Below are 57,233 nucleotides of genomic sequence, written 5' to 3'. Positions count from 1 at the left end.
GGCTCCCGGGAGCCGCCGGCGGCCGGGCGGCCTAGTCGCGCAGCCGGGATCTCAGTGCGGCGGTGTCGGCGTCGGTCCAGCCCTGGGCGGCGAGCCAGCCGAGGGGGCCGCCGAAGCGCTCGTCCAGCACCTCGAAGAGCTGCTCCATGTACTGCCGGCGGGGCCGGTGGTCGTCGGCCGGACGGGAGTCGAGGTCGTCGCGGTAGGTGGTGCTGGCCCGCAGCCGGGCCAGGATCTGCTCGATGCGCTCGCCGGTGGCCGCGTAGTCGTCGAAGATGGCCTCCCGGGTGGCCCCGGCGACCTCCAGGGCGAGGGCGCACAGCACGCCCGTGCGGTCCTTGCCCGCCGCGCAGTGCACGATGGCGGCGCCGTCGTCGCGGGCCATGGCGCGCAGGGCCGCCAGCACCGAGTCGGGCCGGTCGCGCAGGTAGCCGTAGTAGAAGCCGGTCACCCGCAGCTCGGCCAGCTTCTCCTCCTCCACCCGCTCCTGCCAGGGCAGGACCCGCTCGGCGTCGATCGTGTCGGCCTCGGCGTCGGTGTGCCTGCCGCCCTCGGCGAAGAGGGTGAGGTGGTGGATGCTCACCTCGGGGACGCGGGTGAGCGGGCCCGGCCCCTCCAGGAAGACCTCCGGGCCGGAGCGCAGATCGACGACGTGGCGGAGCTTGAGGTCGGCGACGAGCCGCTCGACGTCGCGCCCGGTCAGCCCCTGCAGGTTGTCGGAGCGGTAGATCCGGCCGAAGCGCGTGGTCCCGCCGTCCACCGTGGCGAGCCCGCCGAGGTCGCGCACGTTGACGGCGCCTTCCAGATCGATCCATCGCGTGAAGTCGTTCATCACGGGGAGTCTATACAGCCGGATATGGCCACACCGTTAACGTGTGGTACTCACCACCATAAATATTGAAAATAGCCGCTTATCTTCCCAAAACCCCATATCGGCCGCAGGGTGATGAAAAGTGGAATCAGCCGCCGCCCGCCGTGAGGAGGTCATGTGGAACCGCTGATCCGCCCGCCGCGCCCGGTCGTCGACCCCGCCCTGCCCGAACGGGTCTCCGCCCTGCTCCGCGCCGACCCCCGGGTGCTGAGGGCCTCCCGGCGGCCCGGTCCCGTTCCCTCCCGCGCGGCCCCGGATCCGTTCGCCGTGTTCGCCTCCGCCGCGTTCCTGCTGCTGGCCTGGGCGGTCGCCGGACTCAGCGGCCTCCTGTCGGCCGCGGTCATGGCCGGCGTCTTCGCCGCGGGATGCGCGCTGACCGTCGGCTCCGGCTCCCGCCGGGAGCGCCGCCGGTGGCGGGCGGCACGCGAGCACGCCGACAGGTTCGTCGTGCCCGAGGACCTCGACGACGAGTGCGGCGCCCTGCTCCGCCGCGCGCAGGACGCCGCCGAGGCGGTGCTCGGCTCGCACGTCAACCGCGACGGCCTGCTCGACGCGATCGACAACGCGGTGACCCTGCCCGAGCAGGTCTGGCGGATCGCCACCCGGCTGGTCCGGCTCTCGCAGATGCGGGCCGAGCACCGGCGGATCGTGCCGGGCGCGCCCCCGCCCGAGGTGGCGCAGGCCTTCGCCCCCTACGGCGAGGCGCTGGAGACCGCGCTGGCCGCACTGGTGGAGCGGGTCGAGGCGCTGGAGGAGTACGCCGCGCAGGTCCGCAGGGCCGACGCGGTCTACCGCTCCTACCGGCAGCTGGAGGCGCTGGCCGAGCGCGCCCCGCGCTACGAGGAGCTGGTCGCGGAGATCGCCGGGGACGGGGCCGCCCTGCCGCCCCTGGAGCGGCTGACCGATCAGGCCCGGCAGGTCAGGGAGGCGTTCCTGGCGGACATGGAGCGGGCCCGCCGGGCCGGCGGGAACCTGATCGGCACCGAGCGGCCGTGAGGACCCGGCGGCCGGGCCGGGCGCTCCCGGGCCCGGCACCGCCGCACGGCGGTCACTCCCGGGCCCGGCGCAGCAGCTCCAGCGTGCGCCCCATGCCCGAGCGGTTGCCGAGACCGCGGTAGACGTCCTGGGCCCGGGTGAGCGCCTCGACCGCCGCCTGCCGGTCGCCCGCCTCCAGGTGCGCCTCGCCGAGGTGGCGCAGGCACCGGGCCATCCACCACCGGTCGCCCAGCTCCTCGAAGGCGCGCGCGGCGTGCTCGAACGCCTCCGCCGCCTCCCGCGTCCGGCCGGCCCTGGCGTGCACGCGCCCGGCCGACAGCTCCGTCCTGGCCACACCCCAGGAGTCGCCCAGCTTGACCAGCAGGTCGGCGGCCTGCCGTACGTGGCTCAGCTCGGTCAGCCGGTTCGCCGGGTTGCCGACCTCCCCGGCGGCGCGCAGGCACCGGGCGACCTCCCACTCCTCCCCGCGGGCGCGGAACATCTCCGCGGCGCGGTCCAGGCTGAAGCCCGCCCGGGCGAAGTACTCCTGGGCGGCCCGGACCTCGCCCCGGTCGTGCAGGCTCCGCGCGGTGGCGCCGAGCACCTCGCCGTAGGCGCGCAGCGTCTGCGCCTCCGAGTAGCGGTTGCGGTCGCGCTCGAACACCTCCAGCGCCTCCTCCAGGAGCGCGCGGGCCTCCTCGGTCCGGCGCTGGGCGAGCCGGAGCTCGGCCAGGTTGCGCTGGGTCCGCGCCGCCCACCAGCGGTCGCCCTCGTCCTTGAACGCGGCGACCGCGTCGGTGAGGTGCTCCTGGCCCCGGTCGAGGGCGCCGTCGCTGAACAGCGTCATGCCGACCGTGCGCATCGCCCGTGCGGCCCACCACCGCTCGCCGAGCCCGGTGAAGATCTCCAGGGCGCGCTCGGCGTCCCGGCAGGCGTCCTGCCTGCTGCCCTGGCCCCCGGCCACCGCGGCCCGGTCCAGCAGCGCGATGCCCAGCGCCCGCCGGTCGCCCAGGTGCCCGGCGGCCTCGTACACGATCTCGGCCACCGCCCGCCAGTCGGCCCAGTAGGCCCGCAGCGAGTGGCACAGCGAGCAGAAGGCCCGGCCCAGCCCCCAGGCCGCCTCCCACATCTCCATGCTCCGCGCCTGGTTGACCAGCGCGACCAGGGTCAGCCGCTCGGCGTTGAGCCAGTCGGCCGCCGAGACCTCGGCCCGCTCCGTCGTCGCCGGATCGCCCCTGCGTCCGCTGCGGCCCCAGTCCTGCGGCCAGCGGGCCATCGCCGCGGCCTCGGCCCTGCGGCGGTAGCCGGCCAGCACCCGCTCCACGGCCGCCCGGCCGGGACCGTCCGCCTCGTCGGGGGCGGCCGCCTCACGGGCGAAGATCCGGACCAGGTCGTGCAGCCGGTAGCGCATCGTCCCGGCGAAGTCGACACCGGAGCACTCGGCGAGCTGGGCGTCGATGAGCGCCTCCAGCTGGTCGGTGCCGTCCAGCTCGGAGGTGGCGAGCAGCTCTCCGGCGACCCAGCCGGGCACGTCCGGGGCGGTCAGCAGGCTGAAGGCGCGCAGCAGGCGGCGCTGGAGGCCTGTGCAGGCGTCGTAGCTCAACTGGAGCGAGGCGCGCACGCTCTTGTCCAGGCTGGGAGCCAGTTCGAGCTGGTCCAGTCGGCGGCGCTCGTCGCGGAGCCGCCCGGCCAGCTCGCCCAGGGACCAGTTCGGCCGGGTGGCCAGGCGTCCGCCGCAGATGCTGATGGCCAGCGGCAGGCCGTCGCACATGTGCACGATCTCCCGGGCGGACTCCAGGTCCGCCGCGACCCGCTCGCCCCCGGCCAGCCGGGCCAGCAGCTCCACCCCCTGCGCCTCGCCGAACACCGACAGCTGCTTGTCGTAGGTGTTGAGCAGGAACAGCGGGCGCCGGGAGGTGATCATCACCGCGCAGCCGGGCTCGGCCGGGATCAGGTCCTTGACCTGGTCCCCGCCTTCGGCGTTGTCCAGGCCGATCAGGATGCGCCGCCCCTTGGTCCAGGTCAGCCAGAGCTTGCGCAGCTCCTCCAGGCCGCCGGGGTCGGTGGTGAGCCGCACGCCGAGCGCCCGCAGGAAGCCGGTCAGCACCTCCTCCGGCGGGACCGGGGCGCCCACCGCACCGCGCAGGTCGGCGTAGAGCCGCCCGTCGGGGAACCGGCCGGCGACCTCGTGGCCGAACCGCGTCATCAGCACGGACTTGCCCACCCCGCCCCTGCCGTAGAGGGAGACCACCAGCGGGGAGGCGGCTCCGTCCGGGTCGCGCGGGCGGCGGCGCCCGCCGAACACCTCGCGCAGCTCGGCCAGCGACTCGCCGCGGCCGGTGAAGTGCGCGGGGACCGGCGGCCACTGGTCGGGCGGGCGCCAGGAGGCGCCCGCGAGGGCGGCGGCGGGCGAGTGCCGCCGGTCCGCCGTGGCCCAGGTCAGCAGCCCGACCAGGAGCCCGGCGAAGACGGTGATGCCGATCTTGGCCGCGGTGGGCAGCTCCACCGCGTCCAGTGAGGTGGCCAGGATGCTGGCCACCGCGGCGAGGATCCCGGCCGCGGCGGGCGCCGCGAGCGGGACCGCGCCCCTGCGCGGCGGCGCCGGGTGCGGTACGGAGGACGGATCGGCGTCACTGCGGTCGGGCAGAGGTGACGAGCCCGGCATTCACTACCCCCGGAGGAGACGGCGGTCCCCGCACCGCCTATGCGGCCTTCCAAGATTCATTCAACCAGACAGGGGCCCGGTTCACCCCCGGCCCGCCCATACCAACCGGTCGGTACACTGACATGTCATGAAGCGAACCGTTTACGGCCCCGACCACGACGTCTTCCGCGAGTCGGTCCGGGAGTTCATCGCGCGGTCGATCACCCCGCGCGCCGAGGAGTTCATCGAGAACCGCCTGATCGACCGGGAGGTCTGGCTCGAGGCCGGCCGGCAGGGCTTCCTCGGCCTGGAGGTCCCGGAGGAGTACGGCGGGAGCGCGGCCGGGGACTACCGCTTCAACGCGGTGCTGGGCGAGGAGCTGTCCTGGGCCGGCGCAGCCTTCTCCTCCAGTCTCGGCATCCACTACGACGTGGTCGCGCCGTACCTGGTGGAGCTGACCACCGAGGAGCAGAGGAAGCGCTGGCTGCCCCGCTTCTGCTCCGGCGAGATGATCACCGCGATCGGCATGAGCGAGCCGAGCGGGGGCTCCGACCTGGCCGCGCTGCGCACCACCGCGGTCCGCGACGGCTCCGACTGGATCGTCAACGGCTCCAAGACCTTCATCACCAACGGCTACTGCGCCGACCTGGTCGTGGTGGCCGCCCGCACCAGCCCCGAGAAGCGGGCCAAGGGCATCACGCTGTTCGCGGTCGAGACCGGGATGGAGGGCTTCACCCGGGGCCGCAAGCTCGACAAGGTGGGCCAGCCGGAGGCCGACACCGCCGAGCTGTTCTTCGAGAACGTGCGCGTCCCCGCCGAGAACGTGATCGGCGAGGTGGACCGGGGCTTCATCGCGATGATGGAGCGGCTGCCGCAGGAGCGCCTCGGCTCGGCGGTGGCGAACCTCGCGCACGCGGCGTCGGTGCTGGCCGAGACCCTGGCCTACGTCAAGGAGCGCAAGGCCTTCGGCCAGGCCATCGGCTCCTTCCAGCACAACAAGTTCGTCCTGGCCGACCTGGTCACCAAGGTCGAGGTCTCCCAGGCCTTCGTGGACCAGTGCGTCGCGGCGCACGCCGCCGGCGAGCTGAGCGCGGTCGACGCCGCCAAGGCCAAGATGTGGACCTCCGAGGTGCAGGGCCAGGTGCTGGACGCCTGCGTGCAGCTGTTCGGCGGCTACGGCTACATGAAGGAGTACCGCGTCGCCCGCGCCTGGATGGACGCCCGGGTGACCCGCATCTGGGCCGGGTCCAACGAGATCATGCGCGAGATCATCGGCCGCGACCTGGGACTCTGACCTCCCGGGGAGCCCCGGAGCGGGAGGGGGAGCCCCCGTGGCGGGACCGGGGCACGCGGACACTACGGTGTCCGCGTGCTCTCCGTATCCCTGGACACCGTCCGCGTCTTCCTCCACGTGCTGGCCGCCTGCGTCTGGGTCGGCGGCCAGCTGACCCTCGCCTTCCTCGTCCCGGCGCTGCGCGCGACCGGCGAGGGGGTGACCAAGGCCGCGGCCCGCGCGTTCAACCGGGTGGCCTGGCCGGCCTACGCGATCCTGCTCGCCACCGGCGTGTGGAACCTGCTCGACGGGCTCGGCGACGACCCCGCCTACCGGCGCACCCTGGAGGTGAAGGTGGCGGTCGTGGTGGTCTCCGGCGTCGCCGCCTTCCTGCACGCCCGTGCGGCGTCCCGGCGCGGCATCGCCGTGCTCGGCGCGCTCAGCGGCCTGTCCGCGCTGGCCGCGCTCTTCCTCGGCGTGATGCTGGGCTGACGCCCCGCCGGTCCCGCCCGTCTCCGGGCCGCTCGACGAGGCCGGCCGCAAGCGCCTGCGCGGCGCGGCACCCGGCCCGCGGGCCGGGCGGCACGCCGGGTTATCCTCTCTGACCGAGATCACGAACTCTTTCAGTGGATCTCTGGCACGGAGGGTCCGGGGCGCACCCCCGCCCCGGCGTTGCTGGGAGGTGTTCTCGAGTTGGGTTCTCTGATTGATCTTTCGCAGCGTCCCGAGCGGCGGGTCGAGCGGGCCGGCGGACTGCGCATCGCGATGATCGCACCGCCGTGGTACGACGTGCCGCCCCGGGCCTACGGCGGGATCGAGGCCATGCTCGCCGACCTCGTCACCGGCCTGACCCGGCGCGGCCACGAGGTGACGCTCGTCGGCGCCGGCCGATCCGGTGTCCCCGGGCGCTTCCTGCGGACCTACGAGACGGCCCCGTCGGAGCGGATCGGCGAACCGCTGCCCGAGGTGCTGCACGTGGCGCGCGCCCGCCGCCTGCTGGCGGGCACCGGCGCCGACATCGTGCACGACCACTCGCTGGCCGGACCGCTGACCGCGGCCGCCCGCGCCGTCCCGACCGTGGTCACCTGCCACGGCTCGGTCGCCGGCGAGCTGGCCGACTACTACCGGGCGCTGGGCGGCGACGTCTCCCTGGTCGCCATCTCCGACGCCCAGCGGCGCATCGCCCCCGACCTCAACTGGGCCGGGACCGTCCACAACGCGCTGGACGTCTCCACCTTCCCGCTGCGGGAGCGGAAGGAGGACTGGGTGCTCTGGCTCGGCCGGTTCAACATCGACAAGGGGGCGCACCTGGCGATCGACGCCGCCCGCGCGGCGGGACGGCGCATCGTGCTGGCAGGCAAGCTGACCGAGGCGGTGGAGCAGGCCTACTTCGACGAGTACGTCCGGCCCCGGCTCGGCCCGGACGCCGAGTACGTCGGGGAGGCCGACGCCGCCCGCAAGCGCGAGCTGCTGGCCGCGGCCCGCTGCCTGCTCTTCCCCATCCTGTGGGAGGAGCCGTTCGGCATGGTGATGATCGAGGCCATGGCCTGCGGCACACCGGTGGTCGCCCTCGGCCGGGGGTCGGTCCCCGAGGTCGTGGCCGAGGGCCGGACCGGCCTGATCTGCTCCGACCCCGGCGAGCTGCCGGGCGCGATCGAGCGCGCCGGCGCGATCGATCCGCTCGCCTGCCGGCGGCACGTGGAGCGCAGGTTCGACCTCGACGTCATGGCCAGGGGCTACGAGCGCGTCTACCACCGGCTCCTGGCGCAGACCGCCGGGCGCGAGCGCCGCACCGGCTCCGACGCCGGGGCGAAGGCCACCGCCTACAGCGGCCAGGGGGCCTGACACCGCGGGCGTCCCGCCCGCGGCCGCCGCCGGGGGCGCGGCGCCCTCAGCCCCCCGGCGGCCGCCGGTGGCCGGTGCGGGCCCCCTCAGCTCGCCAGCAGCCGCCGGTCCCGGTGCGGGTCGGCGGAGTCCCGGCCCGAGGCGGTGACCGGGTCGCGCGGCCCGGTGATCAGCTCGATCCCCGCGGGCAGGCCCGACACGGTGACGGGCCCGCCGCCGGCGGGCACCTCGACGGTCACCCGGGAGCCCGCCAGGGGCAGGCCGGAGATCCGCAGCTCCCCGAAGCCCTCCGGCAGGGCGGGGGCCAGCCACGCCTTGCCGTACGGCACCCAGGGGTCCAGCCGGAGCAGGCTGCGCAGCAGCTGGACGGGGGCCGCGGCCGCCCACGCCTGCGGGGAGCAGGAGGTGGGGTAGGGCACCGGGTGGGGGAACTCGGAGCGGTCGAACCCGCAGAACAGCTCCGGCAGCCGCCCGCCGAACGCCCGGGCGGCCTCCAGCAGCCCGACGGCGATCCGCTGGGCCTCCTCGACGAAGCCGTAGCGCATCAGGCCCGCCGCGATCAGCGCGTTGTCGTGCGGCCAGACGGAGCCGTTGTGGTAGCTCATCGGGTTGTAGGCGCCCATGGTCGAGGCGAGGGTGCGCACGCCGTACCCGGTGAACATCGCCGGCGACATCAGGTGCTCGGCGACGGAGGCCGCCTTGTCCTCGTCGACGATGCCGGTCCACAGGCAGTGGCCCATGTTGGAGCCGAGCCCGTCGATGGGGCGGCCGGAGCCGTCCAGGCCCATCGCGTAGTAGCCGCGGTCGGCCAGCCAGAACCGCTCGTTGAACGCCTCCCGGATCGCCGCGGCCCGCTCCAGGCAGCGCCGCTCGGTGGCGGCGTCGCCCGCCTCGTGGGCGAAGTGGGCCCGGGCGACGTAGGCGGCGTGCACGTACCCCTGGACCTCGGCCAGGGCGATGGGCGGGCGGGCGATGGACCCGTCGGCGAAGTTGATCCCGTCGAAGGAGTCCTTCCAGCCCTGGTTGACCAGCCCCTGGTCGGTCTTGCGCCGGTACCACAGCAGGCCGTCGGGACCGCCGCAGGTCTCGATCCAGCCGAGGGCGGCGTCGGCGTGCGGGAGCAGCTCCTCGACGGCCTCCGGGTGCAGGCCCCAGCGGCGCAGCTCGCCCAGGAGCATGACGAACAGCGGGGTGGCGTCCACCGACCCGTAGTAGGCGTGGCCGCCGTGCGGCGAGGCTCCGGTCTCCACGCCGAAGCGGAGCTCGTGCATGATCTTGCCGGGTTCCTCCTCGGTGAGGGGGTCGACCCTGCGCCCCTGCAGCCGGGCCAGGCGGCGCAGCGTGCCCAGCGCCAGGGACTGGTCGAGCGGGAGCGCCATCCACGAGGTCAGCAGCGAGTCGCGGCCGAACAGCGTCATGAACCACGGCGCGCCCGCGGCGATCGTGGGCGGGTCCTCCGGATGGTCGGGGTCGAACAGCCGCAGGCTCCCCAGGTCCTGGCGGGAGCGGCGCAGGACCTCCGCCAGGGCGGGGCTGTCGGTGGCGATGTCCGGGCTGAGCCGGGTCCAGTCGGCCAGCCGCCGGGCCGGGGCGGCGTGTTCGAGCGCGTGGTGGGAGGGGAACGAGGCGGAGGACTCCTCCCCCTCGATGATCGGGTTCACCTGGATCGTGGTCCGCCACTCCCCCCGGGCCGGGACGACCACGCGGAAGGTGAGCAGGCCGGGGGTGGCGGTCAGCGCGTCGTCGGGCTCCACCGTGATCCTGGCCCCGCGCGAGCGGTCGGCCGCGAACAGGCGCAGGCCGGACGGGTGCGGGGTCGCCTCGACCTCGCCCGCGTGCCGGACCCGCTCGACCTTCACCTCGAACAGGTCGGCCGCGTCGGTGCCCACGTGCAGGGCGACCACGCATCCGGCCGGCTCCTCCGAGAGGTTGCGCAGCACCAGGTCCTCGCGGAGCCCTCCGCCGACGTAGCGGTCCCGGACCACCAGCAGCGTGCTCTCCGCCTGCCCGGGGCGCGGCCGCGTCCTGCCGAGGAACGTGGCGTGGTACGGCTCGGCGGGGATCACCTGGAGCGCCTCCACCGGCACGTCGTCCACCCGCAGTTCCCAGCGTGACAGCAACCGGGTGTCGGAATGGTAGACCCCCTGCGCCCCGCCGGAGCGGATGTCCCCGTTCGGGCCGCACACGCAGAAGGATCCTCCCTCGACCAGCGTGACCGTGTCGCCCAGCGTCTGCGGCTGGCCCTCGAACGTCCACGCGTTCACCGGCATGTCCTCCTTAGCGGTACTCCTCGTCTTTGCACGTCTTTGGAATGCCCATTACGTTACGCCGCCCGCGCTCCGCGGTGGCGGCGCCGGGGCCGCGCCCGCGTGGAGGCCGGCCGGTGGTCCGCCCGCGAGCATTGTTATGCAAGCGAAAACTTGCCTATACTCGGCCCCGTGGGGGACGCCTCCGAGGCCCCGGCCGACCCCACGCGCAGGGCGACCCCCGGCGGGCTCGCCGAGCGGGACGGGCGGACGCCGTCCGGGATCCGCGCCCGGCCGCCGCGGCACCCCGCCGACCGGCGGCTCGGCACCGACTCCAAGGAGACCCCATGGCCGATCGCAAGCACGGCGTGCCCGCGCCGCCGACCGAGACGACGGTCCGCGGCGCGGACTGGGACGGCGAGGACCTCTCGGGCCAGGTGCACGAACGGGTCGCCTTCATCGGCGTGGACATGACCGAGTCGACCAGCGACGGCGCCCTCTTCTCCGAGTGCTCCTTCCGCGACGTGCGGTTCAACGCCTCCCGGCACACGGGGACGGCGTTCCTGAACTGCACCTTCACCCGGTGCACGTTCTTCGACGCCGCCTTCACCGCGTGCAAGTTCACCGGCAGCGTGTTCGACGCCTGCACCTTCGACCTGCTGAAGGTCGACGGCGGCGACTGGGCGCTCGTCGGACTCCCCGGCGCGCCCCTGGCCGGGGCCTCCTTCACCGACGTGCGCATGCGCGAGGCCGACCTCACCGGCGCCCGCTGCGAGGGGGCGGTCCTGCGGGGGACCGACCTGTCCGGCGCGTGGCTGCACGGCGCCGACCTGTCCCGCTGCGACCTGCGCGGGAGCGACCTGTCGGCGGTGGACCCGCTCGGCGTCAAGCTGAAGGACGCGGTGATCGACGTCCGCCAGGCGGTCACGCTCGCCACGGCGCTCGGCCTCGACGTGCGCGTGGAGTAGGCGGATGCGGCCGGTGTGACGCCGGCGACGGGCCGGGCCGTACGCTCTGGGCATGCGCAACACCCGATACGCACGTTCCGGAATGGTATGCACCGTCGATCACCTGGCGTCGAGGGTCGGGGTCGCGATGCTCGAGCGGGGCGGCTCCGCCGCCGACGCCGCGGTCGCGGCCAACGCCGTGCTGGCCGTCACCTCGCCCCACCTGTGCGGGCTGGGCGGCGACCTGTTCGCGCTCGTGCACGACGGCTCCCCGGTGCCCGCGGCGCTGAACGCCTCCGGACGGGCCGGGTCGGGCGCCGACCCGCAGCGGCTGCGGGCCGAGGGACACGAGCGCATGCCGTTCCACCACGACGTGCGCTCCGTCCCGGTGCCCGGCTGCGCGGACGGCTGGCTGGCCCTGCACGCCCGGTACGGCAGGCTGCCGCTGGCCGACGTGCTCGCCCCGGCGATCGGGTACGCCGAGGGCGGCTTCCCCGTCTCCCCGCTGATGGTGCCCGCCCTGCCGACGGTGGGCCCGCTCTGCGAGGACTTCGCCGCCGCGCGCTCGGCCGGCGACCCGATCCGGCGCCCCGGCGTGGCCCGGGCGCTGAAGGCGCTGACCGGCGGCCGGGAGGGGTTCTACCTCGGCGAGTTCGGCGAGGGGCTGCTCGCGCTCGGCGCCGGGGAGTACACCGAGGACGACCTGGCCCGGCCCGCCGCGGAGTGGACGCGGCCGCTCGGCAGGCGGGTCTTCGGGCACGACGTGTGGACGATGCCGCCGAACTCCCAGGGCTACCTGCTGCTGCTCGCGCTCGCCGTCGCCGAGGGGCTCGACCTGCCCGCCGACCCGGCCGACCCGCTCTGGGCGCACCTGCTCGTCGAGGCGTCCCGGGTCGCCGGTCACGACCGGCCGGAGCTGCTGTTCGACGGCGCCCGCGTCGAGGCGGCGCTGGACTCGGCGGCCGAGCGCCGGGCGATGGTCTCCCGGGACCGGCGGGCCGCGCTGCGCGACCTGGCCGCCCCCGGCGACACCACCTACCTGTGCGCGGTGGACGGCGACGGCATGGGCGTCTCGCTGATCCAGTCCAACGCCGCCGGGTTCGGCAGCCTGCTCTTCGAGCCGCGGACCGGTATCAACCTGCACAACCGGGGCATCGGCTTCTCCCTCGTCCCGGGCCATCCCGCCGAGTACGGCCCCGGCCGCCGCCCCCCGCACACGCTGGTCCCGGCGCTGGTCACCCGCCCGGACGGCTCGCTGCGGGCGGTCACCGGCACCATGGGCGGCGACGGGCAGCCGCAGATCGTGCTGCAGATCCTGACCCGCCTGCTCCTGCACGGCCAGGAGCCCGGCGAGGCCGTGGGGACCCCGCGCTGGCGGCTGGGCACGGGAGGGACCGGCTTCGACACCTGGAACGCCCCCGACGAGGCCGTGGTGGAGCTGGAGGAGGGGGCCCCGTGGGCCGGGGAGGAGCTGGCGCGGCGCGGCCACCCCGTGGCGGCGCTGCCGTACGGCTCGGCGTTCGGCCACGCCCACCTGATCGACGTGCTGCCCTCCGGGATGCTGGCCGGGGCGGCCGACCCCCGCTCCGTCATCGGCGCCGCCGCCGGGTTCTGACGGGACCCGTCAGCGCCGCCGCCGGGTTCCGGCGGAGTCCGCCGGCGGCCCCGCCGGAATCCGGCGGGGACGGCATGAGATCCGACACCTTTGAGATTTTCCGCCAATATGGGGCAAATATCCCTGTATGAGCCAATCACCTCCGGACAGATACGGATTCAGTGACGAGCAGGCCTTCGAGTTCGAGCAGGCGACCAACGACCTCGGCTTCGAGCACCGCATCCTCGCCGACGACCCCCGGCACCGGGACAGCCTCGACGAGCGGCTGCGGCGTGAGGCGCGGGAGCGCGGGCGGACGCCGCGCGGCTCGGACCGGCTGATCGCCCCCGACCAGGGCTTCGGACCGTACGACACGGACCAGGCGTACGCCACCGACGCCGGGGTCGACGACGGCGACCTGTCGGCCGAGGAGCGCGCGGTCCGCGTCGACCCGAGGTACTGAGTCCTCGCCGTCCCCGCCGAGCCGGGCGGCCCGCCGTACCGGGCGGCCCGCCGCTCAGCGGGGCGGATGCGCCGACAGCGCCGCCACCAGGTCCGCGAAGCCGCCGACGACGTGGTCGGCCTCGGCCGCCGCCTCGGGCCGGGCCGCGTGCAGGTATCCCCAGGGGCCGCGGCGGATCAGCGCCGTGCGCATGCCCGCCGCGCGGGCCGGGCGCACGTCGTTGTCGAGCCTGTCCCCCACGTAGAGGATCTCCCCGGGCTCCCTGCCGGAGACCGCGACGACCTTGCCGAAGAACGCCGGGTCGGGCTTGGCCACGCCCCAGCCGTCCGAGGTGTGGATCGCGTCCACCGGCAGGTCCATCGCGGCCAGCGCGTCGTAGGCCTGCGGCGGCTGGTTCCCCGCGATGATCAGCTCGTAGCCGAGGGCGCGCAGGGCCGCCAGGCCGGACCGCACGTCCGGGTAGAGGTCGTCGGCGTCGAAGTTCACCCGGAGCCCGCCGGGGTCGTCCCGCTCCCAGGCCTCCTGCTCGGCCTCCACGTCGAACCCGGGCCTGACGAGCTGGAAGGCCTCGGTGAAGGAGCGGTCGAGCGCGGCCATGCCGCCCAGCACGCCGAGCATGGTGAACCGGGTGACCCCGAGCCGGTCGGCCCAGCGCGACCAGATCCGGGTCTCATCGATCAGGGTCTCCCCCACGTCGAACACCACTGTCCTGATCACGGTGATCTTCCCCTTCGCTCGGCCCACCGCATCCTAGTGCCGCCTCGGGCGGCGTCCGCCCCGGTCCCGGCCGCGCGCTCCACCCGCGCGGGCCCGGCCCGCCGCCGGGGCGGGATGCCCGCCCGCGCGCGCCGGAGGACCCGGCGCGGTGATCGGACGGCAGCGGGCGCCAGCCGCGTTCGACCGACCGACGGCACCGCCCGGGGGCGTCGCCCGCGCTGACGAACAGCGCGGTCAGCAGCGGCACGCCGTGGGCGAGCGCCTGGCGGGGCAGCGGACCGGTCGCCACCAGCGACGCCAGCCCATGGCCGACGGCCCAGCTCTGCGTGGCCAGCTCCAGCGGGTCGACGTCGTCGCGGAAGCGGCCGGCGGCCACGGCCCGTTCGACGCCGTCGACCAGCCGGTGCAGCGTGCCGTCCGCGGCCGCGGCGTCCGCCAGGCCGAACGCGGCGTCGAACATGACCCGGTAGAGGTCGGGGACGGCCAGGGCGTTGGACAGGTAGGCGGCGCCGAGGGCGGCCAGGTCCCGCACCGGGTCAGCCGACGGCGGGACCTCGGCGAGCCGGGCCGCCAGGCGGGTGAACCCCTCCTGCCGCACCGCGCTCCACAGGCCCTCCATGCCGCCGAAGTAGGTGTAGACGGCCATGGTCGAGACACCGGTCCCGGCCACCAGGGAGCGGAGCGTGACCGGCTGCCGGGCGGCGAGCAGCTGCGCGGCGCGGTCGATCAGCAGGGAGCGGACCGCCGGATCCTTCACCCTCACCATGGCACCACAATACATAACGTTGCTATGTTCTGAGGGAGGCCGACCGCCCGCACCGACCCGAGGAGTGGACATGTCCGTGACCCTGATCAACCCCGATGGACTGCCGAAACCCGACGTCTACCGCCAGATGTCGATCGCCAGCGGCTCGAAGCTGGTGTTCCTGGCGGGCCAGGTGGCCCGCGACGCCGAGGGCCGGCGGGTCGGCGAGGGGGATCTGGCCGCCCAGGTCGAGCAGGCCTACCTCAACATCGGCACCGCCCTGGCCGCGGCCGGCGGGTCCTTCGACGACGTGGCCAAGCTGACCGTCTACGTCGTCGACTGGACGCCGGACAAGATGGCGCTGCTGGGCGAGGGCGTCGCGCGGGCGGCCGAGAAGCTGGGCGTCGACCCGGTCAAGCCGATCACCCTGCTGGGCGTCGCGGCCCTGGGAGAACCCGACCTGCTGGTCGAGGTCGAGGCCACCGCGGTCATCGACTGAGCGCCGAACCCCGGGATCCCGGCCCCTCGGGCACCCCGCCGGCCTCCCGCGCCGCCGGGATGCCCGCCCGGCCCCGGGCCCCGCCGTACGGCCGCAGCCTCCGGCCGTACCGCGCGGCCACTCTCCGGTCCGCGGCAAGGGTTACGTCGGAGTTGAGGGTTCTCCTGCATGACCGCCGATTCGCCAGGGAATTCTCCGCGAAAGCCTATACATCAACTTCAATGGAATACTCGAAGGCATGAATTCCGGTAGCAGATCTGGAGCAGTTTCACGCCAGCCCTCATCTGAATCATCTGAATCACCTGGATCATCCGTCTCCCCCCGGCAGGACGCCGGCCCGTCCCTGGCCGGTGCCGCGGGGAGCGGCCCGGCCGGCACCGCGGCGGACGCGGCGGCCCGGCCCGCACCGGCCCGCACCGCCGCCGACAGCCACGACCTCATCCAGGTCCGCGGCGCCCGTGAGAACAATCTCACCGGGATCTCCCTCGACATCCCCAAGCGGCGGCTCACCGTCTTCACCGGGGTCTCCGGCTCCGGCAAGTCCTCTCTGGTGTTCGACACCATCGCCGCGGAGTCGCGGCGGCTGATCAACGAGACCTACACCGCGTTCGTCCAGGGGTTCATGCCGAGCCTCAACCGGCCGGACGTGGACGCGCTGCACAACCTGAGCGCCGCGATCATCGTCGACCAGGAGCGGATGGGCGCCAACGCCCGCTCGACCGTGGGCACCGCCACCGACGCCTACACGATGCTGCGGCTCGTCTTCAGCCGGCTCGGCGTCCCGCACGCCGGCCCGGCCTACGCCTTCAGCTTCAACACCCCGCAGGGCATGTGCCCGGCCTGCGAGGGCCTCGGAAAGATCACCGACATCGACGTCGACGAGCTCGTCGACCGCGACCTGTCGCTCAACGAGGGCGCGATCAAGGCGCCCGGGTTCGGGGTGGACACCTGGTACTGGCAGGTGATGGCGAACTCGGGCTTCTACGACCCGGCGGTCAAGCTGCGGGACTTCACCCCGCAGCAGTGGGAGGACCTCCTGCACAAGCCGACCACCAAGGTGAAGGTCGGCTCCAGCAACCTCACCTACGAGGGTCTCGCCGTCCGGGTGCGCAAGCAGTACCTGGGCAAGGACCGCGAGTCGCTGAAGGGGCAGGCGCGCGCCTTCGCCGACCGGGCGATCAAGCTCCTCCCCTGCTCCGAGTGCGGCGGATCGCGGATCAACGAGGCCGCGCGCTCGTCGAAGATCGACGGCCTGAGCATCGCCGACTGCTCGGCGATGCAGATCAGCGACCTGGCCGTCTTCGTCCGCAAGCTCGACGCCCCCGAGGTCGGGCCCGTCCTGGCGAACCTGCGCGCCACCCTGGACTCCCTGGTGGAGATCGGCCTGGGCTACCTGAGCCTGGACCGGGAGTCTGCCACGCTCTCGGGCGGCGAGTCCCAGCGGGTGAAGATGGTCCGGCACCTCACCTCCAGCCTGACGGACGTGACGTACGTCTTCGACGAGCCGACCGCCGGCCTGCACCCGCACGACATCCGGCGGATGAACGACCTGCTGCTCCAGTTGCGCGACAAGGGCAACACCGTGCTCGTGGTGGAGCACAAGCCGGAGACGATCGAGATCGCCGACCACGTGGTCGACCTCGGCCCCGGCGCGGGCGCCGCGGGCGGGCGGCTCTGCTACGCCGGCGACCTGGCCGGGCTGCGCGCCTCCGGCACGCTCACCGGCCGCTACCTCGACCACCGGGCACGGCTGCGCGAGACCTTCCGGCGCCCCTCCGGGCACCTGCCGATCCGGGGCGCCGACCTGCACAACCTGCAGGGCGTGGACGTCGACGTCCCGCTCGGCGTGCTCACCGTCGTCACCGGCGTCGCCGGGTCCGGAAAGAGCTCGCTCATCCACGGCTACGTCTCCGGGCGCCAGGGCGTGGTGGTGGCCGACCAGTCGCCGATCCGCGGCTCCCGGCGGAGCAACCCGGCCACCTACACCGGCCTGCTCGACCCGATCCGCGCCGCCTTCGCCAAGGCCAACGGGGTCAAGCCCGCACTGTTCAGCGCCAACTCCGAGGGCGCCTGCCCGGCCTGCAAGGGCATCGGCCTGATCTACACCGACCTGGCGATGATGGCCGGGGTGGCGACGGTCTGCGAGGAGTGCGAGGGCCGGCGCTTCACCCCCGAGGTGCTGGCGTACACGCTGCGCGGCAAGGACATCAGCCAGGTGCTGGAGATGCCGGTCGCCGAGGCGTCCGGGTTCTTCACCACCGGTCCGGCCAGGGCGATCCTGGAGCGGCTGGAGGCGGTGGGGCTGGGCTACCTCGGTCTCGGCCAGCCGCTCACCACCCTGTCCGGCGGCGAGCGGCAGCGCCTGAAGCTGGCGGTCAACATGGCGCGCAGCGGCACGGTCTACGTCCTGGACGAGCCGACCACCGGACTGCACCTGGCCGACGTCGACCACCTGCTGGGCCTGCTGGACCGGCTGGTCGACGACGGTAACACGGTCATCGTCATCGAGCACCACCAGGCGGTCATGGCCCACGCCGACTGGATCATCGATCTCGGCCCGGGCGCCGGTCACGACGGCGGCCGGGTCGTCTTCACCGGCACCCCCGCCGAGCTCGTCGCCACCGGCGACTCCCTGACCGCGGTGCACCTGCGCGAGTACGTCAACCGGCCGTAAGCCGGAAACCGGCGGCCCCACCCCCGGCCGCGATGCACCCGCGCGAGTACGTCAACCGGCCGTAAGCCGGAAACCGGCGGCCCCGGCCCGCGCCGGGCCGGGGCCGCCGGTCACGCGGTCACGCCTTCCGGTACGCCTCCGTCCGCGAGCCGGGGCGCGGGTGCACGAGCCCGGCCCGCGCCCGGATGCCGGCCGTGGCCGCGTCCAGTTCCCGCTCGTCGCCGACGGTCACGTTCCCCTCGTAGGTCACGCCGCCGGGCGGGTCGTCGTGCCCGACGGGGTCGGCGTCCCAGAAGTTCCCCCGGTAGACGACGTTCTCCAGCGGCGGCGCCACCGTGAGCACGGCGGTGCTGTCCGCCCGCCGTACCAGGTTGTCCTCCACCGTCAGCCAGGCGGTCCCGTAGTCGGTGTAGAGCCCGAAGTTGTACGGCGTGCGCACGTCCTCCACGACGTTGCCCCGCACCAGCCCCGCGTCGTCCGGCGAGGACCCCTGCGGCCCCGCTCACGTAGACGCCGCCGCCGTCGGCCAGCACCCGCATGGTGTCGGCGACGAGGTTGCGCAGCACGCGGACCCCCGTGCCCGGGCCCGCCACGATGCCGCAGTGCGGCACGTCGGCGACCTCGCTGGACGCGATGACGCACCCGTGCACGCCGCGCACGGAGATCCCGGGCGAGCCGCTGTAGTCGAGCCCGGCGTGGTGCACCCAGGTGTCCTCGATCGTGGCGTCGCGCCCGCCCGAGACGGTGATGCCGCCCCCGGCGAGCGTGTCGAGGTCGCACCCGCGCACGGTGACGCCGTCACCGCCGGACACGCCCAGCCCGTACGCCCCGAGCCGGGTGAACCGGCAGCCCTCGATCTCCACGCCCGCCACGTCCCGGAAGGACACGCAGGCCGGGATCGCCGCCGACCGGGCGGGGTACGTCACCGACGCCCCCTCCCCCAGCACGGCCGTCTCGACGCCGCCGCCCTCGTAGTAGTCGCCGCCGTGGTAGTGCACGAACCCCTCGGGCCGACCGGGGCGCAGCCAGGTGGCGTCGGCGAAGGTCAGCCCCCGGAACGCGAGGTCCCGGGCGCCGGCGGCGCTCAGCAGCGTCTCCAGGACCGGTGCGACGACCGGCGTGCGCTCGGGGTCCTCGCCGGGGCGGGGCAGGTAGAGCAGGACGTGCCGCCCGGGCCGCGAGCGGTCCAGCACGAAGGTCCCGGGCTCGCGGAGGAAGGCGGCGTCGTTCTCGATCCGGGTCGGCAGCCCGGGGCCGTGCGACGTCTGCCCCTCCCAGGTCGAGTTGTACAGTTCGCCGGCCCATCCGTACGCGGGCTGCGCCATGGTGATCACGGTGGATCCGCCGTCCGCGGAGACGCCCGCCACCCCGCAGCGGGCCTCGGTCCACGGATAGACGCCCCGGTAGACGAACTCCACGTCGGCGGGGCTGCGCCACTCCCGGGGCTCCGGGCTGCCGGTGACGTATCCCGTGCCGGTCGCGCGCGCCTCGCCGGGCAGTCCCGCGATGTGCGCCCGTTCGGCGCGGCGGCCGTCCACGTAGAGCTGGCGGGTGTCGAGACCGCCCACGTCGGCGGTCCACACGCCGTCCCGCACCCGCCACCCGGTGATCCGGCGGCCCCCGCTCACCACGACCTCCTCCTGTCCGGGGGTGCCGTAGCCGTACGCCTGGTAGGCGACCCCGGAGGCTGTGGTCGGCCGGCGGCTGGGACGCCCCGGAGGACTCCTTCGAGTTCGGCCTGCGCCGCCTGCTGGACGGCATCGCGGTCCTCGTCGCCCAGCGTGATGAAACCCGTGACGAAACTCGGACCTGTGAGGAGTGCGGCAGTCCGCTGGAGCCGTCGCCGTCCGGCCGCCCCCGCGTCTACTGCTCCCCCGCCTGCCGCCAGCGCGCGTACCGCAGGCGCGGCTAGCGCCGCAGCGAGACGCCCAGGTCCACGGCCTCGATCGCCTTGCGGATGCGCTTGTCGGAGATCGAGTACGGCGTGCCGAGCGTCTGCGCGAAGTAGCTCACCCGCAGTTCCTCGATCATCCAGCGGATCTTCTGCACGTCCTCGTCCCGGCGCCGGGCCGGGGGCAGCTTCTCCAGCAGGTCGTGGTACTCGTCCTCGACGTCGTGCACCTGGTGCATGCGCTGCTCGTCGCGGTAGGGGTCCTCGGGGAGCTTCTCCAGGCGCCGCTCGGCCGCCTTCAGGTAGCGGAGCAGGTCGGCCAGGCGGCCGTACCCGGTGGCGGTGACGAAACCCGGGTAGACGAGGGCCGCCACCTGGTCGCGGACGTCCTCCACGGCGGGGGTGGAGCGGGTCCCCTCCAGCCGGACGCAGACGGCGTGCCAGACCGCCAGGACGCTCTCGACCCTGGCGACGACCTCCTCGGTGGTGTCGAACAGCTCGGCGCGGACCGCCTCGCGCAGCGCGGCGAAGCCCGCCTCGTCCCAGACCGGCCCCCCGTTCTCGGCGATCAGCTTGTCTGCGGCGCAGGCGACGCAGTCGTCGAACAGCGCCACGGCGCCGGCGTGCGGGCTCCGGCTCAGCGTCAGCTTGGCCTGGTTGCCCAGCCTGCCGAGGATCTGCTTGGCCGGGGAGGGGATGTTCAGCAGCAGCAGCCTGCGGGTGCCCTCCCACATGGCGCGGCGCTGCTCGGCCTCGGTCTCGAACAGCCGCACGGCCACGCTGGAGCCCTCGTCGGCCAGCGCCGGGTATGCCTTCATCTTGCGCTGCTCGAAGGTCTTCGGCAGCTCGCCGAGGCTCCAGTCGGTCAGGCCCGCCCGCTCCATGCCGGCGGCCTTGGTGAGGGTCTGCCGGAGCCGGGGGGCCAGGCGCCGCTTGAGCTCCGCCAGGTCCTTGCTCTCGGCGAGCTTCTTCTTCCGGCCGTCGACCACCCGGAAGGTGATCTTCAGGTGGTCGGGGACCTGGTCGAGCTGCCAGGCCTCGCGCGGCACCTGGATCCCGGTCAGGTGCAGCAGCTCGCGCTCCAGCACCGCCAGCAGCGGCTCCCGGGTGGGTTCGGCCCGCGCCAGGACCTGCTTGGCGTAGTTGGGGGCGGGCACGAAGTTGCGCCGGAGGTTCTTGGGCAGGGAGCGGATCAGCGCGGTGAGCAGCTCCTCGCGCAGGCCGGGGATCTGCCAGTCGAAGCCGTCGGGGTTGACCTGGTTGAGCAGGGAGAGCGGGATGTGCGCGGTGACGCCGTCGGCGTCCGCGCCGGGCTCGAACTGGTAGGTCAGCGGGAAGCGCAGGCCGCCCTGGCGCCAGACGTCGGGGTAGTCGCGCTGGCTGACGTCCCCGGCCGCCTCGCTGATCAGCATCGACTTCTCGAAGTTGAGCAGGTCGGGGTCGGCCTGCCTGGCCTTCTTCCACCAGGAGTCGAAGTGCCGGCCGGAGACGACCTCCTGCCCGACCCGCTGGTCGTAGAAGTCGAAGAGGGTCTCGTCGTCGACGAGGATGTCGCGCCGGCGGGCGCGCTCCTCCAGCTCCCCGACCTCCTCCAGCAGCCTGCGGTTGGCGGCGAAGAAGGCGTGGTGGGTCTCCCAGTCGCCCTCGACCAGGGCGTGCCGGATGAACAGCTCGCGGCTCAGCTCGGGGTCGATGCGGCCGTAGTTGACCTTCCGCTGGGCCACGATCGGCACGCCGTACAGGGTGACCTTCTCGTAGCCGATGACAGCGGCCTGCTTCTTCTCCCAGTGCGGCTCGGAGTAGGTGCGCTTGACCAGGTGGCCGGCGAGCGGCTCGATCCACTCCGGCTCGATCCTGGCGTTGACCCGGGCCCAGAGCCGGGAGGTCTCCACCAGCTCGGCGGACATCACCCACAGCGGCTGCTTCTTCGCCAGCGCCGAGCCGGGGAAGATCGCGAAGCGGGCGCCGCGGGCGCCGACGTACTCGGTGACGGGGCGGCGCGGGCCGTCGGAGGCGGTCTTCTTGTCGATGTCCTTGACGCCGACGTGGGAGAGCAGGCCGGACAGCAGGGAGATGTGGATCTTCTGCGGGTCGCCGGGCACGCTGTTCAGCGTGACGCCGAGGGACTTCGACATCTGGCGGAGCTGGCTGTAGACGTCCTGCCACTCGCGCACCCGCAGGTAGTTGAGGAACTCCGCCCGGCACAGCCGCCGGAACGCGCTGGACGACAGCTCCTTCTGCCGCTCCTGCAGGTGGTTCCAGAGGTTGAGGTAGGTCAGGAAGTCCGACTCGGGCTCCGCGAAGCGGCGGTGCATCTCGTCGGCGGCCTGCTGCTTGTCGGCCGGGCGCTCGCGCGGGTCCTGGATGGACAGCGCGGCGGCGATGATCATCACCTCGCGCACACAGCCGTTGCGGTCGGCCTCCAGCACCATGCGGGCCAGGCGCGGGTCGACCGGCAGGCCGGCGAGCTTGCGGCCGAGCGGGGTGATGCGCTTGTCCGCGTCGAACGCGCCGAGCTCGACCAGCAGGTCGAAGCCGTCCTTGACCTGGCGCCGGTCCGGCGGCTCGACGAACGGGAAGGCGTCGATGTCGCCCAGGCCGATGGAGGTCATCTGCAGGATGACCGAGGCGAGGTTGGTGCGCAGGATCTCCGGGTCGGTGAACTCCGGCCGGGAGAGGAAGTCCTCCTCGCTGTAGAGGCGGATGCACACGCCCTCGGAGACGCGGCCGCAGCGGCCCTTGCGCTGGTTGGCCGAGGCCTGCGAGATCGGCTCGATGGGCAGGCGCTGGACCTTGGTCCGGTGGCTGTAGCGGGAGATGCGGGCGAAGCCGGTGTCCACCACGTACTTGATGCCGGGGACGGTCAGCGAGGTCTCGGCCACGTTGGTGGACAGCACGACCCGGCGGCCGGAGTGCCGCTGGAAGACCCTGTGCTGCTCGGCGGCCGACAGCCGCGCGTACAGCGGGAGGACCTCGATGTCGGAGCGTTTGGACAGCGCGTCGGCGGTGTCGCGGATCTCCCGCTCGCCGCTGAGGAAGACCAGGATGTCGCCGGGCCCCTCCGCGCACAGCTCGTCCACCGCGTCGCCGATGGCCTGGATCTGGTCGTCGTCCTCCTCGACCGGCCGGTAGCGGACCTCGACCGGGTAGGTCCGGCCGGAGACCTCCACGATCGGCGCGTCGCCGAAGTGCCGGGAGAAACGCTCCGGGTCGATGGTCGCCGAGGTGATGATCACCTTCAGGTCGGGACGCTTCGGCAGGAGCTGCTTGAGGTAGCCGAGGATGAAGTCGATGTTGAGGCTGCGCTCGTGCGCCTCGTCAATGATCAAGGTGTCGTACTGGGCGAGGTCGCGGTCGCCCTGCAGCTCGGCCAGGAGGATGCCGTCCGTCATGACCTTGACGAGCGTGCCGTCGCTCACCTGGTCGGTGAAGCGCACCTTGTAGCCGACCGCCTCGCCGAGCTGGGTGCCCAGCTCCTCGGCCACGCGCTCGGCCACGGTCCGGGCGGCGATCCGGCGGGGCTGGGTGTGCCCGATCAGCCCCTTGACGCCCCGGCCCAGCTCCAGGCAGATCTTCGGCAGCTGGGTGGTCTTGCCCGAGCCGGTCTCACCGGCGACGATCACGACCTGGTGGTCGCGGATCGCCTCCAGGATGTCGTCCCTGCGCCGGCTGACCGGGAGCGACTCCGGATAGGTCACCTCCGGCACGCCCGCCCGCCGTACGGCGATGCGCCGCTCGGCCCGCTCGATGTCGGCGGCGATCTCGGCGGCGATCTTCTCCTGCGCGGCGCGGTTCTTGACCTTGCGGGCGCCGTCGAGCCGCCGGCCCAGCCGCCGCTGGTCGCGGAGCGTCAGCTCGGGCAGGCGGGCGCGGAGGTCGGCGAGCGGCGATGTCACAGGAGACGTTCCCATATGCGAAGAGGATACTTTCGGCCCTTACGTCAGGAGCCAACCGCCCATGGTGCCTGACGTGTTCCCCCGGCGCATCCCAATAAGGGCGGAGTCCGCTCTCCTCGCGGGGATCCGGGGCCCGGCCTAGAGACCCAGACCGGACTCCAGGTGTGCCAGCGCCCCGTCGATCTCGGCGGGCCCGTCCATGCCGGGGTCTCCCGCCCACTGCACCCAGACCATGGCCACCACGCCGAAGACCGCGCCGACGGCGTTCCGTATCCGCGGGTCGTCTCCGGCGCACCCGGCCTTGTCCGCCACGGCGGCGCAGACCTCGCCGATCAGGCCCGGGCTCCTGCGCAGGTTGGCGGCCAGGAGCTCGGGCACGGTGGCCGCGAACACCTCCCGCGCGCGCCCTGCGGCGATCTCCTCGGCGGACAGGGCGGCGAACGCCGCGCGGAACGCGCCGCGCAGCACGGTGACCGGCGCGCCCGGCGGCTGCGCGGCCAGCGCCTCGGTGAGGGGAGGGAAGCGGTCGAGGGCGACCAGGTCCTCCTTCGTCGGGAAGTAGCGGAAGAAGGTGGCGGGGGAGATCTCGGCCGCCGCGGCGATCTGCTCGACGGTGGTGGCGTGGTAGCCGCGCACGCGGAAGAGCCTGAACGCCTCGCGCAGGATCGCCTCCCTGGTCCTGGCCTTCTTGCGTTCACGCAGTCCCCTGTCAGCCATGCGCCGGATCCTACTGCGCACCGTAATGATGGTGTACTCTCATTTGAGAGTATACTATCAGATTTTTCCGCTCCGGCGGCCCGATCGACCGCCTCACCCGGACAACGGAGGTGCCCCTCATGGGCGACGACGTCAGCGGCCTGCACCACGTCGGCCACATCGTGCAGGACATGGACCAGGCGACGGAGCTGTACCGGCGGCTCGGCTTCACCGTGCCCGCGCCCGCCTACCCCGTCCTGCCGGCCGTCGCCGGAGGCCCCGCCGAGCCGTTCGGAGTGGCCAACACCCACGTGCACTTCCCCGGCAACTTCATCGAGCTGGTGGCCGTCATCGGCGACGGCGGCCGCATGCCCGGCCGGGCGCGCCCGATCCCGCTGCAGGTCCCCGACGACAAGCTGCCGGGGCTGAGGGCCGCCGTCCGCGCCACCGCGACCAACATCGCGTCCTTCCTGCGGCGCTTCCAGGGGGTGCACATCATGATCGCCGACACGCCCGACCTCGACCGCGTGGCCGCGCGGCTGACGGCCGGCGGCGTCGGCCACGGCGGCGTGCACGGCGTCCAGCGGCCCGTCGAGACCGGCACGGGGACCAGGATGGAGCCCGCCCGCTACCTGGAGGTCTCCCACCCCGGCCTGCCCCCGGGGCGCGTGCCGGAAGGCAGGGTCGGCTTCGCCGAGAACGCGCCGGTCGAGGCGCCCCGGGACCGGCGGCGCAGCGGGCATCCCAACGGCGCGACCGGACTGGCCGGATGCGTGCTGTGCGTCGCCGACACGGCGCTGCCCGAGCTGGAACGCCGCTACGGCGCCTACTTCGGCCGGGCGCGCGGCGGCCGGGCCCGCCACGGCCAGGTGGTGCGTTTCGACCGTGCGGGTGTCACCGCCGTGACCGCGTCGGCGCTCGCCGGCCTGCTGCCCGGTGAACGCCCGGCGGCCCTGCCGGCGTTCGTCGCCTACGCGGTGTCCGTTCTCGACCTCACCGCCACCGAGCGGCTCCTGCGCGGCAACGGCATCCCGGTCACCCGGACCGGTCCCGGAGAGGTCTTCGTGCCCGCCGGCTCCGCGCTGGGCGTCGCGATCGTCTTCCGCCAGGACGGGTGAGCCCCCTCCGCACCTCGCGCACCGGCGCCGCCGGTCCGGCATCCGGGGAGGGAGCGACTCCGGGCGGCGCGCGGCCGACCCGCCGGCGGCGGCGCCGGGAACGGCACGCGGAAACGACGGCGGCCCCGCCGCTCCCCGGTGGGGGAGGGCGGGGCCGGTCGGGGACCGGGAGGCCTCGGGCCTCAGGCGGTCACTACTGGATGGGCGGGTAGGCGTTCCTCAGCAGCTCCTGGAACTGGGCGGAGAACCACTGCCCGGAGATCGGGGCGTCCGGCAGCGCACCGGTCTTGTTGTGCTTGTTGCGCTCGTTGCCCTCGTAGGTCGGGTCGCACATCCGGTCGAAGCCCTTGCCCTCGTCGTTCTCGATGAACTTGCTGGAGCCGTCGGACTCGCCCGGCGGCTTGATCCAGACGTAGGCGTCGATGCCGGGCTCGGGGTTGGCCCGCGGCCGCTCACCGAGGCCCGCGCCGGACTGGTTGCACCAGTTGCCGGCGTGGATCCGGCGGTCGACGCGGGACTGGTTGACGAACTCGTCCACGTTCAGGGAGGTGCTGGCCTTGGTGGGCCGGTTCGGGCCGCCCCAGCCGTTGCGGGAGGTGTCGATGATCATGCCGATGTTCGAGTTGAACCCGCGCCGGATCAGCTCCTGCCGGAAGGCCTGGGCGAAGGAGAGCTCGTCGGCGTAGTAGTTCCAGTCGAGCCACTTGGACTGGCGGACGGTCTGGCCGTTGACGGTGGTGCTCGCGCTGAAGAAGGGCTCCTTCAGCGCCGAGTAGTTGGCGGTGTTGGTGATGAAGCCGTCGACGCTGTCGAAGCCGTCGGCGGTGCCTGCGACGGTGGTCGCGAACAGCTCGGCGGAGGGGCCGAAGTTCGTGTCCCAGCCCAGCCAGCCGTGGTGCCCGGCGTCGACGTAGTTGTAGACGTTCGGGATGGCGTGCAGCTTGTCCAGGGCGTAGCGGACGCCGTCGACGTAGGCGCCGGTGTTCTTGGCCTCCTGGCACTTGTCCACGTTGAGGTTGGTGACCAGGTTGGGCAGCGAGTCGATCTCGATGACCGTCACGATGCGCAGCGCCGCGTACTTCGGATCGTCCATGATGTCGGCGATCGGGTCGATGTACTCGTTCTTGTAGCGGTTCAGGCCGTTCTCCGCGATGCGGAGCTCACCGTTGGAGGCCAGGGCCGAGCAGTCGCGGTTGGGCAGGTTGTAGATGACGATCTGGATCGTCAGCGGCTTGCTCCCGTTGGCCTGGTCCTGCCGGACGGCCTCGTCGAGGTGCTCGCGCAGGCCCATGGCCGAGCCGGCGCCCTCGATGGCGGCGATGCGGTCCAGCCACACGCCGGTCGAGATGTCCGCCACCGCGTCACCGCCCGGCTCGGCGGCGGCCTTGGCCGACCAGTCGGGGTTGACGTAGCCGGTGGCGCCCTCGTACGGGTTGTCCACGTGCTCGCCGACCGGCGGCGTGTCGCCGTCGTTGTCCTCCTCGGTCGCGGTGACCGTGGCGCCGGTGTGGCCGGAGGCGGCGGCCGTGATGGTCGCGGTGCCGTTCGCCTCGTCGGAGTCCTCGGCCGCGGAGACCGTCACGTTCTGCGCGGTGTTCCAGTTGGAGGCGGTGAAGGTCAGCGTGGCGGGCCGGATGGTGATGTCGGAGTCGCCGGTCTTGCTCAGGTTGACCGTGACGTTGCCCGACGGGGCCTTGCTGAGCCTGAAGCCGACGGTCTTGCTGCCGCCCTCGGGCACGCCGACCGAGGCGGCGGAGGCCACGATCGACGCGGTGCCGCTGTCGCCGCCCACGGTGAACGGGACCGCGGCGCTCTCCTTGCTCAGCACCGGGCTGCCGTTGTCGTAGGCCTTGGCGGTGGCGGTGTGGGAGCCGGCGGCCAGTCCGGTGGCGGAGTGGGTGTAGGGGGCGCTGGTGTCGGTGCCCACCAGGTTGCCGTCGACGTAGAACTCGACCTTGCTGACCGCGCCGTCGTCGGAGGCCGTGGCGGCCAGCGGCACCGCCGCGCCCGCGGCGTGCGTGGAGCCGCTCGCCGGGCTGGTCAGGCTGACGGTCGGAGCCTGGTTCCCGGGCGTGCCGCCGTTGCACGCGACGCCGTTGACCGTGAAGTCGGTCGGCTTGGGGTTGGAGCCGCTCCACGAGCCGTTGAACCCGACGCTGGTGGAGGCGCCCGTGGCGAGCTTGCCGTTCCAGTCGAGGTTCTTCGCGGTGACCTTGGTGCCGTCCTGCGCCCAGGTGGCCGACCAGCCCTGCTGGAGCTTCTGGCCGCCGGTGAAGGTGAAGCCGAGGGTCCAGCCGTCCAGCGCGTCGCCGAGGTTCTTGATGGTGACGTTGGCGGTGAAGCCGCCCTGCCAGTCGTTGGTCGCGTAGGCGACGTCGCAGGCGACCGCCGCGTGGGCCGTCGCGGCCTGGCCGGTGGCCAGACCGGCGGCGGCCACCAGGAGGGCCGCCGTGGTCGCGGCCCGGTTCCGCCAGGCACGGCGGCGCGGGTGATCTGTCATGTCATCTCCAGACAAGGGGTGGGAGCGCTCCCATAGTCCGGATGTTTCCGGGATGTGTACAGCATGTTGCGCGGCCCGGACGGCCCGGTGACGACGGCTCCCTCCGTGACCTGAGCGAATGCCGTTCCGGTTCGATGAAAGTTTCAGCCGCCGGTCATCGGCGGCTGAAGTCCGGCAGCCGGTACCAGCCGGCGAAGCGCGCCCGGACGGTCAGGCTCCGCGCCCCCGCCGGGCTCCCGGGGACGGCGGGTTCCTCCCGTCCCACGAGCTTGATCGCCGGGTACGGCCGGCCGCCCCGCGCGCCCCTCCGGCGGGCGTCGCCCCCGGAGCCCCCGGAGCCCCCGGGGTCCCCGGGGTCCCCGGGGTCCCCGTACGCGCCGCCCCGGTGGAGGCCGCTGCCCCGGCCCGCGAGCCGACCGGCTCCGCCGGGTCCCGCGGGGAACCCCCCGGCCGGTCCCGCGGTGAGCTCCGCGGCAGGTCCCGCCGCGGACCCCGGGGCCGGCAGGGCACGCCCGCCCGTCCACCGGACCGAGGTCACCCCGAAGACCACCACGGTCCCGTCCTGGCGTGCCACGGCCACCGTGTCGTTGCGCCGGAGGGCGGGCAGCCGGGCGAAGACCCCGGGCCCGCGCGGACCCGGTCCGAGCGACCCGGAGATGACCGCCTGCCCCGGCTCGCCCGGGGCCGGGCTGCGCGGGTCCCAGCCGACGGGACCGGCCGCCCCCGCCGGCACCGGCGCACCGGCGGGACCCGGCGGCAGCAGGTCGCCGCGGATCACCGGGACGTCCACCCCGGCGCGCGGCACCACGACCGCCACCGGCTCCGCGCGGCGGGGCCTGCCGCGCAGCGGCTCGGGCCAGCCGTTCCCGCGCCGCCCCGCGGGGCGGGCCCCCGGGCCGCCGCCCTGCGGCCCCCGCTCCGGCGCCACCGCCGGGAAGTCCCGGGCGAGGTACCGGCCCGCCTCCGCCCGGTGTCCCCGCTCGTGGCAGCCCGTGGCCAGCAGTACGGCCCCGAGCGCCACCGCCCAGGCCGGCCCCCGGCGCCCCAGAGCACTCCTCGGCCGCGCCACGTCGTCCCGTCCCCGCTTCCCCGTCCCCGCGAGACATGATCTTGCTGACCCCCGCTACATACCCGGGGCCGCGGAGCGGGCCCGTCAAGGGCGGGTCAAAATCCCCACCGGTCCCCGGCGGGCGCCCACCGCAGGCGGGGGCCCCGCCTGCGGGCGGTCAGAGGTGCGCGGCGGCCATGGCGGCGCCGACGATCCCGGCCTCGTTGCGCAGCGCGGCCGGGACGACCCGGGAACGCACGCTGATCTTCGGCAGGAACTTGTCGGCCTTCTTGCTGACCCCGCCGCCGATGACGATCAGGGAGGGGGAGAACAGCATCTCGACGTGGCGGAGGTACTCCTCGACCCGCTCGGCCCACTCGTCCCAGCTCAGGTCGTGGCGCTCGCGGGCGCCGTCGGAGGCGCGCCGCTCGGCGTCCTTGCCGCGGATCTCCAGGTGACCGAGCTCGGTGTTGGGCACCAGGCGGCCGTCGACGAACAGGGCGCTGCCGATCCCGGTGCCGAAGGTCAGCATCAGCACGACCCCCGGCTCGCCCCTGGCGGCCCCGACCTCGACCTCGGCGAGCCCCGCCGCGTCGGCGTCGTTGAGCACCACCACCGGCCGCCCGGTCGCCGCGGAGAACAGCCCGCGCGCGTCCGCCCCGACCCACCGGGCGTCCACGTTCGCGGCCGTCAGGGTGGTCCCGTCCAGCACCACCCCGGGGAAGGTGATCCCGATCGGCCCGGTCCAGTCGAAGTGCCGGGCGATCCGCCCGACCACCTCGGCGACCGCCTCGGGCCCGGACGGGTCGGGGGTGGGGATGCGCAGCCGCTCCTCGGTCAGCTCGCCCTTCTCCACGTCCACCGGGGCGCCCTTGATCCCCGACCCCCCGATGTCGATTCCCAACGCTCGCATGGCATCCTCCTCGGTGCGCCCCCTACCCGTGAGGGCGGGCGGCAAAATCGTGTCACGGGCCCGTGCCGCCGCCCCGACGCCCGGCGCACGGGCGGGTCCGGCGCGGCCGGACTGCGGGGGTCCGGCGCGGCCGGGACCACGGCGGGATCCGGGGCGGCGGGGTCCGCGCGGCCGGGCGGCCCGGCCCTCAGGCGAGCTGGGCGCCCTGCAGCCCGGCGTACAGGCCGCGCAGCCGCATCAGCTCCTCGTGCGAGCCGACCTCCTCGATGCGCCCGTCGCGCATGACCACGATGCGGTCGGCGCCGCGGACGGTCGAGAGCCGGTGGGCGACGACGAAGACCGTGCGGCCGGCGACCAGCCGGGCCAGCGCCTGCTGCACCAGCGCCTCGGAGCGGGTGTCCAGGGCGGAGGTCGCCTCGTCCAGGATCAGCACCCGCGGGTCCCGGATGAGCGCGCGGGCGATGGCCAGGCGCTGCTTCTGCCCGCCCGACAGCCGGGCGCCCCGCTCCCCCACCACGGTGTCGAGCCCGTCGGGCAGCCGGTCGATGAACTCCAATGCGTTGGCGTCCCGCAGCGCCTGCCGTACCCGCTCCTCGGAGACGCCGGACAGGCCGTAGGTGACGTTCTCCCGGATGCTGCCCTCGAACAGGATGCACTCCTGCGGCACGACCGACAGGAACCTGCGGTAGCTGCGCAGGTCGATCTCCTCCATGTCGCGGCCGTCGAGCAGGATCCGCCCGGAGGTGGGCCGCAGGAAGCCGATGACGAGGCTGAGCACGGTGGACTTGCCCGCCCCGGACGGCCCGACCAGGGCGATCGTCTCGCCGGGCGCCACCTTCAGCGTGAAGCCGGTGACGGCGGGGGCCTGCTCGCCCTCCCCGTAGGAGAAGGCGACGTCGCGGAACTCCACCTCGCCTCGGACGGAGTCCACCGTGGCCTTGCCCGCGTTCTGCTCCAGGTCGGGGGCCTGGAGCACCTCGCCGACCGAGCGCACGGACGCCAGGCCCTTGCTGATCACCGGGGTCAGGCTGAGCAGCGACGTGACCGCCGAGGTGAGCGTGGCGAAGAAGGTGCTCAGCATGAACACGTCCCCCGCCGTGATCGGGATGACCTCGTAGTAGGCGACGAGCGCGGCCCCGGCCAGCACGGCCGCGCCGAGCGCGTTGAGCAGGATCCAGGCCAGCGCGCCGAAGCTGCCGTTGAGCAGGTCGAGCCGGAGCCCCTTGCGCAGCACCCGGGTCAGCGTGCCGTCCACCCGGTGCAGCGCGTCCTGCTCCAGGCCGTGCGCGCGGGTGATCGGGATCAGCGTGGTCATCTCGCTGACCCGCGCGGACAGCCGCTCGACCTCGCGGCGGAAGCTCTCGTTGTCCTCCCGCAGCCGGGCGCGGAGCTTCATGACCAGGAACGCGGCGGCGGGCACGACCAGCAGGAAGACGGGCAGGGCCGCGGGCACCTGGAAGGCGATCACCACCAGGCCCCCGGCCAGCGTGGTCAGCGCCGACAGCCCCATGTCGCCGGTCTGCTGGGTGGTCTGCTCGATGTTCTCCACGTCGCGGATGACCTTGGTCTGCAGCACGGCGGCGCTGACCCGCGAGTGGTAGCCGATGGACAGGTGCTGCATGCGGCGGCAGAGCGCCGAGCGCAGGTCCGTGCCCACCCGCCGGATCGCCCCGTGCAGGCAGCGGACGTACAGCAGGTGGAGGGGATAGTTGAGCAGCAGCAGGGCCAGCAGCACCGCCGCGTTGACCCACAGCTGCGCGATCGGCCGGTGGTCGACCACCACGTTCACGATGTTGGCGGTGATCAGCGGCAGGATCCAGACGGGACTGTGCTTGACCAGGAAGGCGAGGACCGCCACGAGCAGCCGGAGGCGGTCCTGCCTGAAGAGGTAGACGAGTGTGCGGACGGGGTGCTCGCCCCGGTAGCGATGATCGAGAGCGCCGACCACGAATCCCCCAAACAAGGATAGATCTTGACGCTATCCTTCCTTATGGGGATTTACCGTACATTCCGCCCCCGCTCCGGCCGCGCCCCGGCCTCGCCTCCGGCCGTGCCCCGGCCCTCCCGGAGTCCCTTACGGGAGCCGCCCCGGTGAGCGCTCAGACGGTGTACGGCCGGGCGGCCCGCGCCTCGCGCAGGGCGGTCCCCCACCAGATGAGCTGGTCCAGCAGCACCTTGGCCGCGCCGTTGACGCCCGCCGCGTCGAGCGGCTCGCCCCGCTCGTCGAAGCGGGTCTCCACCCGGTGGAAGCTCACCGTGTCCCGGAGGGTCACCACGTGCAGCTCGGCGAAGACGAGCCGGAGCTGCTCGACGGCCCGCAGGCCGCCGGACTGCCCGCCGTACGAGACGAACCCTGCCGGTTTGGCGGCCCACTCCCGGCGGACCGCGTCGACGGCCAGCTTGAGAGCGGCCGGGTAGGCGTGGTTGTACTCCGGAGTGATCACCACGAAGCCGTCGGCGGCGCCGATCCGCCCGGCGAGGGCACGGGTGGCCGCGTCGGTCCCCGTCTCCGGAGAGGCCGGGTGGAGCGGCGGGAGCGGGATGCGGTTGAGGTCGACGACGTCCAGCCGGAGGTCCGTGCGCCGCCCGGCCTGCCCGAGGAACCACCGGGTCACGTTCGCGCCGGAGCGGCCCTCCGGACTGGTGGCGGTGATCACTGCGATGTCGAGCATGGAGGTCTCCCGGCTGTACGGCGTTGCGTCCGCCAGAATGCGACCTCAAGTGCGCTCGAGGTCAACTCGGGGGCACCGTCCGCCGCCGGACGGCCCCGCCCTGCGCCGGTGACCGGACGGGCTCACCCGGTCTCGGTGACCTTCCCGGCCTCGGCGTGCAGGTGCCGGGTGGTCCGCACGGCCTGCAGCATGCGGCGGTCGTGGGTGACCAGCAGGAGCGTGCCGGGGTAGGCGGCGAGCGCCGACTCCAGCTGCTCGATGGCGGGCAGGTCCAGGTGGTTGGTCGGCTCGTCGAGGACGAGCAGGTTCACCCCCCGCGCCTGGAGCAGGGCGAGCGCGGCCCGGGTGCGCTCGCCCGGCGAGAGGGTGGCGGCGGGGCGGAGCACGTGCGCCGCGCGCAGGCCGAACTTGGCCAGCAGCGTGCGCGCGTCGGCCGGGGGCATGTCCCCCGCGGCCGTCCGGAAGGCGTCCAGCAGGGGATCGCCCGAGTCGAACAGGCCGCGCGCCTGGTCCACCTCGCCGACGACCACGCCGGGCCCGAGGGAGGAGTGGCCCTCCGCGAGCGGGATCCGGCCGAGCAGCGCGCCCAGCAGCGTCGTCTTGCCCGAGCCGTTGGCCCCGGTGATCGCCACCCGCTCGGCCCAGCCGATCTGGAGGTCCACCGGGCCGAGCGTGAACGCGCCGCGCCGGACGACGGCCTCGCGCAGCGTCGCGACGACCGCCCCCGCCCGGGGCGCCGCGGCGATCTCCATGCGCAGCTCCCACTCCTTGCGGGGCTCCTCGACCACTTCCAGCCGCTCGATCAGCCGCTCGGTCTGGCGGGCCTTGGCGGCCTGCTTCTCGGTCGTCTCGACGCGCGCGTTGCGGCCGATCTTGTCGTTGTCGCTCATCTTGCGCCGGGCGTTCCTGACCCCCTTCTCCATCCAGTTGCGCTGGGTCAGGGCGCGGGCCTTGAGCTCGGCGACGGTCTCGGCGTACTCCTCGTACTGCTCGCGGGCGTGCCGGCGGGCGGTCTCGCGCTCGGCGAGATAGGCCTCGTAGCCGCCGCCGTAGGCGCGCACCCGCCGCTGGGCGAGGTCGAGTTCGACGATGCGGTTCGCGGTCCGGGCCAGGAACTCGCGGTCGTGGCTGACCAGCACCGTCCCCGCCCGCAGGCCGGTGACGAAGCGCTCGAGCCGCTCCAGGCCGTCGAGGTCGAGGTCGTTGGTGGGCTCGTCGAGCAGGAACACGTCGTAGCGGCTGAGCAGCAGGGAGGCCATGCCCGCTCGGGCGGCCTGGCCACCGGACAGGGCCGTCATCGGCCGGTCGAGCTCCACCGCCAGGCCGAGCTCGGCGACGACCGCCTCGGCCCGCTCCTCCAGGTCGGCGCCGCCCAGGGCCAGCCAGCGCTCCAGGGCCGCCGCGTAGGCGTCGTCGGCCCCGGGGCGGCTCTCGACCAGCCCCTCGGTGGCGGCGTCCAGGGCTCGCTGCGCCTCGGCCACCCCGGTGCGCCGGGCCAGGAACGCCGCGACCGTCTCGCCGGGGCGGCGCTCGCGCTCCTGCGGCAGGTAGCCGACCGCGGCGGTGGGCGGGCTGAGCCGTACGGCGCCGTTCTCCGGCGGGAGCAGGCCGGCCAGGATGCGCAGCAGGGTGGACTTGCCGGCCCCGTTCGCCCCGACCAGGCCGATGACGTCGCCGGGGGCGATGACGAGGTCCAGTCCGGAGAACAGGGAACGGTCGCCGTGCCCGGCGGCGAGGTCCTTGACGACGACGGTGGCGCTCATGGGAGGAACGCTATCCGCCCCCGGCATGGAGACCGAACGGTTTTCCGGGCCTCGCGCGATCCGTATTCCCGACAAATCAGACAGTCTCCAGAATTTTTCGGTCCTGCGGTCCGCCCGGTAAAGAGCCGGTCAACCTGCGGCCGCGTCACCGAAACGTGATCAAACGGATACTTGACCCCTGGTTTATACATCCTTTGCTGAACCTTCTCCGGCGCGACCGCGTGTTAACCGGATGGAGGCGATCACCCGAGCGTCGCCTCCGAAGCAACGGGGAAAGGAACAGCCTTGTTCAAGAAGATCGCCGCAGGCGCCCTGGCCACGGCCGCGGGAGCGTCCCTGCTCATGACGGCGGGAGCCGGTACGGCCTCCGCTGCCCGGGCCGACCTCAGCGTGAACATCTCCGAGGTCAGCCCGAACCCCGTCGTCGTCCGGGGCGACCGGGACGCGCGGGTGACGATCGAGATCCGCACCACCGAGGCGGAGCGCGTCGAGCTCCGGCTCCGGCCGGACACCGACGCCCCCCACACCCTCAAGGCGAAGGAGCCCGAGCTCGTCCGCGAGGGTGAGCTGTGGCGCTTCGTCACCAGCTTCGACAAGTCCGACTACCGGGGCCGGTGGATCGCCATCGCCGACGCCTACGGCAAGGACGGCAAGAAGCTGACCGACACCGCCGGTTTCACCGTCAAGCACGTGCGGCCGCACGTCAGGCGGGCCGACACCCGCCTGACCGGCTTCAACGCCTCCCCGGAGCCGGTCCGCAAGGGTCGCACGATCTACTTCTCCGGCCGCCTGCAGGCCCGTGACGGCTGGGACTGGCGCGGCGTGCGCAACGAGGAGGTCGAGATCTACTTCCGGCCCAGCGGCTCCCACGGCTGGAAGTACGTGACCTCCGCCGACACCCGCTGGGACGGTCGCTTCAGCGCCCGGACCCGTGCGTCCCGCACCGGCGAGTTCCGCGCCGTCTTCGACGGCGACCGCAGACTCGACGACAGCTCCAGCCGTCCCGACCGCGTCAAGGTCACCGGCTGGTACCGCTTCCGGTGACCGGAGCGGCGGCCGGCCCCCCGGTGACCGGCCGCCGCCCCGGGTGACCGCCGTTCCCGGCGGACGTCCGCTCCGGCGCCGGTCGCGCCTCCACGGGGCCGGCGCCGCCTGCTTTTCCTCTCCCGCGGGCAGTGCGGCGGCACGTGACACGCGTGAGGGAGGTGAGACGACGATGCCCGGCGACTTCTACGACTACTTCTCCGCGCTCGACGAGGAGGAGCGGGAGACCGTGCTGCGGGTGCGGGAGTTCATGGCCGACCGGGTCGCTCCGGTGGCCGACGGGGCGTGGACCAGCGCCCGCTGGTCGCGGACGGGGACGGGGACGGGACGGCCCGGGCCGCCGGGTACGGCCCGCGCCGCCCGATCAGGACGGCCGCCGGGCCGGGACGGTCACGGGGTCAGGACGACGGGCCCATGTCCGGCTCGGGCGCCCGGGTCCCCTCCTCCCCCTCCTCCTCCGGAGGCGAGGGCACGACCGGGTCCGCCGGGATCGGCCGGTCGGGGAAGGTGGTGTCGGCGCCGGAGCGCTCCGCCACCGTCCGGGTCTCGCCCACCGCCGCGTCCGGCGCGGTGGGCGGCGCGTCGCTCTCCGGTGACCGTCCGCCGCCCGCCTCCCCCTGCGGCTTCGGGGGCTCGGGTGAAGGTGTCTCGACAGGATCGTGTTGCTCGGTCATACCGTCCCCCTCCCCCGGAGGAGGGGCATCATGCCCGCCGGCCGCCGGGACGGGGATCCCGGCGGGCACGGGGCACGGGCCTCGGCGGGCCTCAGCCGGGCAGGGCCTCGTGGCCGGGCCGGCCGCGGCTGCGGCGGCGCTCCTTCATCTCCGCCTCGTAGAGGTGGCGGCGGCCTCCCGCCAGCTCGTTCCTGATCCGCTCCTCCAGGTCGAGGAAGCAGCGGCGGTAGCCGTCGTCGTAGTCCTCGACGATCTGGAAGGTCCACCGGCCCTCGATCACGTTGCGCCCGATCAGCTCGGTGGAGACGGCGTCGGCCTGCTCGTGGTGCCCGGCCGCGCGCAGCAGCTCCACCGCCTCGTCGAGCATCAGGTCGGAGCGGCCGGTCAACTGGTGGAAGGCGTACAGGTGCCCGCGCGCCCGCTCGGCCGTCTCCAGCGCCTCGGACAGCTTTCCCAGGGCCTCGACGGTGGCGTCGTCGACGCCTGCGGGTCTGCGGTGCGCCTCGTCGGGGCGGTCGTCGCTCTCGCTCATGCAGGCGCCGTTACCCGGGGCGGCCGCCGGTATTCCGGCCCGCCCCGCCGGATCGGACGGGCGGGGACCAGGGTGCGCCCCGCCGGATCGGACGGGCGGGATCCGGGGATCCGCGGCGGCCCGGATCCGGAAGGGCCGGAGCGGCGCGGGACGGTTCCGCCCCCGCCCGGAGGCCGGGTGGGTCCGGGCAGGGGCGGACGGGGACGGCGCGCCGTACGGGCAGGTCAGCGCGTGGTGGCCTCGATGAGCTTGCGGCGCTGCTGGGCGCCGAGCCCGCCCAGGCGGCGGGCCTCGTCCACGTCGGCCTGCGCCATCAGCTGGGCCGCCTTCACGCTGCCCACACCGGGCAGGGCGCGCAGCGCCTGGGAGACCTTGATGCGCTTGGCGATCTCATCGTCCCGCTCGAGCAGTTCCTTGAAGGTGACCGCCCCGGACCTGACGTCGGCCAGCAGCTTGGCGCGGGCGGCCCGCGTCTCGGCGGCCTTGGCGAGGGCGGCCTTGCGCTGCTCGGGGGTGAGGGTGGGGAGAGCCACGTTTTTCTCCTTCATCGATGGGGTTTGAGAATCCTGCTACCCACGACGATCAGGGTATTCATTCTTTTTGCGACAAGAAGCCCGGCGTCCGGCCCGTCCGCCCGCCGGGTGTACGGCGGGACGCCTCGGGTAGTGGATATTCCACTACAGAACGCATCGAGGTGGTAACGCATGGCACTGGTCACCCGTGACGACGTCCGCAGGCTGCTGGAGTCCCCCGACCCCGGCGCGACGCTGGTCCTGGTGGAGGGCAGGTGCGCCGTGCTGCCCGAGGGGCGGGCCGAGGGGCTCGTGCTCGTCAGCCGCCGCGACCTCGACCCCGGACTCGCCGACGGCGGCCAGGACGACCGGCGGCTCGACCAGCTGGCCGACCGGCTCGACGGCATGGCCCGCGACCTCGGCGCCTGAGCGTCCGGCGGCCGGGCGGAGTTCGCAAGCAGGGATCGGGGGGAGCCGCTGTGCAGGAGTTCGACGCCTCCGCCTACGGGCGCAGGAGCGCCGACGTCTACGACTCCGTCGTCGACGACATCATCGGCGAGTCGTCCACGGCGCTCGCGGTGGACCGCCTGCACGAGCTCGCCGAGGGCGGCCGCGTCCTGGAGTTCGGCATCGGCACCGGCCGCCTGGCCCTGCCCCTGGCCGCCCGGGGGCTGGCCGTCGCGGGCATCGACGCCTCCGCGGAGATGCTCGGCGTCCTGCGCGGCAAACCCGGCGGCGACCGCATCCCGGTGGCCGTGGGCGACTTCTCCACCACGCGGGTGGACGGGGAGTTCAGCCTGGTCGTGCTCGCCTACAACACGGTCTTCGCGCTGCCCTCGCAGGAGGCGCAGGTCGCCTGCTTCCGCAACGCCGCCGCCCACCTGCGGCCCGGCGGCCGGTTCGTGGTCGAGGCGTGGGTGCCCGACCCCGGGGCGTTCCGCGGCCGCTCGTCGCTCCGGCTGCTCTCGCTCTCGGAGGACCGGGTCGTCATCGAGGCGGCGCGGCTGCTGCCCGCCGAGCAGCTGATGCACACCACCAAGCTCGTCCTGACCTCCGGAGAGGTGCGGCTGCTGCCCGCCAACCACCGCTACGCCTGGCCCGCCGAGCTGGACCTGATGGCCCGCATGGCCGGGATGGAGCGCGAGCACCGCTGGTCCGACTGGACCGGCGCCGCCTTCACCGACGACAGCCCGGCCCACGTGTCGGTCTACCACCTGTGATCCGTTCGTTCCCCTCACCGTTCTTCACTGGAGTCCGTGATGCAGCTGCCCCTGCCCCGAGGTCCGATCACCGCCCGGCTCTTCGACGCGCTGACACGCCCGCCGCACGCGTTCGAACCCGCGGTCCCGGACTCCCCGCGCCCGGCGCTGGACGACGACGACCTCCAGCTCGCGCTCTTCGCCTGCTACGAGCTGCACTACCGGGGCTTCGACGAGGTGGACGACCGCTGGGAGTGGGACCCCTCGCTGCTGCGGCTCCGCCAGGCGCTGGAGCTGCGTTTCGAGCGGGGTCTCGCGGAGGCGGTGCCGCGCCCGCCCGCCGTACCGCCCGCGCAGCTGCGCCGGGCCCTGACCGAGCTGGTGGCCGCCGCGGACCGCGACGGGCCGCAGCTGTCGGCGTTCCTGCAGCACCGGGCCGGCCTGGAGCAGTTCAGGGAGTTCGTCGTGCACCGCTCGGTCTACCACCTCAAGGAGGCCGACCCGCACACGTGGGCGATCCCCCGGCTGCACGGCCGCGCCAAGGCCGCCCTGGTGGAGATCCAGTCGGACGAGTACGGCTGCGGCCGGCTGGAGCGCATGCACGCCGAGCTGTTCCGGGCCACCATGCGCGGGCTGGACCTGGACGACTCCTACGGCGCCTACCTCGACCGGATCCCGGCCGTCACGCTGGCGATCGGCAACGCCATGTCGCTGTTCGGCCTGCACCGGCGGCACCGGGGGGCGCTGCTGGGACACCTGGCGGCCTTCGAGATGACCTCCTCGCTGCCCAACCTCCGCTACAGCCGCGGCCTGCGCCGGCTGGGCGGCGACGGCACGGCCCGCCGCTTCTACGACGAGCACGTGCAGGCCGACGCCGTGCACGAGCAGATCGCCCTGAACGACATGTGCGGCTCCTTCGCCGCCGACCATCCCGCGCTGACCGGCGACGTCCTGTACGGCGCCGCCTGCGCGCTGGCCCTCGACCGCCGCTTCGCCGAGCACGTCCTGGCGCGCTGGCAGGAGGGGGACACGTCGCTGCGCGAGGCCGGGCTGGCGGTGGGCCTGCCGTGACCGCCCCCCTCTCCCCCGCCTCCGGACCCGGGCACCACCCCGCCTCCGGCCCTGGTCCCGTCCCCGGCACCGGACCCGTCCCCGGCACCGGACCCGTTCGCGGCACCGGACCGGCCGGCCGGCCCGCGCCCGCCACCGGTCCCGGTCCCGCCCCCACTCCCGCCCCCACTCCCGCCCCCGGTCTCGACTACGTGCTCCCGCTGCGCTGGGCGGAGGACTCCGGCCTGGACGAACTGACCGGCTACCTGCGCCGACTGCGCCGGCACACGCGCGTCATCGTCGTCGACGGCTCACCGGAGGAGCTGTTCGAGCGGCACGCCCGCCGCTGGCGCGGGCTCGTCACGCACCTGCGGCCCGACCCCGACCTGGACTTCGCCAACGGCAAGGTCTCCGGGGTCGTCACCGGGATGCGCCGGGCCACCGCCGAGCACGTGGTCATCGCCGACGACGACGTGCGCTACGACGCGGCGGCCCTGGCCCGCCTGCGCGCCCTGCTGGACGAGGCCGACCTGGTCCGCCCGCAGAACCACTTCGACCCGCTGCCCTGGCACGCCCGCTGGGACACCGCCCGCACGCTGCTCAACCGGGGCCTGTCGGCGGACTACCCCGGGACGTTCGGGGTGCGCCGCTCCACCTTCGAGCGGATGGGCGGCTACGACGGGAACGTGCTCTTCGAGAACCTGGAGCTCGTCCGCACGGTCCGCGCCTGGGGCGGGCGCGAGCTGCGCCCGCTCGACCTGTACGTCCGCCGCCTGCCGCCGGACGCGGCGCGCTTCTGGTCGCAGCGCGTGCGGCAGGCCTACGACGACCTGGCGCAGCCCGCCCGGATGGCCTTCTTCCTGTCCGTCCTGCCCGCCCTGGCCGCCGCGCTGCTGCGCCGCCGCCACCGCGCGGTCCTGGCGGGGGCGGGGCTGGCGGTGGGCCTGGCCGAGATCGGCAGGCGGCGGGCCGGCGGGCGGCGGGTCTTCCCCTTCGGCGCCTCGCTGTTCGCGCCGGTGTGGATCCTGGAGCGGGCGGTCTGCAGCTGGCTGGCGCTGGCCGCCCGGCTCACCCGCGGCGGCGTCCCCTACGCCGGGCGCCGGCTGCGGACGGCTGCGCACCCGGTCCGGTGGATCGCCGAGCACCGCCTCGGCGGCGGCGCCCGGGGCCGTCAGTCCGGCCGGTCGGGCTCGCCCCCGGCCCGGAACCCGGCCGCCTTGTGGGAGCCGTCGCAGAACGGCTTGACCGCCGAGAGCCCGCAGCGGCACAGCGCCACCGTCGCCCTGCCGGGGTCCACCGGCCGGCCGTCCTGAGTCAGCAGCGTGAACGGGCCCCGCAGCAGCAGCGGCCCGTCCTCGCACGTGGTCACCGTGACCGTATAGTCCGTTTCATCACGCATGCCGGGCACAGTGCCCGGCATGCGCGGACTTACTCCTCGCCGCTCCCGTCCGGCCCGTCACCTCCGTCCGGTGCCGTCCCGGTCCGGCGCCGCTCCCCGTCCGGCCCGTCACCCCTCCGGGTCCGGCGACCGGGCGTCGCCCGGCATCCCCGACCGGGCGGACGCCTTGCGGTCGTCCGGGATCTGCGCGGGCGGGCCACCGGGATCGGTGGCCGTCGGGGCGCCCGGGCCCGCGGCGTCCTCGCGGTCCTCCGGCACCCGGCCGGTCCGCTCGTACCGCTCGGTCGGGTCGGAGGTGTCCCTCCGCTCCGGCACGTTCGTGAAGTCCGGCGTGTTGTTCTCCGGATCCGTCTCGGTCATGTCGGTCGTCCTCTCTCTCGGGTCGCCTCGCGCCTCTCCCCCCGGATCCCCGCCGCGTCCCGCCCGCCGGCGCCCTCCGGCTCCCGCCGTACCGGGAGGGGGAGGGTCTCGCCGCGGGCGACGTAGCGCACGCGGTCGGCCAGGCCCGCGCGCTCGATGTGGCGCTTGAAGTCGTCGAGCGGGGAGGTGAAGGCCTCGTAGTCGTCGTAGTGCACGGGCATGGCGGCACGCGGGTCGATCAGGTCGACCCAGTCGGCCCCCTGCCTGCCGTCCATGGTCACCATCAGCAGGCCGAGGATCCTCGTCCCGCCCAGGTGCACGACGGCCAGGTCGATGTCGGGGTAGCGGCGCGGGATCTCCGCCAGCTCCGGGACCATCAGGGTGTCGCCGCTGATGTGCACGCGCAGGTCCACCTCGCCCGGCCGGTCGCGGTGCCCGAACTCCAGCATGCTGCCCATGACGGGAGGGAGCAGCGCACGCGCCGGGCCCGGCGCGTGCCGGCCCGGCAGCGCGGTGATCCGCAGCGTGTGCTCCCCGTTGCGCAGCTCGTGGTGGTCCCAGGTGTCCAGGCCCACGGCCCGGCCGAACCCCTGCGGGCCGAGGCGGCGGGCGGCCTGGCGGGTGGTGACGATCGGCACGTCCCGGTCCAGGCCGCGCCGGGCCACCCGGTCCCAGTGGTCGCCGTGCATGTGGGAGAGCACCACGGCGTCCAGCGCCGGGAGCTCGCCGACGTCGATCGCCGGGTCGGTGCGCCGCCGGGAGGACAGCCCGTAGCCCAGGTAGGCCCGCTGCCCCCGGTGGAGGAAGTTCGGATCGGTCAGCAGGGTGAACCCGCCGTAGCGGATCAGGGTGGTGGCGTTGCCCACGAAGAACACGCCCGCGTCCGTCGGCTCGCTCATCTCGGCCCCCTCCGATTCTCCGCCGGGCCCCTCTACCTACCCGGGCGGGTCCGGCCCTCACCTGCCGTGCGGGCCGGAGGAAGGGATCGGCGGCCGGGCGAGCCGGAGCGGGACCGGCCGCCCCCGCGGAGACCGGAGGAGGGTCAGCGACCGGAGGACGGGCCGCCCGCCGCCAGCGCGGGCTCCGGCACCTCGACGGCGGGGAAGGTCCCGGTGTCGACGCCGCCGTGCTCGCTCTGCGCGGCCTCGATCAGGGCGTGCGCGCGGGGCTCCAGCTTCCACAGCGCGCGGCACTCGCGGGCGGTGGCCAGCGGCATGCCGGTCTCGTGGGCGATGTCCGCCGCCCGGGGGACGAACCTGCGCTCGATCTGCCTGTCCCAGTACTCCCGCGCCGCGCGCATCAGGGCCGCCCGCTGCGCCGGGTCGGCCGGCATCGGGGCGGCGCCCACCACCTCGGCGTCCTCGTCGTCGTCATCGTCGGCCGGCGCGGAGGGCCGGGCCCCGGCGGGCAGCGCCGGGGAGACCCGCGTCGCCCCGGGCTCCGGCTCGGGGGCCCACGGCACCGGCGGGGACAGGTCGATCAGCGCCGAGGTGTTGTAGAGGGCGCCGATCTGCGACAGCAGCGCCTCCTGCCGCGCCGGGTCGACCGCCAGCCCGGCGTGCTCCACCGCGCGGTCCATCTCCTTGTCCAGCTTGGCGAGCGCGGCGCGCATCTTCCGGTCGGAGGCCCCGGCCTCGCGCAGCGCGCGGGCCTTCTTCGCGGCGAGCGCGACACGGGTGAGCCTGCGGTGGGCGTCCACCTCGCTGGCCGTACGGTCGCTGACCTCCGCCAGGCCGACGCGGACCAGCATGCGCTCAGGGGTGAGCCGCCAGTGGATGCGGGCCCGGCCGGTGATGCGGTGCCGCTCGATCGCCATGCCCCGCTCCCACAGCCAGGCCGCCACCAGCGGCGCCGAGAGGCGGAAGACGGCCTCGGCGGGACTGCGGGCGTCCATGCTGGACAGCACCGCGGTCAGGCAGGTGAGCGCCCACACGGCGACGCCGTCGATGCCCGCCGAGAAGTTCTCCCGCATGTTCCGGCGGGCCCGCACCGCGCTGGTGATGACGGCGACCTCGATGAACGCGAACAGCAGCAGCCGCAGCGGGCCGTCGAAGCCCAGCACGTCGCTGGAGAAGCGCCACATGCCCTGCGCGGACACCCCGGTCGCGATGCTCGCGGCGACGATGGTGAGCACGTCCTCCACCGGGCGGGGGGCGACGTAGCGCTGGAAGAGGCGGACCACCACGCGGGAGACCGCGCGGACGGCGACGGACCCCAGGGCGAGGGCCACCAGGGCGGCGAGGCAGATGACGGCCGTGCCGAGCGGCCGTTCGGTGATGAAAGCGGTTATTTGATCAATGAGGGGCATCGGCCACGATCCGTGAGTATCGCTTTCCTACGGGTATCGAGCCGATCATTCCAGAACGCGTGCGATTTTTTCGCCAAACGCGTGCGCGCTCCGTGACGGAAGTGAGAGGAGGTGCGCCCCCGAGGGAACGCGCGCTCCGGCCCCGGTGGGCCGGTCCCGCCGGTCAGAACGGCCAGTCGGCGTCCCGCCCGGCCTCCAGCGGCGGGACGAGCCGGAACGCCGCGCCGGAGAAGCCGCCGAACTCGTGGCGGTTCCCCGAGCCGGTCGGCATCGCCGCGTGCCTGTACCCCTGCAGGTTGAAGCCGTACATCGGCGGCGTGCGCGGGCGCCGCCCCGCTCACGCCGCCGCGGTGGCCGCCCATCGTCCGCATGTCCGACAGGATGACCACCCGGTCGTGGCCCGCGTAGGTCCCGCGGACCACCTCGGCGATCCGCGTGCCGTGGCCGACCTCGCCGGCCCGCTCGTAGAAGGTGTCCTCTCCGGCCAGGTTCGAGAGCGCGAGCAGGAACAGCTCTCGCCCTTGGCGTCGCACGCGTAGCCGGGGGCGCCCTCGTGGGTGCGGCCGGACGGAGTCGGGCCGGTCACCACCTCATTGAGATCGGAGGTAGCCCTCACCTGCGCACCGGGCGCGCCCTCGCGGACGTGTGCCCCTCCCGGGATCGGGGTGGCGGCGGTGTGCCCGCCTGAGCCGGGCCGCGGCCCCTGGGGCCGCAAGGAGTCGAACCTTGGAGTAGCCGCCGTCGTCGCACCGGGAGGTGCGTATGGAATTGCCAGGCCCTCCCGAGGCCGGAATCGGCGGCGGCACACGACGTGCTGCCTTCACACCACGCGCCGCTCGCTTTTTCACCGCCGGCGCGCCGGGGCTCGAACCCGGACCTTTCGATCCCGACAGGCCAGCACGCCGCACCGGGCCACGGAGACGGGAGGCCCGGTGCGGGGACCGGTCCTCGGGACGGCGGTCAGCGCGCCAGGTCCGCGCCGGCCCTCCCGCCGGTCCCCAGGTGCTCGGCGAACAGGTTCTCCCAGAGCGGCATCACCGCGTCCGGCGCGTAGTCCCGTACGGTCTCCCGCGCCGCGGCCCCCATGCGGCGGCGCAGCTCCCCGTCCCTGATGAGGCGGCCGATGCCCGCGGCGAGCGCCTCCACGTCCCCCGCGGGGACGAGCAGCCCGTCGACCCCGTCGGTCAGCACGTCGGCGGGGCCGGTCGGGCAGTCGAAGGCCACGACCGGCAGCCCGTGCGCCATGGCCTCGATCATCACCATGGGCAGGCCCTCGAAACGGGAGCTGAGCACGTACAGCGACGCCTCCGCCAGCCGGTCCGGCAGCCGGTCGGTGCGGCCCATCAGGGCCACGTTCCCGCCGACGCCCAGCTCGTCGATGAGCGCGCGCAGCTCGGCCTTCTTCGTGCCGCTGCCGTAGATCCGCAACCGCCAGTCCGGGTGGTCGCGCACGACCCGGGCGAACGCCTGGACGAGCAGGTCGAAGCCCTTCTGCGCGGTCAACCGCCCCGCGGCGACCACGAGCCGGGTGTCGTGCGCGGCCGGCCGGCGGCCGGCGAGGTCGGGGACCGCGTTGGGGATGCGCACCACCGGCGTGCCGGGCAGCAGGCGCTGGTAGTCGCGGCGGTCGGTGCCGGTGAGCACGGCGAGCGCGTCCAGCCTGCCGTAGTGGCGGGCGATCTCCGCCCGCACGGTGCCGGGATGGGTGGCGAGGTTCATGTGCTCCTGGGCGATGCGCACGGCGTTCTTCGAGCCGCGGCGGGCGGAGATGAGGTTGAGCGCCGGGCGGGTGGTCACCAGGACGCCGTCCTCCACCGCCGAGACGTAGTCGATGACGGCCTTCTCCACGCGCTCGGTGAAGTAGTGCGCGGCGAACTCCCCGCGCGGGACGATCCGGCCGCGCAGCCGGCGCCAGACCCGGCGGACGGTCGAATCCGGCGGCGCCCCGTCGCGCTGGTCCACCAGGTCGACGAGCGCGACCCGGGGGTCGACGGTGAACTGGGGGGTGTCGCGGCGCCGTACGACGCTGGCGAGTTCGACCTCGTGGCCGGCCTCGGCCATCGCGTTCGCCTGGTTGATCACGGTGCGGATCGTGCCGCCCATGCCGTAGGCGTGCAGAAGCACGTAGCGGATCCTCACGGGTTCCCCCCTTCTTCCTCAGGGAGGTATCCCCATTTCCGACATATCGGTCTCAGTACCTCGGGGACCGTCTCCGGATTCGGCAGGTCGCGTCCCCGCTGCACCGCGCCCGACCGGATCTTGTCCTTCCAGTCGCCGAGCCCCTTCTCGACCACCTCCGGCGGCCCGTAGGAGAGCATCCCCGCCTCCCAGGGCAGCGCCAGGAAGTCGCAGATCCGCCGAGTCTCCCCCTCCGGGTCCGCGGTCAGGTCCTCGTAGCGGACGGTCAGGCCGGTCAGGGCCTTGCGCGCGCGCTGGACCGCCTTCATGTAGCGCAGGGCGTCGAGCGCGGCCTCCTCCGGCGTGCGCCGGTCCGGGGCGGCCTCGTGCCAGGAGGCGGCGATGGAGGCCGGATGGCGCAGCAGGAAGACGAAGCGGGCGTCGGGCCAGCAGGTGGCGATCCGCTGGAAGGCGAAGGCGTTGGCCGGGGTCTTGTCCACGATGAAGGACTTGCCGCTGCGCACCAGCTCCCGGTGGAGGACCCGGTCCCAGAGCAGATGCTCCAGGTCGGCCTGGTTGTGCCCGAGCGCGGCCATCGCCTTCTTCGACAGCCCCGTGCCGAAGCCCACGGTCAGCCGGCGCACGTGCAGCTCGTGCGGGGCGTGCAGCGCCGAGTGCGCGTTCAGCATCGCCCGCAGCAGCGTGGAGCCCGACCGGACGGGCGAGAGGATGAAGACGGGCGCGCGGAGCAGCCGGTCGGTCTCCGGATCAGCGGGCGGCCGGACGAGATCGTCCCCAGCGGCGGCCGGCGCCGCGGCGGTTCCGGCGGCCCCGGCGGCGGTGCCCGCCCTGACCCGCTGGAGCCGGACCCCGGTGAACCTGACCAGGGCGTCGTTGACCGTACGCTGCCAGTTCATGCTCCGGGAGGCTACCCACCGTTCCTGGCAATTCACTGAGAACGCGCGCCGGACATGCTCAGCGGGCATGGCCGAGACCCGGTGCGACAGCGCCGGGAATGCCTGACCGGCGCGCGGACCCGGTCGGCGTCCGCCGTGCGCGCCTTCCGGAGGCACGTCCGTGACCCCTGCGGGAGGTGGAGCCGGCGGTTCACTCCCCCGCAGCGTCGGGCGGCACGGCCGGAGTCGGCGGGCTCACCTCCGGGTCGGGTCGCCGGCGCCGGTGACGGCCCTGCGGACCGGGCTGTCCGGATCGGAGTGTTCGGCGGCGGCGCCGATGAAGGGACAGCCGCGGAAGCCGGGCGCGCAGGCGATGGCCCCGACCGCCTCGAAGAGCACCCGCAGGGCGGCGTCGACATCCCCACCGCTCTGCTCGATCGCCTGACCGATGCCGTCCCGCTCGAGCGCGGAGCGACGTTCGAGGTAGGCGATCACCGCCGGGATCGTGCAGCTCATCGTGGCCGTCGGCCGCCACAGGCTCGGCGGCCAATGAGCGATGATCCTCAGCGGGGCGATCTCCGCGATCGCCGGGACGGGGTTCATCCTCCAGGCCGAGAGAAGGTGCGCTCCGCCGTGCGGGAGGGCGCCGTCGCACCGGAGAAGGGGCGGGACGCCGACCGGCAGGACCCCGGGGCAGAAGGGCGGCCTCGCGCGTCCCGAGCCCCGGCACCCGGGCTCCCCGGACCCACCGGGCTCCCAGGACCCGGCCTCCCGGAACGGTCCCCGCCCGGCCCGCGCGGGACCGCGGTCCCCGCCGACCTCGCGGTTGGGCCCTGGCCGGCCGCCGCGGCGGTCCTGCCGGTCTCACCGGGCAAATCACACGGGCGTGATTATCCCCGTGAGTCCCAGGGGTACGAACCCCTCGCAAAGGGGCCGGAGACGCGATCTCCCCGGGGGGAGGACGGGTCTCCTCCGCCGCGTTCGGGTCGCCGGGACCGCTAGGGGGGCTGGTTGCAGCGTTTCCAGGATCGGTCGCCGTGCGCCGTGCCCGACCCGTCCGCCGTGCCCGGCCCTTCGTCCGCGAGTGAGAGGTCCTCCGTGCGTCGCGTTCTCCGCCTGTCCCTGCCCGCCCTCGCCGCCCTCGCCACCATCCCGGTGACCGCTCCCCCGGCCGCCGCCGCGCCGCTGTCGGGCCTGCCGAGGGGCGTCAGGAAGGCGGTCGTCACCAGGGTCGTGGACGGCGACACCATCGAGGTGCGGCTCGGCAAGAGCAAGCGGGCGGTCCGCGTCCGCCTGCTGGGGCTCGACACCCCCGAGCACGGCCGGTGCTGGTTCGACGCCGCCACGGACCGCGCCCGCCGGCTCATGCCCGTCGGCGGGACCGTCCACCTGCTGCGGGACCGGGACCACCACGACCACTACGGGCGGCGGCTGTTCTACGTCTACAACCACCGGGGCGTCTCCGTGGCCCGCACCCTCATCCGCTACGGGTACGCCAAGGCCCTGCTCTACCGGAAGAACGACCGGTACATCACGACGATGCGCCGGGAGGAGGCCGGGGCGCGGAAGAAGCGGCTGCGGATCTGGTCGGGCCGGTGCGACCGCCCCGCGGACAGGGTGGAGCCGCAGCCCGTGGAGGTGCAGCCGGCGGGCTTCGCGCTGCCTGGCTGGCGTCCCGACCCGCGCTTCCCCACCTGCCGGGCGGCGATCGCGGCGGGGTTCGGGCCCTACCGGCGGGGGATCCACCCGGAGTACGACTGGTACCGCGACGCCGACCGCGACGGGATCGTCTGCGAACGCTGAGGCCGGGCTCCGGGGCTCGCATCCCGGTGCCCGCAAGGGCGCGGGCGCCGGTCCCGGCGGCCTCAGAAACCGAGCGTGTCCTGGACGCCCCCGTCCTCGTCCCCGGGCTCCCCCGGGCCGAGGACGTCCAGGATCTGCCGGCCGTACTTCGCCAGCTTGCTCTCACCGACGCCGCTCACCCCGCCCAGCGCGGCCAGGGACGACGGGAGCTCGACCGCGATCTGGCGCAGGGTCGCGTCGTGGAAGATCATGTAAGCGGGCACGCCCTGCTCCCGCGCGGTGGCGCCCCGCCAGGCGCGCAGCCGCTCGAAGACCTGCGCGGCCTCCTCGGGCAGGTCGGCGGCGGCGCTCCGGCGCGCCCCCCCGGCTCCCCCGGATCCGGCGGCCCGTGCCGCGGACTCGGCCCGGGCCGCCCGCTCGGGGTCGCGCCGGAGCGGCACCTGGCGCCGCCGGGCCAGCACCTCGCCGCTCGCCTCGGTGAGCGCCAGCGTGTTGTGCTCGCCCTGGACGGCCAGCAGCCCCCGGGCCAGCAGCTGGCGCACCACGGAGCGCCACTCCGACTCGTTCAGCTCCGTGCCGACGCCGAACACCGTCAGGGAGGCGTGGCCGTGCTGGGCGACCTTCTCGGTCCGCCTGCCGAGCAGGATGTCGATGACGTGGCCCGCGCCGAAGCTCTGCCCGCGTTCGCGCCGGAGCCGGAACACCGCCGACAGGAACTTCTGGGCGGCGACCGTGCCGTCCCAGGTCTGCTGCGGGGTCAGGCAGGTGTCGCAGTTGCCGCAGGGCTCGGAGCGCTGGCCGAAGTAGTCGAGCAGGTGCACGCGGCGGCACTCGACCGTCTCGCACAGGGCCAGCATGGCGTCGAGGTGGGCGCCCAGCCGGCGGCGGTGCTCCTCGCCGCCCTCGGAGGCGTCGATCATCCGGCGGTGCTGCACGACGTCCTGGAGGCCGTAGACCATCCAGGCGGTGGAGGGCAGGCCGTCGCGTCCGGCCCGCCCGGTCTCCTGGTAGTAGCCCTCGATGGACTTGGGCAGGTCGAGATGGGCGACGAACCGCACGTCGGGTTTGTCGATCCCCATGCCGAAGGCGATGGTGGCGACCATGACGAGGCCGTCCTCGCGCAGGAAGCGCGCCTGGTGGGCGGCGCGGGTGCGCGCGTCGAGCCCCGCGTGGTACGGCAGCGCCTCGACGCCGTTCTCGGCCAGGAAGGCGGCGGTCTTCTCCACGGAGGCCCGCGTCAGGCAGTAGACGATGCCGGCGTCGTCGGGGTGCTCGGTGCGCAGCAGCTTCAGCAGCTGCCGCCGGGGCTCCTTCTTCGGCGCGATGCGGTACTGGATGTTGGGGCGGTCGAAGCCCGCCACGAAGTGGCGGGCCCGCTCCAGGCCGAGCCGGGAGGCGATCTCGGCGCGGGTGGCCTCGGTCGCGGTGGCGGTCAGCGCGACGCGCGGCACCTCGGGCCAGCGCTGCTGCAGGGCGGACAGGGCCAGGTAGTCGGGGCGGAAGTCGTGTCCCCACTGGGAGACGCAGTGCGCCTCGTCGATGGCGAACAGGGAGATCGCACCCCGGGCGAGCAGGTCCAGCGTCGCGGCGGTCCGCAGCCGCTCGGGCGCCACGTAGAGCAGGTCGAGCTCTCCGGCCAGGAAGGCCGCCTCGACCCGGCGGCGCTCCTCCCACTCCTGCGTGGAGTTGAGGAAGCCGGCCCGCACGCCGAGGGCCGTCACCGCGTCCACCTGGTCCTGCATGAGCGCGATGAGCGGCGAGACGACGACGCCGGTGCCCTCCCTGACCAGGGCCGGGATCTGGTAGCAGAGCGACTTGCCTCCGCCGGTGGGCATGAGCACGAGCGCGTCGCCGCCGGCCACCACGTGGTCGATGATCTCGCGCTGGCCCTGCCGGAAGGAGTCGTAGCCGAAGACGCGGCGCAGCACGCGCACCGCGTCGTCCGCCTGCGGGGTGCTCTCGGGTGCGGCGGCGCTCCCGGGGGAGACCGCCGCGTCCTCGGGGGAAGTCACCGCGTCATTCTAGGGAGGACCGGCCCCTCCGGAACGGGCGGCGCGGGGTCTGTGGGCGGCGGCCGGGACGGAGCGGAGCCTGTGGACGGCCGGGGAGCCCCGGCCGGGCCCCTGCGCGGCGGGCGCGGGCGAGGCCGGGGCGGTCCGGTGGTGGTCTCCCGTGGCCCGGGGTCCGGGCCCCTACGGTCTGACGGTGATCGTGAAGGTCGAGGTGGTGTTCCTGATGTCCTGGGCGTTGCCGCTCAGCTTCAGGTTGCGGAACGTCACCGCGCCGACCGCCGGCCCCTGCCCCGCCTCCGGCATCTCGTTGGCCCAGATGCCGAAGCCGGACTTGGCGTCGTAGGCGTCCCCGCTCCTGCGGGCGCCGGTGATCGAGACGTTCGTGAAGACGGTGTCGGTGATCGGGTTCTGCGGCCGCCCGCCCACGTAGTTCGTCTGGAACATGATCCCGTGGTAGGTCGGGTCCACGATGTCCACGTCGCTCACCCGGATGCCCTGGAACGCCTTCGAGGCGGAGAAGAGCCAGATCGCGGGGAAGGTCTGCGCGCCCCAGAAGTGGCCGCCGGCGCGGACGATCGAGATGTTCTCGAACCGGGTGGGCGGGTCGGCGCCGAAGCCGTTCATCGGGTAGCCGAAGTCGAGCGAGCTGATGGTGATGCCGGAGTAGACCAGCGTGTCGGCGATGTGGATGTTCCGGAAGACGTTGTCGTACCCGCCGTAGACCGCGACGCCGGCGGCCCGCCAGGTCAGTATGGACGTCAGGTTCTCGTAGACGTTGCCCTTCATGTCGGATCCGCCGGCGTCGACGGCGGAGAACAGCGCGAAGCTGTCGTCGCCGGTCGCGCGGGCCTCGTTGTTGCTGACCAGGTTGTCGGTGCTGCCGTTGGTCATGTTGACGCCGTCGGCGAACATGTTGCGGATGCGGGAGTTCTTGATCGTCACCCGGTCGGTGTTGGCGCCCCAGTAGAGGCAGACCATGTGCTCGTTCCAGATGTTGTCGATCACGATGTCGGAGACGTTCGCGAAGTCGAAGACCTTGCCCGGCCCGTCGATGCGCGAGGTGTAGTTGCCGAAGTAGGCGAAGTTCGCGAACGTCGAGCCCCGGGCGGTGCCGTCCGCGCGGAAGCCGATGTCGGTGTTCTGCTGGTCCTGCGGCGCGTGGAACTGCGTGTACCACGGTCCGGCGCCGACGACCTCGACGGCCTTGCCGTACACCTGGAACTTGCTCGCGGTCCGGTAGACGCCCGGCGGCAGGTAGACGCCGGTGAGGGTGCCGGTGGTGTCCATGCGGACCCGGTCGAGGGCGTTCTGCACGTCCTGGTGGGTGAAGCCGGCGGGCACGGCGTACCTCGCCGGGTCGGGGTTGGCGATCGGCGCGACCTGCTCGGTGTCGATGAAGTCGATCGCGTACGTCGTGGTGTTGGCCGGGTCCTTCTGGAGCCTGATCCGGCTCCCGGCGGGGACGGTCCTGCCGAGCATCAGGTTGGCCTCGTCGTAGATGTGGCGCGGCCCGCCCGCGGCCGGCGAGTTGCCGGGACTCGCCTCGTCGCCGTACAGCCAGGCATACCTGGAGGTCAGGTTGATCGGCTTGAGGAAGGTCCCGTCGACGTAGACGTTGAGCGTGGCGTCGATCCCGCCGCCGCCGGGCGCGTCCGGGATGGAGAAGCGGGTCACCAGGGTGTTGGTGCTGGCGCGGGTGGTGAACTCGACGTAGCTGCCGGTGGTGTTCAGCGTCACCGCGCGGCGGCCGGAGGCCTCGCCCGCCAGGTCGCCGACGGTCCGGTTGGGGCCGACGACGGCCGCGCCGCCGCCGATGGCGGCGTCCTCGGCCTCGTACATGTCGTACGGCATGTCCGCGCCGCGCCCGACGAAGAGCCGGTGCGTGCTGGTGTTGTCCTCCCGTCTGGCCGGCGGCTCGTTCGCGTCGTGGGCCAGCACGACCTTGACGGTGTAGCCGCCGTTGGCCGCGGTCCAGGTGCCCAGGGCGACCGGGGCGGTGGTGGCGCCGGCGGCGATCACGCCCGTGTGCGCGCCGGTGAGCGTGCGGACGACCGCGCCCGTCGCGGTGTCGGTGACCGTCAGCGTGATGCCGTGGGCGCCGCCGGCCGAGGCCGCGGTGCCCTGGTTCTTCACCGCCACGCTGAAGGTCACGGGCACGCCCTCGGCGGGGGCGGCCGGCGTCCAGCTCACCGCGGAGGCGACCAGGTCGGAGCCGGGGACGGGCGTGACGACCAGCGAGGACGGGTGGGTGTAGGCGTTGTCGGACTCGTCCTGCTCGGTGACGGCTCCGGCCTCGTCGACCCTGGCACCGAGCCGGTGGGTGCCGGCCGGGCGGGCGCCGGCGCCGGCCGCCACGGTCGCCGACGCCCCGGCCTCCAGCCTTCCGACGGGAGCGGTGGCGACCTTGGTGTCACCCAGGTAGAAGCCGACGTCCGTGGCGCCGGAGGCGGCCGTCCCGGTGTTCCTCACCGTGGCCGTCAGCGTGACGGGGTCGTCCTCGTCCGGGGCGGCCGGGGTCCACGCCATGCCGGTGACGGTCAGGTCCGGGTTCGGGGCGGGGACGCCCATGACCTGGAACTCGGCGACCTGGCCGCCCGTCGCCCCGGAGTTGGCGGTGATGCGCAGCCGCACGTCGGCGACCGTGGCGGTGACGGGGATCGTCACGGTGTTCCCGGTGGCGGGGTCGAAGGTGTAGTCCGCCGCGGCGACCAGGCCGGTGAAGCCGGAGGCGCCCTGCCCGCGGCCGAGCACCTGGACGGTCTGGGTGCGTCTGGCCCACTCGCCCGCCGGGTTGAGCCTCAGCACGACCGAGGAGATCCGGGCGTCGGCGCCGAGCTCGACGGTGAGCGTGTTCGGGTAGGTGCCCGCGCCGCCCTCCCAGTAGGTCGTCACCTTGTCGTCGTTGGCGTTGGCGGCCGCGTAGGTGTGGATCGTGGAGGAGGCGGTGATCGGCCTGCCGACGGCGAGGTTCGCCGGTGTGCCCGGCGGCGGGTCGTCCGGGGCGGGTCCGTGGACCGCGAGCTCGGACAGCTGCCCGGCGGGCCAGCCCGTGTTGGCGGTGACGTGCAGCCGCACGTGGCGGACGGTGGCGGCGGCCAGGGGGATGGTCACCGTGTTGCCGGAGCCGGGCTCGAAGGCGTAGGCCGCGGACGCCTTGAGGGTGGAGAAGGCGGAGCCGTCCGTGCTCCCCTGCACGCTCAGGGTCTGGGTGCGGGCCTCCCAGCCTGCGGGCAGCTTCAGGACGAGCCGGTCGACGGCGGCCGGGGCGCCGAGGTCCACCTGGATCCACTGCGGGAAGGCGCGGTTGGCGCTCTCCCAGTAGGTGGCCTGGTTCCCGTCACCCGCGTTGCGTGCCTGGTAGACGTCGGCGTGGCTGCTGGCCGTGAACGGCTTCCCCGCGGCCAGGTCGGGGCCGTCCGCGGCGGAGACCGCGGCGGGAACCGCGGCGGAGACCGTGGCGGAGGTCGTGGCGGAAGCGGTCGTCGCCGCCGCGCGGGAGGGCGGCGCGGCGGGGACGGGGGGCTGTACGGGCGGCGCGGCGGAGGCCGGGAGCCGGGTGGCCGCGGCGGGCCCGGCGGCCTGCGCCGGTGCGGCCACCGCGCCGAAGGCGAGCAGGCCGGCCGCGGTGACCGCCGCGGCCAGTCGTGACGCCAGGTGCGTGATTCTCATCGCGTTCCTCTGTCTGTCGTCCGGAACGTCAGGGGGGCGGGTCTCCTCCGCCGGAAGGCGACGGGGGGACGGCGTGCGGTCGGGGCCCGGGCCCCGGATCCGGGGAAGCGGTACGGCCGGCCTGGCAGGTTGGCCTCACCATAAGAGCCTTGACAGGACTCTGCAAGATTTCGACTTGATAATGAAAGATAACGACTGAATTACGACTCTCTCACCTGGGGAGCCGCAACAAGCCGATGGCCGCCCGCTCGTCCGCAGGCTCCGGACGAAGATCCGCCAGTATGCTTGCCGCATGACGGAAACCCCGCCCTCCGGCCGCTCCACGACCCGCCGGCTCGCGGAGGTCGCGAAGAAGGTGGGCGTCAGCGAGGCCACGGTCAGCCGGGTGCTCAACGGCAAGCCCGGCGTCTCCGAGGCGACCCGGGCGGCGGTGCTGACCGCGCTCGACGTGCTCGGCTACGAGCGCCCGACCCAGCTGCGCGGCGAGCGCGCCCGGCTCGTCGGCCTGATGCTGCCCGAGCTGGGCAACCCGATCTTCCCCGCGCTGGCCGAGGTGGTCGGCGGCGCGCTGGCCCAGGCCGGGTTCTCCCCGGTGCTGTGCACCTACGCCGCCAGCGGCCTGTCCGAGGCCGACTACGTCGAGATCCTGCTCGACCAGCAGGTCTCCGGGATGGTCTTCGCCGGCGGGCACTACGCGGAGGCCGACGCCCCGCACGAGCACTACCACCGGCTGCGCGAGCTGGGGCTGCCGGTCGTCCTGGTCAACGCGGCGACCGAGGGGCTCGACTTCCCCCGCGTCTCCACCGACGACGAGGTCGCCGTGGAGCAGGCCTTCGGCCACCTGCGCTCGCTCGGCCACGAGCGGATCGGCATGGTGCTGGGTCCCGAGGACCACATGCCGTCCCGGCGCAAGCTGGCGGCGTTCCAGGCCGAGGCCGGCAAGGCCGGCCTGACCGTCGGGCCCGAGGACGTCGCGCGGAGCCTGTTCTCCCTGGAGGGCAGCCAGGCGGTGACGAGCCGGCTGGTCAGGAACGGCGTCACCGGCATCATCTGCGCCGGCGACGTGCTGGCGCTGGGAGCCGTGCGGGCCGCGCGGCGGCTCGGCCTGTCCGTGCCGGAGGACGTCTCCGTCGTCGGCTTCGACGACTCGGCCTTCATGAACTGCACGAACCCGCCGCTGACCACGGTCCGCCAGCCGATCGAGGCGCTGGGCCGTACCGCGGTGACGCTGCTCGTCAACCAGATCGACGGCACGGTGACGCCCGCCGAGGAGCTGCTCTTCGAGCCCGAGCTGGTGGTGCGCGGCTCCACCGCGCCGCCCCGGGCCCGCGCCGCCCGCCCGCGCAGCGCCTGAGCCCCGCCGAGGGCGCCGCCCGCGCAGCGCCCGAGCCCCCGCAGGGGCGCCGCGCTACGCGGCGGCCCGGAGCCAGACGGCGGTGTCCGGTGGGAGCAGCCCGTCACCGCCCAGCGGGCCGCTGGCCAGCAGGACGCCCTCGTGCGGCGGGAGCCGTACCGCGCCGGAGGCCAGGTTGACCACGCAGACGAGGCCGGAGTCGCGGGCGAAGGCCAGCACGCCGGGCTCCGACTCCAGCCAGCGCAGGGTGCCGTCGCCGAGCTCGGCCCGGCGCACGCGCAGCGCCTCCCGGTAGAGGGCGAGCATGGAGCCGGGGTCGGCGGCCTGCGCCTCGACCGTCAGGTCCTTCCAGGAGGCCGGCTGCGGCAGCCAGGGCTCGCCCGCGCCGAAGCCGAACGGGGGCTCCTGCCCCGACCAGGGCAGCGGCACCCGGCAGCCGTCCCGGCCGGGCACGGTCCCCCCCGACCGGGTCCAGATCGGGTCCTGGCGCAGCTCTCCGGGGATGTCGTCGACCTCGGGCAGGCCCAGCTCCTCGCCCTGGTAGACGTAGACGCTCCCGGGCAGCGCCATGGCGAGCAGCGCCGCGGCCCTGGCCCTGCGCGCGCCGAGGGCGAGGTCGCAGGGGGCGCCGTCCCTGCGGTCGCCGTGGTCGAAGGAGGTGACCGCCCGGCCGTACCGCGTCACCGGCCGGGGCACGTCGTGGTTGGACAGCACCCAGGTCGGCGGGGCGCCGATCCGCCCGTGGGTGTCCAGCGTCAGCCCGATCGAGGCCCGCAGCTCGCCCGGGTCCCAGGCGCGGGACAGGAAGTCGAAGTTGAAGGCGGTGTGCATCTCGTCGGGGCGCAGGTAGCGGGCGAAGCGCTCCTGGTCGGGCAGCCACACCTCGCCGATCAGGATCCGCCCCTCGTAGGCGTCGGTGATCCGCCGCCAGCCCCGGTAGATCTCGTGCACGCCGTCGAGGTCGCCGCCGGCCCCGGCGGGGTCGGCGAGGTCCTTGACGGGCAGCGCGGCCGAGTCGACCCGGACGCCGTCGACGCCCCGGTCCAGCCAGAAGCGCAGGATGTCGTGGAACTCCGCGACGACCTCGGGGTTGTCCCAGTTGAAGTCGGGCTGGCCGGGATCGAACAGGTGCAGGTACCACTGCCCGTCCGGCACCCGGGTCCAGGCGGGGCCGCCGAAGATGGACCGCCAGTCGTTGGGCGGCAGGTCGCCGCGGCCGTCCCGGAACCAGAAGCGCTCGCGCTCCGGCGAGCCGGGCCCGGCCGCCAGCGCCTGGCGGAACCACTCCTGCTCGACGGAGCCGTGGTTGGGGACGACGTCGATGATCGTGCGGATGCCGAGGGAGTGGGCCTCCTCGATGAACTTCTCCGCCTCGGCGAGCGTGCCGAAGACGGGGTCGATGTCGCGGTAGTCGGCCACGTCGTAGCCGCCGTCGGCCATCGGCGAGGGGTACCAGGGGTTGAGCCAGACGGCGTCGACCCCGAGGTCCGCCAGGTACGGCAGGCGGGCCCGCAGCCCCGCCAGGTCGCCGATCCCGTCGCCGTTGCCGTCGGCGAAACTGCGCAGGTAGACCTGGTAGATCGCGGCACTGCGCCACCACGGCCCGGGATCCGGGGCCGTGCGGGGGGCCTGCGGGGCGGGGGCCGGGGTCGTGCCCGGTACGGCGCTGCGGGTCATGCGGCGGTGGCTCCTTGCGGTCGGATCCCGGTCGGGACGCGGGCCGGGGCGTGGATCGGGGCGTGGATCGGGGCGTGGGCGGATCATAGGCCGGATCCCGGTGCGCGGGCGGGCCGGTGCGCGGGCGGGCCGGTGGACCGCGCCATGGCGGGCGGGCGCCCCGGCCGGGCGGCGGGTCAGCCCTTGAGGCCGCCCGCGGTCAGCCCGGCCATGATGCTCCGCTGGAAGAAGAAGAACACGACGACCGTCGGGATGCTCGCGATCACCAGCCCGGCCATGAGCGCGTTCTGCGTCACCTGGTTGGAGACCTGGGAGAGACCGACGCTGATCGTCATCTTGTCGCTCTCGGTGAGCACCATGAGCGGCCAGACGAAGTCGCGGAAGACGTTCACCACGGTGAAGATGGACACGACGCCGAGGATCGGCCGGGAGACCGGGATCACGACCGAGCGCAGGATCCGCAGGGGCGAGGCGCCGTCGATCTCGGCGGCCTCGACCAGCTCCCGGGGGATCGAGTCGAAGAAGCGCTTGAGCAGGAAGATGTTGAACCCGTTGGCCGCGGCCGGGAGCCAGATCGCCCAGGGGGTGTTGAGCAGGTCCCAGCCGAGGAGCGGCACGCTCTTGGCGGTGAGGAAG

At 74.0% G+C, this 57,233-nt stretch carries 45 protein-coding genes and 1 pseudogene (1 of these 46 running past the window's edge); 17 read left to right on the top strand and 29 right to left on the bottom strand.

All coding sequences use genetic code 11. The annotated features are described in order from the left end of the window. Nucleotides 1-31 precede the first annotated feature (31 nt). Nucleotides 32-832, bottom strand: coding sequence for a tyrosine-protein phosphatase (locus tag ABD823_RS15945; RefSeq protein WP_344860235.1), 801 nt, complete (start codon nt 830-832; stop codon nt 32-34). A gap of 156 nt (nt 833-988) precedes the next feature. Between ABD823_RS15945 and ABD823_RS15940 the strand changes: the two genes are divergently transcribed. Beyond that, complete coding sequence (locus tag ABD823_RS15940; protein WP_344860233.1) at nt 989-1,867, top strand: hypothetical protein; 879 nt, start codon at nt 989-991, stop codon at nt 1,865-1,867. A gap of 52 nt (nt 1,868-1,919) precedes the next feature. On the opposite strand, the gene ABD823_RS15935 is transcribed toward ABD823_RS15940, so the two are convergent. Next, on the bottom strand, nt 1,920-4,385 hold the full coding sequence (locus ABD823_RS15935) for an ATP-binding protein (protein WP_344860231.1): 2,466 nt from the start codon (nt 4,383-4,385) through the stop codon (nt 1,920-1,922). Nucleotides 4,386-4,638: 253 nt separating this feature from the next. Here ABD823_RS15935 and ABD823_RS15930 point away from each other — a divergent pair, with 253 nt between their 5' ends. The 3 genes from ABD823_RS15930 (at nt 4,639) to ABD823_RS15920 (ending at nt 7,608) form a co-directional block, all read left to right on the top strand. Next, nucleotides 4,639-5,784, top strand: a complete 1,146-nt coding sequence (locus ABD823_RS15930; RefSeq protein WP_344860228.1) for an acyl-CoA dehydrogenase family protein — start codon at nt 4,639-4,641, stop codon at nt 5,782-5,784. Between the two features lie 75 nt (nt 5,785-5,859). Further along, the gene (locus ABD823_RS15925; RefSeq protein WP_344860226.1) at nt 5,860-6,255 is read left to right on the top strand and encodes a hypothetical protein; all 396 of its coding nucleotides are present in this window, start codon (nt 5,860-5,862) and stop codon (nt 6,253-6,255) included. 201 nt (nt 6,256-6,456) lie between these two features. Beyond that, nucleotides 6,457-7,608 (top strand): glycosyltransferase family 4 protein, encoded by a 1,152-nt coding sequence (locus tag ABD823_RS15920; RefSeq protein WP_344860224.1) that lies wholly within the window; start codon nt 6,457-6,459, stop codon nt 7,606-7,608. An 86-nt stretch (nt 7,609-7,694) separates the two neighbouring features. Here ABD823_RS15920 and ABD823_RS15915 read toward each other — a convergent pair whose 3' ends face one another. Then, the gene (locus ABD823_RS15915; RefSeq protein ID WP_344860222.1) at nt 7,695-9,878 is read right to left on the bottom strand and encodes an amylo-alpha-1,6-glucosidase; all 2,184 of its coding nucleotides are present in this window, start codon (nt 9,876-9,878) and stop codon (nt 7,695-7,697) included. Between the two features lie 323 nt (nt 9,879-10,201). Between ABD823_RS15915 and ABD823_RS15910 the strand changes: the two genes are divergently transcribed. The 3 genes from ABD823_RS15910 to ABD823_RS15900 all read left to right on the top strand — a co-directional run bounded on the left by ABD823_RS15910 (nt 10,202) and on the right by ABD823_RS15900 (nt 12,858). After that, on the top strand, nt 10,202-10,822 hold the full coding sequence (locus ABD823_RS15910) for a pentapeptide repeat-containing protein (RefSeq protein ID WP_344860220.1): 621 nt from the start codon (nt 10,202-10,204) through the stop codon (nt 10,820-10,822). Nucleotides 10,823-10,874: 52 nt separating this feature from the next. Beyond that, complete coding sequence (locus tag ABD823_RS15905; protein WP_344860219.1) at nt 10,875-12,416, top strand: gamma-glutamyltransferase family protein; 1,542 nt, start codon at nt 10,875-10,877, stop codon at nt 12,414-12,416. 127 nt (nt 12,417-12,543) lie between these two features. Then, the gene (locus ABD823_RS15900) at nt 12,544-12,858 is read left to right on the top strand and encodes a DUF5709 domain-containing protein (protein WP_344860218.1); all 315 of its coding nucleotides are present in this window, start codon (nt 12,544-12,546) and stop codon (nt 12,856-12,858) included. A 54-nt stretch (nt 12,859-12,912) separates the two neighbouring features. Here the strand turns inward: ABD823_RS15900 and ABD823_RS15895 are convergent, their stop codons facing one another. Together ABD823_RS15895 and ABD823_RS15890 are read right to left on the bottom strand one after the other, a co-directional pair. Further along, nucleotides 12,913-13,575 (bottom strand): HAD family hydrolase, encoded by a 663-nt coding sequence (locus ABD823_RS15895; RefSeq protein WP_344860217.1) that lies wholly within the window; start codon nt 13,573-13,575, stop codon nt 12,913-12,915. Beyond that, the gene (locus ABD823_RS15890; RefSeq protein ID WP_344860216.1) at nt 13,529-14,341 is read right to left on the bottom strand and encodes a TetR/AcrR family transcriptional regulator; all 813 of its coding nucleotides are present in this window, start codon (nt 14,339-14,341) and stop codon (nt 13,529-13,531) included. Before ABD823_RS15890 ends, ABD823_RS15895 begins: the two co-directional genes overlap by 47 nt. Before the next feature lie 70 nt (nt 14,342-14,411). On the opposite strand from ABD823_RS15890, the gene ABD823_RS15885 reads away from it, so the two are divergent. Both ABD823_RS15885 and ABD823_RS15880 read left to right on the top strand, forming a co-directional pair. Then, nucleotides 14,412-14,819, top strand: a complete 408-nt coding sequence (locus tag ABD823_RS15885; protein WP_344860215.1) for a RidA family protein — start codon at nt 14,412-14,414, stop codon at nt 14,817-14,819. Nucleotides 14,820-15,057: 238 nt separating this feature from the next. Continuing rightward, on the top strand, nt 15,058-17,493 hold the full coding sequence (locus ABD823_RS15880; protein WP_344860213.1) for an ATP-binding cassette domain-containing protein: 2,436 nt from the start codon (nt 15,058-15,060) through the stop codon (nt 17,491-17,493). Nucleotides 17,494-17,603: 110 nt separating this feature from the next. Here the strand turns inward: ABD823_RS15880 and ABD823_RS15875 are convergent, their stop codons facing one another. From ABD823_RS15875 to ABD823_RS15865, 3 genes are all read right to left on the bottom strand, one after another. Beyond that, nucleotides 17,604-19,121, bottom strand: a complete 1,518-nt coding sequence (locus tag ABD823_RS15875) for a right-handed parallel beta-helix repeat-containing protein (RefSeq protein WP_344860210.1) — start codon at nt 19,119-19,121, stop codon at nt 17,604-17,606. Nucleotides 19,122-19,401: 280 nt separating this feature from the next. Beyond that, a complete protein-coding gene (gene hrpA / locus ABD823_RS15870; RefSeq protein WP_344860208.1) occupies nt 19,402-23,295 on the bottom strand; it encodes an ATP-dependent RNA helicase HrpA in 3,894 nt (1,297 codons plus the stop codon). A gap of 123 nt (nt 23,296-23,418) precedes the next feature. Further along, nucleotides 23,419-23,997: a TetR family transcriptional regulator gene (locus ABD823_RS15865; RefSeq protein WP_344860206.1), complete on the bottom strand. Its 579-nt coding sequence runs from the start codon at nt 23,995-23,997 to the stop codon at nt 23,419-23,421. A gap of 119 nt (nt 23,998-24,116) precedes the next feature. On the opposite strand from ABD823_RS15865, the gene ABD823_RS15860 reads away from it, so the two are divergent. After that, entirely contained in the window at nt 24,117-25,094 is a 978-nt protein-coding gene (locus tag ABD823_RS15860) for a VOC family protein (RefSeq protein WP_344860204.1), read from the top strand. A gap of 193 nt (nt 25,095-25,287) precedes the next feature. Here the strand turns inward: ABD823_RS15860 and ABD823_RS15855 are convergent, their stop codons facing one another. The 6 genes from ABD823_RS15855 to ABD823_RS15830 all read right to left on the bottom strand — a co-directional run bounded on the left by ABD823_RS15855 (nt 25,288) and on the right by ABD823_RS15830 (nt 33,990). Next, nucleotides 25,288-27,594 (bottom strand): glycoside hydrolase family 6 protein, encoded by a 2,307-nt coding sequence (locus tag ABD823_RS15855; RefSeq protein ID WP_344860202.1) that lies wholly within the window; start codon nt 27,592-27,594, stop codon nt 25,288-25,290. Between the two features lie 154 nt (nt 27,595-27,748). Continuing rightward, nucleotides 27,749-28,663: a class F sortase gene (locus tag ABD823_RS15850; protein WP_344860200.1), complete on the bottom strand. Its 915-nt coding sequence runs from the start codon at nt 28,661-28,663 to the stop codon at nt 27,749-27,751. Nucleotides 28,664-28,820: 157 nt separating this feature from the next. Further along, complete coding sequence (gene ppgK / locus ABD823_RS15845; RefSeq protein WP_344860198.1) at nt 28,821-29,555, bottom strand: polyphosphate--glucose phosphotransferase; 735 nt, start codon at nt 29,553-29,555, stop codon at nt 28,821-28,823. Between the two features lie 187 nt (nt 29,556-29,742). Continuing rightward, on the bottom strand, nt 29,743-31,518 hold the full coding sequence (locus tag ABD823_RS15840; protein ID WP_344860196.1) for an ABC transporter ATP-binding protein: 1,776 nt from the start codon (nt 31,516-31,518) through the stop codon (nt 29,743-29,745). 136 nt (nt 31,519-31,654) lie between these two features. Further along, on the bottom strand, nt 31,655-32,227 hold the full coding sequence (locus tag ABD823_RS15835) for an NADPH-dependent FMN reductase (protein ID WP_344860194.1): 573 nt from the start codon (nt 32,225-32,227) through the stop codon (nt 31,655-31,657). A gap of 122 nt (nt 32,228-32,349) precedes the next feature. Continuing rightward, a complete protein-coding gene (locus tag ABD823_RS15830) occupies nt 32,350-33,990 on the bottom strand; it encodes an ABC-F family ATP-binding cassette domain-containing protein (RefSeq protein WP_344860192.1) in 1,641 nt (546 codons plus the stop codon). A gap of 285 nt (nt 33,991-34,275) precedes the next feature. Here ABD823_RS15830 and ABD823_RS15825 point away from each other — a divergent pair, with 285 nt between their 5' ends. Next, nucleotides 34,276-35,034 (top strand): hypothetical protein, encoded by a 759-nt coding sequence (locus tag ABD823_RS15825; protein ID WP_344860191.1) that lies wholly within the window; start codon nt 34,276-34,278, stop codon nt 35,032-35,034. 398 nt (nt 35,035-35,432) lie between these two features. On the opposite strand, the gene ABD823_RS15820 is transcribed toward ABD823_RS15825, so the two are convergent. The 3 genes from ABD823_RS15820 to mihF all read right to left on the bottom strand — a co-directional run bounded on the left by ABD823_RS15820 (nt 35,433) and on the right by mihF (nt 36,773). Further along, complete coding sequence (locus ABD823_RS15820) at nt 35,433-35,708, bottom strand: hypothetical protein (RefSeq protein WP_344860189.1); 276 nt, start codon at nt 35,706-35,708, stop codon at nt 35,433-35,435. Between the two features lie 91 nt (nt 35,709-35,799). Further along, nucleotides 35,800-36,240, bottom strand: a complete 441-nt coding sequence (locus tag ABD823_RS15815) for a hypothetical protein (RefSeq protein ID WP_344860188.1) — start codon at nt 36,238-36,240, stop codon at nt 35,800-35,802. Nucleotides 36,241-36,464: 224 nt separating this feature from the next. Next, nucleotides 36,465-36,773, bottom strand: a complete 309-nt coding sequence (gene mihF / locus ABD823_RS15810; RefSeq protein ID WP_344860186.1) for an integration host factor, actinobacterial type — start codon at nt 36,771-36,773, stop codon at nt 36,465-36,467. Nucleotides 36,774-36,944: 171 nt separating this feature from the next. Here mihF and ABD823_RS15805 point away from each other — a divergent pair, with 171 nt between their 5' ends. Genes ABD823_RS15805 through ABD823_RS15790 form a run of 4 tightly spaced genes read left to right on the top strand, consistent with a single transcriptional unit; the run spans nt 36,945 to nt 40,314 of the window. Continuing rightward, nucleotides 36,945-37,181 (top strand): hypothetical protein, encoded by a 237-nt coding sequence (locus ABD823_RS15805; RefSeq protein WP_344860185.1) that lies wholly within the window; start codon nt 36,945-36,947, stop codon nt 37,179-37,181. Between the two features lie 50 nt (nt 37,182-37,231). After that, complete coding sequence (locus ABD823_RS15800; RefSeq protein WP_344860183.1) at nt 37,232-37,972, top strand: class I SAM-dependent DNA methyltransferase; 741 nt, start codon at nt 37,232-37,234, stop codon at nt 37,970-37,972. Between the two features lie 39 nt (nt 37,973-38,011). Beyond that, nucleotides 38,012-39,022 carry an iron-containing redox enzyme family protein gene (locus ABD823_RS15795; RefSeq protein WP_344860244.1) on the top strand — a complete coding sequence of 337 codons (1,011 nt, stop codon included), beginning with the start codon at nt 38,012-38,014 and terminating at the stop codon, nt 39,020-39,022. Beyond that, entirely contained in the window at nt 39,019-40,314 is a 1,296-nt protein-coding gene (locus tag ABD823_RS15790; RefSeq protein WP_344860182.1) for a glycosyltransferase family 2 protein, read from the top strand. Before ABD823_RS15795 ends, ABD823_RS15790 begins: the two co-directional genes overlap by 4 nt. Here the strand turns inward: ABD823_RS15790 and ABD823_RS15785 are convergent. From ABD823_RS15785 to ABD823_RS15750, 8 genes and pseudogenes are all read right to left on the bottom strand, one after another. Then, nucleotides 40,278-40,400, bottom strand: a pseudogene (locus ABD823_RS15785) (hypothetical protein); the annotation flags it as partial. The gene ABD823_RS15790 and the pseudogene ABD823_RS15785 sit on opposite strands and share 37 nt — an antisense overlap. A 108-nt stretch (nt 40,401-40,508) precedes the next feature. Then, a complete protein-coding gene (locus ABD823_RS15780; protein WP_344860180.1) occupies nt 40,509-40,760 on the bottom strand; it encodes a hypothetical protein in 252 nt (83 codons plus the stop codon). Further along, nucleotides 40,757-41,659, bottom strand: a complete 903-nt coding sequence (locus ABD823_RS15775) for an MBL fold metallo-hydrolase (RefSeq protein WP_344860178.1) — start codon at nt 41,657-41,659, stop codon at nt 40,757-40,759. The genes ABD823_RS15780 and ABD823_RS15775 overlap by 4 nt, the downstream gene beginning before the upstream one ends. Nucleotides 41,660-41,802: 143 nt before the next feature. Beyond that, nucleotides 41,803-43,068, bottom strand: coding sequence for a hypothetical protein (locus ABD823_RS15770; protein WP_344860177.1), 1,266 nt, complete (start codon nt 43,066-43,068; stop codon nt 41,803-41,805). Between the two features lie 163 nt (nt 43,069-43,231). Then, nucleotides 43,232-43,378, bottom strand: a complete 147-nt coding sequence (locus ABD823_RS15765; RefSeq protein WP_344860175.1) for a hypothetical protein — start codon at nt 43,376-43,378, stop codon at nt 43,232-43,234. A 650-nt stretch (nt 43,379-44,028) separates the two neighbouring features. Beyond that, complete coding sequence (locus ABD823_RS15760) at nt 44,029-45,207, bottom strand: glycosyltransferase family 4 protein (protein ID WP_344860173.1); 1,179 nt, start codon at nt 45,205-45,207, stop codon at nt 44,029-44,031. Continuing rightward, nucleotides 45,204-46,103, bottom strand: a complete 900-nt coding sequence (locus tag ABD823_RS15755) for a sulfotransferase family protein (RefSeq protein WP_344860171.1) — start codon at nt 46,101-46,103, stop codon at nt 45,204-45,206. The genes ABD823_RS15760 and ABD823_RS15755 overlap by 4 nt, the downstream gene beginning before the upstream one ends. 234 nt (nt 46,104-46,337) lie before the next feature. After that, nucleotides 46,338-46,685, bottom strand: coding sequence for a hypothetical protein (locus ABD823_RS15750; RefSeq protein ID WP_344860170.1), 348 nt, complete (start codon nt 46,683-46,685; stop codon nt 46,338-46,340). A 495-nt stretch (nt 46,686-47,180) separates the two neighbouring features. Between ABD823_RS15750 and ABD823_RS15745 the strand changes: the two genes are divergently transcribed. Continuing rightward, nucleotides 47,181-47,885, top strand: coding sequence for a thermonuclease family protein (locus ABD823_RS15745; RefSeq protein WP_344860168.1), 705 nt, complete (start codon nt 47,181-47,183; stop codon nt 47,883-47,885). Nucleotides 47,886-47,947: 62 nt separating this feature from the next. On the opposite strand, the gene recQ is transcribed toward ABD823_RS15745, so the two are convergent. Both recQ and ABD823_RS15735 read right to left on the bottom strand, forming a co-directional pair. Then, on the bottom strand, nt 47,948-49,897 hold the full coding sequence (gene recQ / locus ABD823_RS15740) for a DNA helicase RecQ (protein WP_344860166.1): 1,950 nt from the start codon (nt 49,895-49,897) through the stop codon (nt 47,948-47,950). A 180-nt stretch (nt 49,898-50,077) separates the two neighbouring features. Next, nucleotides 50,078-53,566, bottom strand: coding sequence for a discoidin domain-containing protein (locus tag ABD823_RS15735; protein WP_344860164.1), 3,489 nt, complete (start codon nt 53,564-53,566; stop codon nt 50,078-50,080). Between the two features lie 292 nt (nt 53,567-53,858). Here ABD823_RS15735 and ABD823_RS15730 point away from each other — a divergent pair, with 292 nt between their 5' ends. After that, nucleotides 53,859-54,920, top strand: a complete 1,062-nt coding sequence (locus ABD823_RS15730) for a LacI family DNA-binding transcriptional regulator (protein WP_344860163.1) — start codon at nt 53,859-53,861, stop codon at nt 54,918-54,920. A gap of 54 nt (nt 54,921-54,974) precedes the next feature. Here the strand turns inward: ABD823_RS15730 and ABD823_RS15725 are convergent, their stop codons facing one another. Further along, the gene (locus tag ABD823_RS15725; protein ID WP_344860161.1) at nt 54,975-56,597 is read right to left on the bottom strand and encodes a glycoside hydrolase family 13 protein; all 1,623 of its coding nucleotides are present in this window, start codon (nt 56,595-56,597) and stop codon (nt 54,975-54,977) included. Nucleotides 56,598-56,773: 176 nt separating this feature from the next. Beyond that, nucleotides 56,774-57,233, bottom strand: partial view of a carbohydrate ABC transporter permease gene (locus ABD823_RS15720; RefSeq protein WP_344860159.1) — the 3' end only. The gene runs 542 nt beyond the window's last position; 460 of the gene's 1,002 nt are visible here — the last part of the coding sequence; its start codon lies off the right edge, out of view; it ends in the stop codon at nt 56,774-56,776.

Origin of the sequence: Planomonospora alba (genome assembly GCF_039534085.1) — a bacterium.
GTDB classification, from domain to species: domain Bacteria; phylum Actinomycetota; class Actinomycetes; order Streptosporangiales; family Streptosporangiaceae; genus Planomonospora_B; species Planomonospora_B alba.
This window is presented reverse-complemented; position numbering and strand designations above follow the sequence as displayed.

Coding starts and splice junctions, on each gene's coding strand:
- ABD823_RS15945 (WP_344860235.1), bottom strand. CDS start 832: ATGAACGACTTCACGCGATGGATCGATCTGGAAGGCGCCGTCAACGTG.
- ABD823_RS15930 (WP_344860228.1), top strand. CDS start 4,639: ATGAAGCGAACCGTTTACGGCCCCGACCACGACGTCTTCCGCGAGTCG.
- ABD823_RS15915 (WP_344860222.1), bottom strand. CDS start 9,878: ATGCCGGTGAACGCGTGGACGTTCGAGGGCCAGCCGCAGACGCTGGGC.
- ABD823_RS15910 (WP_344860220.1), top strand. CDS start 10,202: ATGGCCGATCGCAAGCACGGCGTGCCCGCGCCGCCGACCGAGACGACG.
- ABD823_RS15905 (WP_344860219.1), top strand. CDS start 10,875: ATGCGCAACACCCGATACGCACGTTCCGGAATGGTATGCACCGTCGAT.
- ABD823_RS15900 (WP_344860218.1), top strand. CDS start 12,544: ATGAGCCAATCACCTCCGGACAGATACGGATTCAGTGACGAGCAGGCC.
- ABD823_RS15890 (WP_344860216.1), bottom strand. CDS start 14,341: ATGGTGAGGGTGAAGGATCCGGCGGTCCGCTCCCTGCTGATCGACCGC.
- ABD823_RS15885 (WP_344860215.1), top strand. CDS start 14,412: ATGTCCGTGACCCTGATCAACCCCGATGGACTGCCGAAACCCGACGTC.
- ABD823_RS15880 (WP_344860213.1), top strand. CDS start 15,058: ATGAATTCCGGTAGCAGATCTGGAGCAGTTTCACGCCAGCCCTCATCT.
- hrpA (WP_344860208.1), bottom strand. CDS start 23,295: ATGGGAACGTCTCCTGTGACATCGCCGCTCGCCGACCTCCGCGCCCGC.
- ABD823_RS15865 (WP_344860206.1), bottom strand. CDS start 23,997: ATGGCTGACAGGGGACTGCGTGAACGCAAGAAGGCCAGGACCAGGGAG.
- ABD823_RS15860 (WP_344860204.1), top strand. CDS start 24,117: ATGGGCGACGACGTCAGCGGCCTGCACCACGTCGGCCACATCGTGCAG.
- ABD823_RS15855 (WP_344860202.1), bottom strand. CDS start 27,594: ATGACAGATCACCCGCGCCGCCGTGCCTGGCGGAACCGGGCCGCGACC.
- ppgK (WP_344860198.1), bottom strand. CDS start 29,555: ATGCGAGCGTTGGGAATCGACATCGGGGGGTCGGGGATCAAGGGCGCC.
- ABD823_RS15835 (WP_344860194.1), bottom strand. CDS start 32,227: ATGCTCGACATCGCAGTGATCACCGCCACCAGTCCGGAGGGCCGCTCC.
- ABD823_RS15830 (WP_344860192.1), bottom strand. CDS start 33,990: ATGAGCGCCACCGTCGTCGTCAAGGACCTCGCCGCCGGGCACGGCGAC.
- ABD823_RS15820 (WP_344860189.1), bottom strand. CDS start 35,708: ATGACCGAGCAACACGATCCTGTCGAGACACCTTCACCCGAGCCCCCG.
- ABD823_RS15815 (WP_344860188.1), bottom strand. CDS start 36,240: ATGAGCGAGAGCGACGACCGCCCCGACGAGGCGCACCGCAGACCCGCA.
- ABD823_RS15805 (WP_344860185.1), top strand. CDS start 36,945: ATGGCACTGGTCACCCGTGACGACGTCCGCAGGCTGCTGGAGTCCCCC.
- ABD823_RS15795 (WP_344860244.1), top strand. CDS start 38,012: ATGCAGCTGCCCCTGCCCCGAGGTCCGATCACCGCCCGGCTCTTCGAC.
- ABD823_RS15780 (WP_344860180.1), bottom strand. CDS start 40,760: ATGACCGAGACGGATCCGGAGAACAACACGCCGGACTTCACGAACGTG.
- ABD823_RS15775 (WP_344860178.1), bottom strand. CDS start 41,659: ATGAGCGAGCCGACGGACGCGGGCGTGTTCTTCGTGGGCAACGCCACC.
- ABD823_RS15770 (WP_344860177.1), bottom strand. CDS start 43,068: ATGCCCCTCATTGATCAAATAACCGCTTTCATCACCGAACGGCCGCTC.
- ABD823_RS15765 (WP_344860175.1), bottom strand. CDS start 43,378: ATGTACGGCTTCAACCTGCAGGGGTACAGGCACGCGGCGATGCCGACC.
- ABD823_RS15755 (WP_344860171.1), bottom strand. CDS start 46,103: ATGAACTGGCAGCGTACGGTCAACGACGCCCTGGTCAGGTTCACCGGG.
- ABD823_RS15750 (WP_344860170.1), bottom strand. CDS start 46,685: ATGAACCCCGTCCCGGCGATCGCGGAGATCGCCCCGCTGAGGATCATC.
- ABD823_RS15735 (WP_344860164.1), bottom strand. CDS start 53,566: ATGAGAATCACGCACCTGGCGTCACGACTGGCCGCGGCGGTCACCGCG.
- ABD823_RS15730 (WP_344860163.1), top strand. CDS start 53,859: ATGACGGAAACCCCGCCCTCCGGCCGCTCCACGACCCGCCGGCTCGCG.
- ABD823_RS15725 (WP_344860161.1), bottom strand. CDS start 56,597: ATGACCCGCAGCGCCGTACCGGGCACGACCCCGGCCCCCGCCCCGCAG.